The organism is Tenacibaculum aestuarii, assembly GCF_964510395.1.
Taxonomy (GTDB): Bacteria; Bacteroidota; Bacteroidia; order Flavobacteriales; family Flavobacteriaceae; genus Polaribacter; species Polaribacter aestuarii.
The window spans coordinates 461,374-519,044 of record NZ_CAZEFY010000003.1 but is presented as its reverse complement, the minus strand read 5'-3'; the positions used below and the strand labels follow the sequence as shown (position 1 = coordinate 519,044).

General features: G+C 31.7%; 58 protein-coding genes, 1 other RNA gene and 1 pseudogene (2 of these 60 only partly in view). 47 read left to right on the top strand and 13 right to left on the bottom strand.

Annotated elements, in window-relative coordinates:
* The 3 genes in view from ACKTSU_RS08535 to ACKTSU_RS08525 are tightly spaced (each overlapping or abutting the next) and all read right to left on the bottom strand, a layout consistent with a single transcriptional unit that may run on beyond the window.
* Window positions 1-361 carry the start of a hypothetical protein gene (locus tag ACKTSU_RS08535; protein ID WP_408035964.1) on the bottom strand. Its footprint begins 713 nt before the window's first position, so only the first 361 of its 1,074 coding nucleotides appear in the window; the start codon lies at window positions 359-361; the stop codon falls past the left edge of the window.
* Window positions 348-878 carry a hypothetical protein gene (locus ACKTSU_RS08530; RefSeq protein ID WP_028892522.1) on the bottom strand — a complete coding sequence of 177 codons (531 nt, stop codon included), beginning with the start codon at window positions 876-878 and terminating at the stop codon, window positions 348-350. Before ACKTSU_RS08530 ends, ACKTSU_RS08535 begins: the two co-directional genes overlap by 14 nt.
* Window positions 868-1,443 carry an RNA polymerase sigma factor gene (locus tag ACKTSU_RS08525; RefSeq protein WP_408035963.1) on the bottom strand — a complete coding sequence of 192 codons (576 nt, stop codon included), beginning with the start codon at window positions 1,441-1,443 and terminating at the stop codon, window positions 868-870. Before ACKTSU_RS08525 ends, ACKTSU_RS08530 begins: the two co-directional genes overlap by 11 nt.
* Before the next feature lie 201 nt (window positions 1,444-1,644).
* On the opposite strand from ACKTSU_RS08525, the gene ACKTSU_RS08520 reads away from it, so the two are divergent.
* The 9 genes from ACKTSU_RS08520 (at window position 1,645) to ACKTSU_RS08480 (ending at window position 10,511) form a co-directional block, all read left to right on the top strand.
* Window positions 1,645-2,502: a hydroxymethylglutaryl-CoA lyase gene (locus tag ACKTSU_RS08520; RefSeq protein WP_028892520.1), complete on the top strand. Its 858-nt coding sequence runs from the start codon at window positions 1,645-1,647 to the stop codon at window positions 2,500-2,502.
* A gap of 6 nt (window positions 2,503-2,508) precedes the next feature.
* Complete coding sequence (locus ACKTSU_RS08515; RefSeq protein WP_408035962.1) at window positions 2,509-3,315, top strand: hypothetical protein; 807 nt, start codon at window positions 2,509-2,511, stop codon at window positions 3,313-3,315.
* A 37-nt stretch (window positions 3,316-3,352) separates the two neighbouring features.
* Window positions 3,353-4,912 carry a bifunctional metallophosphatase/5'-nucleotidase gene (locus ACKTSU_RS08510; protein ID WP_408035961.1) on the top strand — a complete coding sequence of 520 codons (1,560 nt, stop codon included), beginning with the start codon at window positions 3,353-3,355 and terminating at the stop codon, window positions 4,910-4,912.
* Window positions 4,913-5,048: 136 nt separating this feature from the next.
* Window positions 5,049-6,251: a hypothetical protein gene (locus ACKTSU_RS08505; RefSeq protein WP_408035960.1), complete on the top strand. Its 1,203-nt coding sequence runs from the start codon at window positions 5,049-5,051 to the stop codon at window positions 6,249-6,251.
* A gap of 98 nt (window positions 6,252-6,349) precedes the next feature.
* Window positions 6,350-6,886: an FMN-binding protein gene (locus ACKTSU_RS08500; protein ID WP_408035959.1), complete on the top strand. Its 537-nt coding sequence runs from the start codon at window positions 6,350-6,352 to the stop codon at window positions 6,884-6,886.
* Window positions 6,887-7,381 (top strand): hypothetical protein, encoded by a 495-nt coding sequence (locus tag ACKTSU_RS08495; RefSeq protein WP_408035958.1) that lies wholly within the window; start codon window positions 6,887-6,889, stop codon window positions 7,379-7,381.
* Between the two features lie 140 nt (window positions 7,382-7,521).
* The gene (locus ACKTSU_RS08490) at window positions 7,522-8,049 is read left to right on the top strand and encodes a hypothetical protein (protein WP_408035957.1); all 528 of its coding nucleotides are present in this window, start codon (window positions 7,522-7,524) and stop codon (window positions 8,047-8,049) included.
* Between the two features lie 248 nt (window positions 8,050-8,297).
* A complete protein-coding gene (locus ACKTSU_RS08485; RefSeq protein WP_408035956.1) occupies window positions 8,298-9,764 on the top strand; it encodes a tetratricopeptide repeat-containing sensor histidine kinase in 1,467 nt (488 codons plus the stop codon).
* Between the two features lie 3 nt (window positions 9,765-9,767).
* Complete coding sequence (locus ACKTSU_RS08480; RefSeq protein ID WP_408035955.1) at window positions 9,768-10,511, top strand: LytR/AlgR family response regulator transcription factor; 744 nt, start codon at window positions 9,768-9,770, stop codon at window positions 10,509-10,511.
* Here the strand turns inward: ACKTSU_RS08480 and ACKTSU_RS08475 are convergent, their stop codons facing one another.
* Both ACKTSU_RS08475 and ACKTSU_RS08470 read right to left on the bottom strand, forming a co-directional pair.
* Window positions 10,512-10,781, bottom strand: a complete 270-nt coding sequence (locus ACKTSU_RS08475) for a hypothetical protein (RefSeq protein WP_408035953.1) — start codon at window positions 10,779-10,781, stop codon at window positions 10,512-10,514.
* Window positions 10,782-11,039: 258 nt separating this feature from the next.
* A pseudogene (locus ACKTSU_RS08470) lies at window positions 11,040-11,399 on the bottom strand (DUF1842 domain-containing protein); the annotation flags it as partial.
* Window positions 11,400-11,715: 316 nt separating this feature from the next.
* On the opposite strand from ACKTSU_RS08470, the gene guaB reads away from it, so the two are divergent.
* A complete protein-coding gene (gene guaB / locus ACKTSU_RS08465; RefSeq protein ID WP_408035952.1) occupies window positions 11,716-13,191 on the top strand; it encodes an IMP dehydrogenase in 1,476 nt (491 codons plus the stop codon).
* 82 nt (window positions 13,192-13,273) lie between these two features.
* On the opposite strand, the gene ACKTSU_RS08460 is transcribed toward guaB, so the two are convergent.
* Window positions 13,274-14,041, bottom strand: coding sequence for a hypothetical protein (locus tag ACKTSU_RS08460; RefSeq protein WP_408035951.1), 768 nt, complete (start codon window positions 14,039-14,041; stop codon window positions 13,274-13,276).
* A 372-nt stretch (window positions 14,042-14,413) separates the two neighbouring features.
* Between ACKTSU_RS08460 and ACKTSU_RS08455 the strand changes: the two genes are divergently transcribed.
* The 19 genes from ACKTSU_RS08455 (at window position 14,414) to ACKTSU_RS08365 (ending at window position 29,571) form a co-directional block, all read left to right on the top strand.
* Window positions 14,414-14,602 (top strand): hypothetical protein, encoded by a 189-nt coding sequence (locus ACKTSU_RS08455; protein ID WP_408035950.1) that lies wholly within the window; start codon window positions 14,414-14,416, stop codon window positions 14,600-14,602.
* A gap of 43 nt (window positions 14,603-14,645) precedes the next feature.
* Complete coding sequence (locus tag ACKTSU_RS08450) at window positions 14,646-16,388, top strand: tetratricopeptide repeat-containing sensor histidine kinase (RefSeq protein WP_408035949.1); 1,743 nt, start codon at window positions 14,646-14,648, stop codon at window positions 16,386-16,388.
* Window positions 16,389-16,390: 2 nt separating this feature from the next.
* Window positions 16,391-17,056, top strand: coding sequence for a response regulator transcription factor (locus ACKTSU_RS08445; RefSeq protein ID WP_408035948.1), 666 nt, complete (start codon window positions 16,391-16,393; stop codon window positions 17,054-17,056).
* A gap of 99 nt (window positions 17,057-17,155) precedes the next feature.
* Window positions 17,156-17,305, top strand: a complete 150-nt coding sequence (locus tag ACKTSU_RS08440) for a hypothetical protein (RefSeq protein WP_408035947.1) — start codon at window positions 17,156-17,158, stop codon at window positions 17,303-17,305.
* 11 nt (window positions 17,306-17,316) lie between these two features.
* A complete protein-coding gene (locus ACKTSU_RS08435; RefSeq protein ID WP_408035946.1) occupies window positions 17,317-18,096 on the top strand; it encodes a hypothetical protein in 780 nt (259 codons plus the stop codon).
* A gap of 151 nt (window positions 18,097-18,247) precedes the next feature.
* Window positions 18,248-18,796 carry an SH3 domain-containing protein gene (locus ACKTSU_RS08430; RefSeq protein ID WP_408035945.1) on the top strand — a complete coding sequence of 183 codons (549 nt, stop codon included), beginning with the start codon at window positions 18,248-18,250 and terminating at the stop codon, window positions 18,794-18,796.
* Between the two features lie 95 nt (window positions 18,797-18,891).
* Complete coding sequence (locus tag ACKTSU_RS08425; RefSeq protein WP_408035944.1) at window positions 18,892-19,113, top strand: hypothetical protein; 222 nt, start codon at window positions 18,892-18,894, stop codon at window positions 19,111-19,113.
* 7 nt (window positions 19,114-19,120) lie between these two features.
* On the top strand, window positions 19,121-19,879 hold the full coding sequence (locus ACKTSU_RS08420; RefSeq protein ID WP_408035943.1) for an ion transporter: 759 nt from the start codon (window positions 19,121-19,123) through the stop codon (window positions 19,877-19,879).
* The gene (locus ACKTSU_RS08415; protein WP_408035942.1) at window positions 19,879-20,127 is read left to right on the top strand and encodes a DUF4236 domain-containing protein; all 249 of its coding nucleotides are present in this window, start codon (window positions 19,879-19,881) and stop codon (window positions 20,125-20,127) included. The genes ACKTSU_RS08420 and ACKTSU_RS08415 overlap by 1 nt, the downstream gene beginning before the upstream one ends.
* 27 nt (window positions 20,128-20,154) lie before the next feature.
* Window positions 20,155-20,523, top strand: coding sequence for a DUF6804 family protein (locus ACKTSU_RS08410; RefSeq protein WP_408035941.1), 369 nt, complete (start codon window positions 20,155-20,157; stop codon window positions 20,521-20,523).
* Window positions 20,524-20,529: 6 nt separating this feature from the next.
* Window positions 20,530-20,925 carry a hypothetical protein gene (locus tag ACKTSU_RS08405; RefSeq protein WP_408035939.1) on the top strand — a complete coding sequence of 132 codons (396 nt, stop codon included), beginning with the start codon at window positions 20,530-20,532 and terminating at the stop codon, window positions 20,923-20,925.
* A gap of 13 nt (window positions 20,926-20,938) precedes the next feature.
* Window positions 20,939-22,201, top strand: coding sequence for an ABC transporter permease (locus tag ACKTSU_RS08400; protein WP_408035938.1), 1,263 nt, complete (start codon window positions 20,939-20,941; stop codon window positions 22,199-22,201).
* 6 nt (window positions 22,202-22,207) lie between these two features.
* Window positions 22,208-23,122 (top strand): hypothetical protein, encoded by a 915-nt coding sequence (locus ACKTSU_RS08395; RefSeq protein ID WP_408035937.1) that lies wholly within the window; start codon window positions 22,208-22,210, stop codon window positions 23,120-23,122.
* Between the two features lie 3 nt (window positions 23,123-23,125).
* On the top strand, window positions 23,126-23,329 hold the full coding sequence (locus ACKTSU_RS08390) for a hypothetical protein (protein ID WP_408035936.1): 204 nt from the start codon (window positions 23,126-23,128) through the stop codon (window positions 23,327-23,329).
* A gap of 31 nt (window positions 23,330-23,360) precedes the next feature.
* Window positions 23,361-23,594, top strand: coding sequence for a hypothetical protein (locus ACKTSU_RS08385; RefSeq protein ID WP_408035935.1), 234 nt, complete (start codon window positions 23,361-23,363; stop codon window positions 23,592-23,594).
* A 91-nt stretch (window positions 23,595-23,685) separates the two neighbouring features.
* Complete coding sequence (locus tag ACKTSU_RS08380; RefSeq protein WP_408035934.1) at window positions 23,686-25,542, top strand: DNA topoisomerase IV subunit B; 1,857 nt, start codon at window positions 23,686-23,688, stop codon at window positions 25,540-25,542.
* A gap of 1 nt (window position 25,543) precedes the next feature.
* Window positions 25,544-25,738, top strand: coding sequence for a hypothetical protein (locus ACKTSU_RS08375; RefSeq protein ID WP_408035932.1), 195 nt, complete (start codon window positions 25,544-25,546; stop codon window positions 25,736-25,738).
* A gap of 249 nt (window positions 25,739-25,987) precedes the next feature.
* A complete protein-coding gene (locus tag ACKTSU_RS08370; protein ID WP_408035931.1) occupies window positions 25,988-28,705 on the top strand; it encodes a DNA gyrase/topoisomerase IV subunit A in 2,718 nt (905 codons plus the stop codon).
* Window positions 28,705-29,571 (top strand): mechanosensitive ion channel family protein, encoded by an 867-nt coding sequence (locus ACKTSU_RS08365; protein WP_408035930.1) that lies wholly within the window; start codon window positions 28,705-28,707, stop codon window positions 29,569-29,571. The genes ACKTSU_RS08370 and ACKTSU_RS08365 overlap by 1 nt, the downstream gene beginning before the upstream one ends.
* A gap of 10 nt (window positions 29,572-29,581) precedes the next feature.
* On the opposite strand, the gene ACKTSU_RS08360 is transcribed toward ACKTSU_RS08365, so the two are convergent.
* The 3 genes from ACKTSU_RS08360 to ACKTSU_RS08350 form a co-directional block, all read right to left on the bottom strand.
* Window positions 29,582-30,547, bottom strand: coding sequence for a hypothetical protein (locus ACKTSU_RS08360; protein WP_408035929.1), 966 nt, complete (start codon window positions 30,545-30,547; stop codon window positions 29,582-29,584).
* A gap of 136 nt (window positions 30,548-30,683) precedes the next feature.
* Complete coding sequence (locus tag ACKTSU_RS08355) at window positions 30,684-30,995, bottom strand: DUF6787 family protein (RefSeq protein ID WP_408035927.1); 312 nt, start codon at window positions 30,993-30,995, stop codon at window positions 30,684-30,686.
* An 83-nt stretch (window positions 30,996-31,078) separates the two neighbouring features.
* On the bottom strand, window positions 31,079-31,729 hold the full coding sequence (locus tag ACKTSU_RS08350; protein ID WP_408035925.1) for a DUF937 domain-containing protein: 651 nt from the start codon (window positions 31,727-31,729) through the stop codon (window positions 31,079-31,081).
* A 120-nt stretch (window positions 31,730-31,849) separates the two neighbouring features.
* Here ACKTSU_RS08350 and ACKTSU_RS08345 point away from each other — a divergent pair, with 120 nt between their 5' ends.
* From ACKTSU_RS08345 to ACKTSU_RS08320, 6 genes are all read left to right on the top strand, one after another.
* On the top strand, window positions 31,850-33,175 hold the full coding sequence (locus ACKTSU_RS08345; RefSeq protein ID WP_408035923.1) for a dicarboxylate/amino acid:cation symporter: 1,326 nt from the start codon (window positions 31,850-31,852) through the stop codon (window positions 33,173-33,175).
* A 71-nt stretch (window positions 33,176-33,246) separates the two neighbouring features.
* Window positions 33,247-34,278 carry a glutathione synthase gene (gshB, locus tag ACKTSU_RS08340; RefSeq protein WP_408035921.1) on the top strand — a complete coding sequence of 344 codons (1,032 nt, stop codon included), beginning with the start codon at window positions 33,247-33,249 and terminating at the stop codon, window positions 34,276-34,278.
* Window positions 34,268-35,107 (top strand): sulfurtransferase, encoded by an 840-nt coding sequence (locus ACKTSU_RS08335; protein ID WP_408035919.1) that lies wholly within the window; start codon window positions 34,268-34,270, stop codon window positions 35,105-35,107. Before gshB ends, ACKTSU_RS08335 begins: the two co-directional genes overlap by 11 nt.
* Window positions 35,108-35,114: 7 nt before the next feature.
* Window positions 35,115-35,945 (top strand): N-formylglutamate amidohydrolase, encoded by an 831-nt coding sequence (locus ACKTSU_RS08330; RefSeq protein WP_408036899.1) that lies wholly within the window; start codon window positions 35,115-35,117, stop codon window positions 35,943-35,945.
* Window positions 35,946-35,970: 25 nt separating this feature from the next.
* Window positions 35,971-37,128, top strand: a complete 1,158-nt coding sequence (locus tag ACKTSU_RS08325; protein ID WP_408035918.1) for a flavohemoglobin expression-modulating QEGLA motif protein — start codon at window positions 35,971-35,973, stop codon at window positions 37,126-37,128.
* 35 nt (window positions 37,129-37,163) lie between these two features.
* Entirely contained in the window at window positions 37,164-37,574 is a 411-nt protein-coding gene (locus ACKTSU_RS08320) for a hypothetical protein (RefSeq protein ID WP_408035917.1), read from the top strand.
* Between the two features lie 31 nt (window positions 37,575-37,605).
* Here the strand turns inward: ACKTSU_RS08320 and ACKTSU_RS08315 are convergent, their stop codons facing one another.
* The 3 genes from ACKTSU_RS08315 to ACKTSU_RS08305 are packed head-to-tail and all read right to left on the bottom strand — an operon-like array spanning window position 37,606 to window position 39,435.
* On the bottom strand, window positions 37,606-38,118 hold the full coding sequence (locus ACKTSU_RS08315; protein WP_274634133.1) for a DUF7935 family protein: 513 nt from the start codon (window positions 38,116-38,118) through the stop codon (window positions 37,606-37,608).
* The gene (locus ACKTSU_RS08310; protein ID WP_408035915.1) at window positions 38,108-38,821 is read right to left on the bottom strand and encodes a DUF3307 domain-containing protein; all 714 of its coding nucleotides are present in this window, start codon (window positions 38,819-38,821) and stop codon (window positions 38,108-38,110) included. Before ACKTSU_RS08310 ends, ACKTSU_RS08315 begins: the two co-directional genes overlap by 11 nt.
* Window positions 38,818-39,435, bottom strand: a complete 618-nt coding sequence (locus tag ACKTSU_RS08305; protein ID WP_408035913.1) for a SatD family protein — start codon at window positions 39,433-39,435, stop codon at window positions 38,818-38,820. The genes ACKTSU_RS08310 and ACKTSU_RS08305 overlap by 4 nt, the downstream gene beginning before the upstream one ends.
* 229 nt (window positions 39,436-39,664) lie before the next feature.
* Between ACKTSU_RS08305 and ACKTSU_RS08300 the strand changes: the two genes are divergently transcribed.
* The 11 genes from ACKTSU_RS08300 (at window position 39,665) to ACKTSU_RS08250 (ending at window position 54,557) form a co-directional block, all read left to right on the top strand.
* Window positions 39,665-41,992, top strand: a complete 2,328-nt coding sequence (locus ACKTSU_RS08300) for an ATP-dependent helicase (RefSeq protein WP_408035912.1) — start codon at window positions 39,665-39,667, stop codon at window positions 41,990-41,992.
* A gap of 48 nt (window positions 41,993-42,040) precedes the next feature.
* A complete protein-coding gene (locus ACKTSU_RS08295; protein WP_408035910.1) occupies window positions 42,041-42,673 on the top strand; it encodes a DUF4290 domain-containing protein in 633 nt (210 codons plus the stop codon).
* Entirely contained in the window at window positions 42,674-43,984 is a 1,311-nt protein-coding gene (gene murA / locus ACKTSU_RS08290; protein WP_408035908.1) for a UDP-N-acetylglucosamine 1-carboxyvinyltransferase, read from the top strand.
* Between the two features lie 37 nt (window positions 43,985-44,021).
* Window positions 44,022-45,287, top strand: coding sequence for a hypothetical protein (locus ACKTSU_RS08285; RefSeq protein ID WP_408035906.1), 1,266 nt, complete (start codon window positions 44,022-44,024; stop codon window positions 45,285-45,287).
* A gap of 110 nt (window positions 45,288-45,397) precedes the next feature.
* Window positions 45,398-45,958 carry a nucleotide exchange factor GrpE gene (locus tag ACKTSU_RS08280; RefSeq protein ID WP_408035904.1) on the top strand — a complete coding sequence of 187 codons (561 nt, stop codon included), beginning with the start codon at window positions 45,398-45,400 and terminating at the stop codon, window positions 45,956-45,958.
* A gap of 73 nt (window positions 45,959-46,031) precedes the next feature.
* Window positions 46,032-47,156, top strand: coding sequence for a molecular chaperone DnaJ (gene dnaJ / locus ACKTSU_RS08275; protein ID WP_408035902.1), 1,125 nt, complete (start codon window positions 46,032-46,034; stop codon window positions 47,154-47,156).
* Between the two features lie 175 nt (window positions 47,157-47,331).
* Window positions 47,332-47,643: RNase P RNA component class A (gene rnpB / locus ACKTSU_RS08270), an RNA gene on the top strand.
* 371 nt (window positions 47,644-48,014) lie between these two features.
* Window positions 48,015-50,795 (top strand): bifunctional aconitate hydratase 2/2-methylisocitrate dehydratase, encoded by a 2,781-nt coding sequence (locus tag ACKTSU_RS08265; protein WP_408035901.1) that lies wholly within the window; start codon window positions 48,015-48,017, stop codon window positions 50,793-50,795.
* 187 nt (window positions 50,796-50,982) lie between these two features.
* The gene (locus ACKTSU_RS08260) at window positions 50,983-53,250 is read left to right on the top strand and encodes an aconitate hydratase (protein ID WP_408035899.1); all 2,268 of its coding nucleotides are present in this window, start codon (window positions 50,983-50,985) and stop codon (window positions 53,248-53,250) included.
* Between the two features lie 61 nt (window positions 53,251-53,311).
* The gene (locus ACKTSU_RS08255) at window positions 53,312-54,007 is read left to right on the top strand and encodes a peptidoglycan DD-metalloendopeptidase family protein (protein ID WP_408035897.1); all 696 of its coding nucleotides are present in this window, start codon (window positions 53,312-53,314) and stop codon (window positions 54,005-54,007) included.
* Between the two features lie 76 nt (window positions 54,008-54,083).
* Window positions 54,084-54,557 (top strand): DUF6495 family protein, encoded by a 474-nt coding sequence (locus tag ACKTSU_RS08250; RefSeq protein WP_408035895.1) that lies wholly within the window; start codon window positions 54,084-54,086, stop codon window positions 54,555-54,557.
* A gap of 15 nt (window positions 54,558-54,572) precedes the next feature.
* Here the strand turns inward: ACKTSU_RS08250 and ACKTSU_RS08245 are convergent, their stop codons facing one another.
* Complete coding sequence (locus ACKTSU_RS08245) at window positions 54,573-55,256, bottom strand: SIR2 family NAD-dependent protein deacylase (RefSeq protein ID WP_408035893.1); 684 nt, start codon at window positions 55,254-55,256, stop codon at window positions 54,573-54,575.
* 401 nt (window positions 55,257-55,657) lie between these two features.
* Between ACKTSU_RS08245 and ACKTSU_RS08240 the strand changes: the two genes are divergently transcribed.
* Window positions 55,658-57,671: the 5' portion of a VIT domain-containing protein gene (locus ACKTSU_RS08240; protein ID WP_408035892.1), read on the top strand. 1,400 nt of this gene lie beyond the right edge of the window; only the first 2,014 of its 3,414 coding nucleotides appear in the window; it begins with the start codon at window positions 55,658-55,660; the stop codon falls past the right edge of the window.

Here is a 57,671-nt window from a genome sequence, read left to right as displayed (position 1 = left end):
TAATTTTATAATTGGTGTTATTGCTTCCCCACCAAGACCAAGAAGATTTACTTTTTTCTATAATCGTTCTAGCTTCTACTAAATTGGAAGTAGCTTCAAACTGAATGTCAATGTCTTTTAGTTTACGTTCAACACTTGAAAGATCATCACCTTTTACAGTTATTTTAACATTGATTTCGATACGATTTTCATTCCATGTAGTTACGTTTACATTTCCATATTTGTTGTTAATGTATAGGGTAGCGTTTTTGTTAACGTTAAACGTTTTGCTAATGTTCTTACTTTTTTCGTGTTTTCTATCGTTAGCGATAAGAACGGTAGGAATAAGTAAGAATAAGAAAAGTAGTTTATATAATTTCATCGTCTAATAATTCTAATTTTGCTGGGTTTTGTAATTGCTCTAACTGTAAAAGAAGCCTTTCTAGCACATCTAATCGTTGTTGATAATTTTGTATCATTTCTCGGATGATTTGACGTTTGTTTTCTTTTTTAGAAAGCTCTTTTTCAAGAGAGTTATATTGGTCTTCTAGTTCTTCAATTTCATTTAAAGAGTCTTCAATAATTGTTTCAGTTTCTAAACTTCTAAATTGTTCAACTTCTTTTAGTTCTTGATTAAGAGTTGTAACAAAAAAGTTTTGAGCCTCAGCCATTTTAGGTGATACATCGGCTAGAGTATACGTTTTTTGTTGTTGGTAATTACCAAGATAAAAACCTAACATTAATACAATTGATGCTGCTATACTCATCCAGAAAATTGAAGGTTTTTTATTTCTCTTCGGATTTTCTAGTTTACGCTGAAAACGTTCTAAATGTCCTTGATGAGGTTCAAAAACATCGAAATCATTTTCTTTAAAAAATTGATGTAGTTTATCCTCCATATCCTTGTGTTTTATTAGTATCGTTAACCAATACTTGTTTTAATTTCTTTTTAGCTCTTGATATTGTTGTGCGCACATTTTCATTAGTATAATTCAATATCTGAGCTATTTCTTCATAATCATAGCCTTCAATTAAGTTTAAAGTCAATACAATTCTGTAATTATCTTTCAAACTTTGCAAACAACTTAATACTCTTTGTACTTCAAGAGAGCTATAATCTATTTCAACTTCTTCGATTTCATAATTAGGAATCACATCCATTTTAACTTCATCATATCGCGTTACCTTTTTTAGTTGGGTTAAACTTTTATTAATAACGATTCGCTTTAACCAAGCACCAAAAGTAACTTCTCCCTTAAAAGAATTTAATTTTGTAAAAGCAGTTAAAAATGCTTCTTGAATTAAATCTTCAGCCTCGAATTCGTCTTTTAAAATACGATACGATGTGTTATACATAGCTTTATAATAGTTCTGATACACCTGCATTTGTGCAGTGCTATCGTTTTTCTTACAGCGTTCGATTAGTTGGTTGATATGTGTTTTCTGCGACTCCAATGAAATCATTCTATACTAGAGACAATTTAGCTTTTAAATTGTGACAGTTTGTTTCAATAAAAATAACTTTTTTTATAAAAAAGGGTGTTTTTTTATAAAGTTGATGTGTAAGTTACTGGTATTTAAACGCTTGTGAGGTGAGTTTTTTAGCGTGGGTTTGCAGTAGTCTTAACTAGAGAAAATGAACCAAAATTATGTATATTTGACACAATGGTTAACAGTGTTAAAATTATTGAATGCCCAAGAGATGCAATGCAAGGAATTAAAAGTCATTTTATTCCTACAGAGGCCAAGGCAAAATACATCAACTCACTGTTAAAGGTGGGGTTTGATACGATAGATTTTGGAAGTTTTGTATCACCAAAAGCAATACCTCAAATGAGAGATACCGCAGAGGTTTTGTCAAAATTAGATTTATCATCTACTACAAGTAAACTTTTAGCGATTATAGCGAACGTACGTGGTGCAAATGATGCATCACAGTTTGAAGAAATTGATTATTTAGGATACCCTTTCTCAATTTCTGAAAACTTTCAAATGCGTAATACACATAAAACAATAGAACAATCTATTGATACGTTAAAAGAAGTTTTAACGATAGCTAATAGAACAAATAAAGAAGTAGTAGCGTATTTATCGATGGGGTTTGGGAATCCATATGGTGATCCTTGGAACGTGGAGATTGTAGGTGAGTGGACAGAGAAACTTTCTAACTTAGGTGTTAAGATATTATCTTTGTCAGATACCATTGGAAGTTCAACACCTGAAGATATAGATTATTTATTTTCAAACTTAATACCTAGTTATCCTCAAATAGAATTCGGAGCGCATCTTCATACAACTCCAACAAAATGGCACGAAAAAGTAGATAGTGCTTTTAAAGCAGGTTGTAGACGTTTTGATGGAGCTATAAAAGGTTATGGAGGTTGCCCAATGGCAAAAGATGAATTGACAGGTAATATGCCTACAGAAAAATTACTGTCGTATTTTACCGCAAATAAAGTTGAAACCAATATAAAACCAATGAGTTTTGAAAGTGCATACAATAAAGCACTTGAAGTTTTTTAAAAGATTATGAAATTAATACATATTATTTTTCTTTTTTTCTTTTTTTCAGCCTTTTCTCAAGCTACAGATAGTGAAAGAATAGGTACATGGAGTGTGAAAAATGGAGAGATAATACGAAATAGATCTAAAAACGATCAACTTGCAATTTATTATTGGAATGAATTTAATAGAATTTTTCCTCAAGAGTTAACCAAAAAATACATCAAGCGAATTGTTTTAATGACGGATGGGCTTGATGAAAAAACAGGAGCTTTGGTGGCCTTGAGTTCAAAAAATGACAAATGGCAACTAGAAATAGACGTTAATGATGTTAACTTTTATTCTAAAGATAAAAAAAGACTTCACGAGTCTGTTTACACTTTAGTGCACGAATTCGGACATTTACTTACCTTAAACAGAACACAAATACGTCCTACTGATAAAAACTTACAAGACGAAGGCGAGTTGTATTTAACTCTAGAAGGAGAAGCATATAAAAATAGTTACATAAATAGGTTTGTTAATCTGTTTTGGAAAGGTGCATTGTTAAATCGTTGGGATGTAATTCAGCGTAAATATTGCTATACCGAAGCAAATTGTGTTGAAAAGTTATATGACTTGTATTTAAACAATCGTACAGAATTTTTAACAGATTATGCTGCAGAAAGTCCAGAAGAAGATATTGTAGAAAGCTGGACGGCTTTTGTACTAAGACCTAAGATTAAAAAACCTAGAACGATCGCACATAAGAAAATCAACTTCTTTTACCAATTTCCAGAATTGGTGGAATACAGAAGAATGATTCGACAAAACACACGTCAATATCTTCATTAGAATTTGTAAATTTGGTTTCTTTTTAAAGTAAAATCAAATGAAACAGATTAGAATTTTTTTAGCACTTTTTATCACATTTTTTATAGTTAGTTGTAACACAAATAAAAAAACGGCTAACACTTCTACAAACAAATATCAGTTTACAAAAGATGCTGATAAAACCTACTTTACAATTCTTCAGTTAAACGATGTCTATGAAATAGCTCCAATACAAGGAGGTAAATATGGTGGAATGGCTAGGGTAGAAACTGTACATCAAGATTTACTTAAAGAAAATGAGCAAACAATGTTAGTGTTGGCAGGAGACTTTTTATCGCCTTCTTTAATAGGAACCATGAGTCATAATGGTGAACGTGTTAGAGGCAAGCAAATGGTAGAAGTAATGAATGCAATGAATTTTGATGTGGTTGCTTTTGGGAATCATGAATTCGATTTAAGTTATACACATTTACAAGCTAGATTGAACGAAAGTAATTTTGAATGGATTTCTGCAAACGTTTTACATAATATAAATGGTGAATACTCATATTTTCATAAAACTATTGATGGAGAAAAGCAAAGCTTAAAAGATTCTTACATAAAAGAATTTGTAAATCCAGATGGAACAAAATTAAAAGTAGGTTTTATCAGTGTTTGTATTCCTTCTAACCCTAAGAGTTATGTACACTATGGCGATATGTACGAAGAAATAAAGCGAGCATATAATGAAATTAAAGACAATGTAGATATAGTTATTGGCTTAACTCATGCTTCGTTAACGCAAGACAAAGAGATCGCAAAATTATTACCTAATGTACCTTTAATAATGGGAGGACATGAACACACAAACAGCTACGATAAAGAAGGAGAGGTAGTAATTGCGAAAGCTGATGCAAATGCTAAAACGGCTTATATCCACAGATTTGAATATGATCCTGCAACTAAGAAAACTCAATTTAAATCAGAGTTAAAAGAGATCAATGACTCAATAGCTTCAAATGAAAAGGTACAAGCTGTAGTTGATAAATGGCAGGTTGTTTTACAAAATAAAATTCAAGAAGTAGTTTCCAATCCTTATGAAGTATTATATACAGCTAAAGAACCTCTTGATGCAAGAGAAAGTACTATTAGAAGTGTACAAACAAATATGGGGAAGATTATTGCAGAATCTATGAGTTTAGCTTACAATAACGAAGTTGACTGTGCACTTGTAAATGGAGGTTCTGTTAGAATAGACGACATATTAGCAGGAGATATTAATGCTGTTGATATTTTTAGAGTTTTACCTTATGGAGGTGAGGTTTTAAAAGTAGAAATCAAAGGAAGTTTATTGAAAGAAGTATTAGACTTCGGAGAAGCAGCTTCAGGAACAGGAGCTTATTTACAACGATTTAATGCTAAGAAAGAAAATGAAGAATGGATACTTAAAAATGGTAAACTTGAAGAAGATAAAGTCTATACAGTTGCCTTTTCAGATTACTTATTAAGAGGACTTGATATACCTATGCTTTCAGATAAAAGTGAAGGGGTTATAAGTATTTATACACCTAAAAATGATGAAATAGCGTACGATATTCGTAAAGCCATTGTTAATTTTTTTAAATGGGAGCAAGCTTAACAGCTTGCTTGTTAAGTAAATACTAAAAACTGTTAAAAATTATTTAAAATAAATCTTAATAAAATTTGTTAGATTAATTATCTCTACTAATTTTGCGGTCGTAAAACAAAAATAGTTTAAAATTAATCTAAATAAAATGAAAAAAGTATTTTTCGGTTTATTAGCAGGAGTATCATTATTTGCATCAGCGCAAACGGCTCCAAAAGATAGTATTCCAACTAACCCGCAAACACAGCAAAATGCTGCACAACGCCTTTTATCTTCAAACTTAAGTCAACAAGGATTAACAGTTGGAGGTTATGGTGAAGTTCATTTAAACAGAGCAACAGGAAAAAATGCAAATTTAGATGTGCATAGAGTTGTAATGTTATTCGGTTATAAGTTTAACGAAAGAACTCAATTTATTACTGAAATTGAATATGAGCATGTAAAAGAAGTTTATATCGAGCAAGCTTTCATTCAGTATGGTTTAACTGATAACTTAAATGTAAGAGCTGGTTTAATGTTAGTACCAATGGGTATTGTAAACGAATATCATGAACCAACTACATTTAACGGAGTTGAAAGACCAAGTATGGATAAAGCGATTGTACCAACTACATGGAGAGAAATCGGTTTAGGAGTATCGGGTAAGTGGGATGAAGCTTCTTTACGTTACCAAGCGTATATGTTTAACGGATTCAATACAGGAACATATGACGCAGCTACAGGTACTTATACAGGTAAATTAGGAGGAGAAAACGGTTTACGCGGTGGTCGTCAAAAAGGAGCTGAATCTAAAATGAACAACATTAATTTCTCAGGGAAATTAGATTACTATGGAGTACCAGGTTTACGTTTAGGGTTATCAGGATATTTTGGTAGAACACAATCTGATAACGCAATTGAAGATATTGATGGAGCAGATGTAGGAGTTGCTATGTTAGGTTTAGATGCTCGTTATGCATACCAACGTTTTACAGCACGTGGTCAGTTTATACATGCTAGTTTATCAGATACAGAAGCATACAACACGTTATATGAAACAAATAATTCTGATGATGCTTTAGGAAGTGAGTTACAAGGTTGGTATTTAGAAGCTGCTTATAACTTATTACCAATGACTAAAAAGCAACAATTATATGCTTTTGCTCGTTACGAAGATTACAACACACATGCTGCAGTAGATGGTGGTATTAGCAAAAACTTAGCTTACGACCGTGATGAGTGGACGTTTGGTTTAACGTATAAAGTAGCTCCAGGAGCTGCGTTTAAAGCAGACTACCAATTAAAGAATAATGCAGTAGTAGGTAGCCAAACAATTAAGCAATTAAACTTAGGTTTCGGAGTTTGGTTCTAATGTAACCTAAAACATATTAAACTAAAAAACGAATCAAATTATATTAATTTGGTTCGTTTTTTGTTTTTTATTTAGACTAATTCTAATATTTTTGTAGCATGAGAAAACAACTATTATTTCCTTTTGTACTGTTTATAGCTTCTTTTAGCTTGTTATCATTTGTAATTCCTAAAAATATACAAAAGAAAGTAACTAAAGAAATTAGTAAAACTTTTGAGGTAGAGACTTTTAGTCTAGAGGAAATAAAGATTTCAAAAGAGGTAAATGATTTATTAGTTCGTAAAATTGAAGGGGATAAGCTCTTTAAAATTGTAGTAAAAGAAGAATTAATAGGTTATGCTTATGTAGATAAAGCTCCGAGTAAAACAGATGAGTTCGATTACTTAATTTTGTTAGATAAAAACTTAATTATAGTAAAAACTAAAATATTGATTTATCGAGAAGATTATGGAGGAGAAATAGGTAGTAAGCGTTGGTTAAAGCAATTTAATGGTAAAACCTCTAAAGATGCCTTACTGTATGAAAAAGATATAATGGCAATTTCAGGAGCAACAATATCAGCTTCTTCAATGACTATTGCTGTAAATACATTTCTTCAAAATTTAGCAGTTCTTCATAAAAATAAGGTATTATAAATGCAGATTCACGGAATTATTCATCAGTTTCCTAGAGAAATAAAACATTTAATTGTTGTTTTTGTAGCTGCGTTAAGTATAGGCTATTTTGGAGGACTTTCATTTGTAAATGACACAACCAGTGCGAGTTCTAAAGGAATACAAGAACGTTATTTAGGAAACGAAGACGATGAAGAAGCTACCAAAATGATGTTTAAAAAATCTTCTGGAGAAATAAAAACATTGGTACATAACCATATTTTATCACTTTCAGTAATTTTCTTTCTATTGGCATTAATCCTATCTACTACAAGTATTGGAATGAAACTTAAATTATTTTTAATGATTGAGCCTTTTGTTTCTGTAGTATGTACTTTTGGTGGTATTTATCTAATGTGGACAGGTGTTACTTGGATGAAATATGTAGTTATGGCTTCAGGTTTTTTAATGACAGCTGTGTATACTACTTCTATAATTGTTATTCTTCAGCAATTATATTTTAAAAGGAAATCATAAACTTTTTCAGACTAACTTTCTTTTTTGAGAAAAAAGTATCTTAATTCATAAAATATTACTTAAAAATTATTTTAAGTAGGTTTTCTATATAGTCTTTTTATTGTAATTTTAGCCAATAACCAAACTTAAATTATAAAAATATGGGAAACCCAGTAAACGTTAATGGAGTTACATTAACATTGAAAGATTTTAGAAAATTTGATACTAATATTAGTTCAGAAAATGTACCTAAAGGTCCTTTAGTTAATATATCTGGATTTGAAGGTAGTAATGAAACTCCTTTTACCGTAACAGTTTTAGCGTATTTACCAGACAACCCTTTACAACCAATTGAAAAGACAGATGGTTTACAGCTTCAAGGAAACGAAATCTATTTAAATTATTATGGGATTACACCAATCAAAATACTAAATAAAGATGGTGGTCATACTACAGTAAGCGGTAGAGATTTTAGAGTAGATTTTAATTGTAAAAAAGAAGCTAGCCACTTTGATTTATATTATTTACAGTTTACTTACCAGTTAGAAGCTGGGGCTGAATTAGCAGATATGATTTATGTTAGAGATAATAATACAAACCCAATTTTAGGAGATGTAAACGACGATCCTGTGACAGAAAGAGGTACAGTAACTACACCTGCTGAAACAGAACCACCAACAGAATTTTAATTTTGGGTAAATTAAGTTCCATCATAGGGGTAATTGCTTTGTTTTTCTTTCAAGTTAATGAACAGCCTACAAAGAAAAACAAAGTTTTTATTGAAAGAGGTTATTATATATGCCAAAAACATAAAAATGAAACTTTTTGTAAAGCTTTAAATTTTTATATAAAAAAAAAGTATGATTCTTGTTATGCTTACAGTAGTAAAGCTTTGTTATTGACAAATAAGGAGGAAGAGATTACTTATATTAATTTTATGCAAGCATATAGTGCTTATAAGAAAGGCTTTTATAAAAAGGCTTTGCAAAGTTTGCATTCTATTACTGATGATAAAGAGAATGTCTTAGAAAAACAAGTTTTATTAGGAAGTGTATACTTAAGTTTAAAAAAATATAATGAGTCAATAAATCATTATGAAAAAGCTTTAGAAGAAGGCCCTGAAGTTTTCAGAAAAAAAAATATTTATCATAATTTAGGGGTTAATTTCTTACAAAAAAAAGACTTCACTAAGGCTAATGAATATTTTGCAAGAGAACTTTCCTTAATAGAAAAAAGAGATACAGCAGCTATTATTAGAACAAAAATGGGTTTAGCTAATGTATATTATAATCAGTATATAGATGATAAAGCAATTCCGTTATTTAAGGAAGCTTATGAATTATCAAAATTATATTCAGATATAAGGTTAAAGCAAAACTCAGCAAGAAACATGGCAGTTGTAGAGAAAAATAGAAAAAACTACCAAAAAAGTGTAGAGTATTACATGGAGTATGGTCGTTGGAAAGATTCTATTTGGAACCGTGATAAAATTTGGGAACTTACTGAAAAAGACAAGCAATTAGCCGTAGCACAGAAGCAACAAGAAATAGCATTACAAGATGAACAACTAAAGCGTCAAGCAGTGGTACAAAAGAGTTTAGCAATAGGAGCTTCTGGTTTATTAGTTTTTCTCGGGTTTTTAGGGTATTTTTATAGAGAGTTAAAAAGTAAAAATAAGTTTATAACTCAACAAAAGGAGGAGTTAAATGTAGCTAATAAAACAAAAGACTATTTGTTCTCTGTAGTATCTCACGATTTACGTTCACCAATTAACACAATTAAGCGACAACACGAAAAGCTAAAACGACAGTTAAAAAACAAAGAATACGATGCAGTAAGTGAAACTACAAATAATGCAATTGCATTAACTGAAAGTACAAGTCACTTATTAAATAACGTATTACATTGGTCGTTAGAGCAAAACAATCAGTTATCGTTTAAAGTAGAAGAATATCCTTTAAAACCTTTAGTTGAGCAAGCTGTTTATAACTTTGAAGAAATCGCTGAAGCTAAGAATATTGTGTTAACGACAATGTTAGAGGCTGCTATTTTAGTAAAAGCAGATAAGGAATCCCTAAAAATAGTATTGAGAAACTTGTTAGATAATGCACTAAAATACACAGGAGAAAACGGTAAAATAGCAATAAAAACCTATAAAGACTCTGAAGAATTTAGTACAATTGAAATTAAAGACACAGGTTTTGGAATTTCAGAAGAAAAACTAGCAAAAATAAAAGGATTAGAAGATTTAAGTATTGATAAAATTAACAGATCTGAAGGGGTAGGTTTAGGTATGTTACTGTGTCAAACACTTATAAAAAAGAATAACGGAAAATTACTCATAGATAGTGAGTTGAATGTGGGGACTACTATACGAATTTTGTTACCCAATGCAAGTGCATAAATTATGAAAAAACTACAATTATTATTGTTAGAAGATTCAGAAGAAGAAGCCTTAGAGCTTTCTTCTTTTTTAGAAGATAATGACTATGAAATATCATTAGCAAAAAATGCTGTAGAAGCAGAAAAGCTAATTAGAAATCGCTTTTTTGATGTTATCATATTAGATATTATGATTAATGGAAAACCAGATGGTATTTCGTTAGCACACCGTTTGAATAAAGAAGGAATAAATGTGCCTTTTCTATTCTTAACAAGTATGCAAGGAAGAGAAGTTTTTGATGAAGCAAAACTAACCAATCCATTAGTATATCTTTTAAAACCATATAACAAATTAGAATTGCTATTCTCTTTAGAGTTAGCAATTGAATCATGCTATCAACAAAGCAATAGTATAAGTTTAGCATCAGATAATGCGGTATTAAGCCCTGCTTTTTTGTTTATTAAGAAAAAAAGAAGTGTGGTTAAAGTAGATGTTTCCTCTATTAATTATGTAGAGGTAAAAGAAAAGTACTGTAGTCTAATTTGCGATTCAGGAAACTATCTTATAAAGTTATCACTAACTAAGTTGAAAGATATGTTGTCTAATCCAGATTTTAAGCAAGTACATAGAAATTACTTAGTAAATGTTAAGAAAATAAAAGAGATTTATTTTGAAGATAATCTTATAGTTTTAGATAGTGGAGAAAAAATTCTTTTTAGTGAGCGTTATAAAAATGCTTTTATAAAAGACAACACAATTTTTAGATAGTTATACAATTCTAGCAGCTAAACTTATTAAAAAGCCAAAGCCATTTTCGATATTAGAAATAGCTTTGGCTTTTTCATTGGTACTCATAGTAGCGTCATCAATTAGTTTAAGAGTTTTAACAATATTTGTATTGGTAATTTTACATTCTTTAGTTATATCGTTAATTTTAGTAGGATTTAAATTAGTAAGAAAAGCTAATTGCTTATTAAATTCTTTATTAGTTTGCGATACTGCCTGTTTTGCTAGCTCATTCCAGTTTATAGTGTTCATATATGTTTTATATTAATTACTTTTTCAATTTATAGTAGTTTGCTAAAATTCTTCTCATAGCAGAGAGTAGTCAAAATTAATAAGGTTGTGTATTTGGATAATGGATTTTTCCCTAAACGTAAAAAAGTTGATTATCAACGCGTGATTTTTTTAGGTAAAAAACAGCAAGAAAAACTAGAGAAAATGAAACAAAGTCGCCCTTTTAAAGAGCGACTTTGTCAAAGTAGTGGTTAGTATACTAAGTTTGGTTAGAAGATCTTAATTGTCTGATTTTACAGGAACATCATTAACTTCATTATTTCCATAAGTAAATCCACCTGTACCATTCCAATCGTTATCAATATCCATATAGGCAGAAAATTTCTCTAAATAACTTCCTATTGCAGGAGGTGGAACTGAAACTACGTATTCACCAGTTAAGTTTACAATTTTTGTAACTTTACCATAACCAGTTGCACGAATATTACCTGTAACGTGTATGCTAATAGGTTTTGCATTAATTGCTTGAGTTATTTCTACCATTCCAGAAACTGAATTTGATACGGGAGAAACTACTAATGAAAAATGTGCAATAGGTGCTCCTGGCATACCAACGTTTCCTATAGTTCCTTTAGTTAAATATGCACCAACTAAAGTTGATTTAGCTGTGTCTTGTGTTGCTGTACTTTAAGGTTTCTTACTCTTTTTTATATGTTAATTAATTTTTTTAGTAGCTACTGTTAAGAAATTTCATTATCGAAATTACAAATCAATTATAATCAGCAAGAAAAAAAATCCTTAGGCGTAAAGAATAGAAGAATGAATGTTGGTTATTATATGGTGGGAACTATTTCAAATTAAAATTAACTACTTAACTTAAACTTAAAGATTATATTTATATAATTTGTAGTATATTTGCATGCAATTAATTAACAACACACTAAATTGATTGCATATGCAAGCTCATCAATCTAAAATACTAGGTGAAGGATTAACGTATGATGACGTTTTATTAGTTCCTGCCTACTCAGAAGTACTTCCAAGAGAAGTTTCAATCCAAACAAAATTTACAAGAAACATAACAATCAATGTTCCTATAGTGTCTGCAGCAATGGATACTGTAACTGAATCTGCCATGGCAATTGCTATTGCAAGAGAAGGAGGGATAGGAGTGTTGCATAAAAACATGACAATTGAGCAACAAGCTCTTGAAGTTCGTAAGGTTAAACGTGCAGAAAGTGGTATGATTATCGATCCGATTACCTTATCATTAACTTCAATTGTGTTAGATGCTAAGCAAGCAATGCGTGAGCATAAAATTGGTGGAATTCCAATTGTTGACGAAGCAGGAAAGCTAGTAGGAATCGTAACTAACCGTGACTTACGTTTCGAAAAAAACAACGAACGTCCTATCGTAGAGGTAATGACCTCGGAAAATTTAGTAACTGTTGCTGAAGGAACTTCGTTAAAAGATGCAGAAGTAATTTTACAAGAAAATAAAATTGAAAAATTACCAGTTGTTAATGATGATGATAAATTAGTAGGGTTAATTACCTTTAGAGATATTACCAAGTTAACACAAAAACCAATTGCTAATAAAGATTCTTACGGACGTTTACGTGTAGCTGCTGCATTAGGAGTAACTCACGATGCTGTTGATAGAGCAGAAGCATTGGTAAATGCAGGAGTAGATGCTGTAATTATTGATACAGCTCACGGACATACGAAAGGAGTGGTTTCTGTATTAAAAGAAGTAAAAGCTAAATTCCCAACATTAGATGTTGTTGTAGGTAATATAGCAACACCAGAAGCAGCTAAATATTTAGTTGAAGCCGGAGCAGATGCAGTAAAAGTAGGAATCGGACCAGGATCAATTTGTACTACTCGTGTAGTGGCAGGTGTAGGTTTTCCTCAGTTTTCAGCAGTGTTAGAAGTTGCAGAAGCTATTAAGGGAAGTGGAGTTCCTGTAATTGCAGACGGAGGTATTCGTTATACAGGTGATATTCCTAAAGCAATCGCAGCAGGAGCGGATAGTGTAATGTTAGGTTCATTATTAGCAGGAACTAAAGAATCTCCAGGGGAAACTATTATTTACGACGGAAGAAAATTTAAGTCGTATCGTGGAATGGGATCTGTTGAAGCGATGAAGCAAGGTTCAAAAGATCGTTATTTCCAAGATGTAGAAGATGATATCAAGAAGTTAGTTCCAGAAGGAATTGTAGGACGTGTACCATACAAAGGGGAGTTACAAGAAAGTATTCACCAATTTGTTGGAGGTTTACGTGCAGGAATGGGATACTGTGGAGCAAAAGATGTTGAAACTTTAAAAGAAACAGGAAAATTTGTTCGCATTACCGCAAGTGGAATTAACGAGAGTCATCCACACGATGTAGCAATTACTAAAGAAGCACCTAACTATAGTAGGCGATAGATTATAAAGTTATTGCGAATTCGATACTTTTGATGAAGTAATAAAAAAAACAAAAACGCCGTTAATATTTAATGGCGTTTTTTTATTCGTTTAATAAACCTTCGCTTTGTAAAATAGCCCTGGTTATTGGGGCTAATTCCTTCAAAGTTTCAGGGTGAATGCCTCTAGCTGTAAAAAACTCTCGTTTACCATCTTTATTACTTCCATACCAATAATTTGGCTTTCCGTTAGTGAAAAATTCCATATCCTTGGTAAGCGTTGCCTTTTTAAAAAGCCCAATATCTATGTTATATAATTCGTTTTTAATAGCTCCTTTAGTTGTACACGTTGTAGTTTCAAAATGATTTTTTTTCCAAATAATACAATCACTGTTTTCAAATAAAATATATTTATAAGTGAAAAGTAATACAAGCAAGAAAACACTTGATATAAAAAACTGTTTTTTAAATTTTAAAATAAAAGGAAAGATTTTTTCAGAAGTCTTTTTAGTGTTAGTTTTTAACTCTTTTTCGGCTGTTGGTTTTTCTCTAATGGTTGTTTTGTTATAACCTTTTGTGCTTGAGTTTTCTTCAAATGATTTTTTCTTGAAATCTTCAAAATCTTCAAAACCTAAGTATTCAGCTATGAAATTACGTTGATAATTATTAGGAGCTTTAACACTAACATCTTTTTTTTCTTCTATATATTTTTCATAGTAGCGTTTTGCTTTCCTTTCGCCTATATAATTCTCATCGTTATAATCTGCTTCTTGTAGTTCGTTTACCCAGAAGAGAGTTTTAGCATTTTTATTGGTTTTAAACTCTCTTTCTTCAATTGCATTAAAAAAATCGATAAACAGCTGTTTAATCATGATAGTTTGGTGTTTGGACAAATGTATCCAAAGTGGTTGCTTTTTGGTTACGGATATCCATAAAATAGACAATGCTATTTGGTTAAAAATTGACCAGGTTTTGACCAATAATACCCTAAAAAACCTTTCAATATTTGCATCAGAATTAATCGAGAAAGTAAAAAGAAAACAAATTGATTGGTTCTAATTAAAAGATAAAATATCGGTAGAATTTCTTAGAAGGGAAGCTACTAAATACTACTGATATTCATCTTCACTTCCCGCGAAAGAGGCGTGCGACTCTTTTAAAAATTCTACACCCAACATGGTGTAACTGTACCTAAGCAAAGTGCTTGGACAGGATAAATTTTATCAATTTTTAAAAGAAAAAAAATGAACAAGGTTTTATTTATTATAACATTTTTAGTAGGTAATGGACTATATACATTAAATACAAATTCAACAACTGTAGTACCGCAAACAAACTCTACAGAGACAACAACAAGTGATACAGGTGGAGGAACTCTTGGGGGAAATGATTATGATCCAGATCCGGAACCAGAACCAGATGAGGATAATTAGTAAAGAAATTAATTTTGTATTTAAAAATTAATATTTTAGGAGGATGAAAAGAAACAAAATCATCCTCCTTTTTTTTACTTTTTTTTGCCTAATTACTTACGCTCAAGTAAAAGTAGATACCTTAAAAAGTAACGAGTTAATAAAAAGAACAAAAGAAAAATTGTATTTAAGTACTGGAGACGAAAAGTTAGCCAAAAAGTATTATCTAATAGGGTACAATTATAATTTATTGAATAATTCAGACAGTGCTTATAAGTATTTCTCAAAGTCAAAATTTCTTTATGAGTCATTAAATGACAGTTTAAATATAGCTTTAAAACTATTTAGTTTAGGTAAAATAGAATCTAAGAAAGAGTTATTTTTTAAAAGTGACTCTACTCTGGTTTCAGCTTTGAAATATTTAGGAAAAAGAAAAGACAATCATAAAATTACAGCTTCAGTCTATAATATATTGGGCATAAACTCTAATATGCAAGGTAACTACAGTCAAGCAATAAAATGGTATGATGATGCCTTAAAGTTAACAGTAGACTCAACAAGAACAGCCAGATACTTAAGTAATATTGGTAATAATTATATTCTCTTAGGGGAGTATAATAAATCGATAGAAATATATAATGAAATAGTGCAAAATGGCTTTTTAAACAAAATAGACTTAACTTTAAAAGGAAAAGTATTAGATAACTTTAATTATGTGAAATTCTTAAACAATGATAAAGTTAAAGAGTCTGATTTTCTTGAAACTCAAAGATTAAAAAAGACGATTAATGATATAGATGGTTTAATTACTAATTATAGCTATTTAAGTGATTTTTTTAGAGAAAAGAATATAACTAAATCTAAAAGTTATGCTAAAAAGATGTATGATTTGGCTGTGAAGTACAATCGATATAATGATAGGGTTATAGCGATTGATAAAATGTTAGCATTGGCAAATAAATCCGAATTACAAAGATTAGCAATAGAACGAAATAAAATAAAAGATAGCATAGTATTAGCTCATAAAAAAACTGCTAACAAGTTTGCAAAAAATATATATAACTACGAAGAAGAAAAAAAACAAAAACTTGAAGCTAGAGCGCAGTTAGCAGAGTCAACCCTTAGTTTAGAAAAACAAAAATCACAAAAACAACTGTGGATTTTTGTAGTTATTCTGACCATTCTATCCTCAATAGTCTATTTCATTTATAAAAGAGAAAAAAATAAAAAAGAAAAAGCCATAGAAGTCTATAAAACAGAAACTCGCTTAGCTAAAAAAATACATGATGAACTAGCAAACGATGTTTATGCTGTGATGAGTACATTGCAAAACAACCAAACAACCGACTTTAATTTACTTGATAGAGTAGGAAAAATATATGCTCAAACAAGAGATATTTCCCATGAAAACAGTCCTGTACTTACAGGAGAGCAATTTGAGAACTTCTTAAAACAACTATTTTTAGACTTTACGAACGATCGAAGTAAAGTAATCCATAAAGGGTTGCAAGAAGTAAACATAAGCGAGTTAGCCAAAGAAAAACAAATAGTAGTGTATAGAGCCTTACAAGAGTTGTTGGTAAACATGAAAAAATATAGCGAAGCAACTTTGATACTCATAACTTTTTCAGTAGAAAAAAACAAACTATCAGTAGCATATCAAGATAACGGAGTAGGAACTGAAAGTATTAAAATAAAAAATGGGTTACAAAATATGGAAACCCGTATAAAATCAATAGGAGGTTTGGTTACTTTTGAATCAAAACAAGAAAAAGGATTTCAAGCAAAGTTTCAATTTAAAAAGTAGTTATGTTTCAAAAAGTATTAATAGCTGAAGATGCCGACTTTATGTCAAGTGGAATTAAAGCAGCTTTAAAAGATATGCAGATTCCAATAGTAGAATATGCTCAATATTGTGACGAAGCTTTTTTAAAACTCAAAAAAGCCTGGTTAGATAATGAACCGTTCGATTTATTAGTAAGCGATTTATCATTTAAAGATAATATCAATCCTCAGCGATTGCAATCAGGAGAAGCATTAATTACCGAAGCTAAAAAACTGCAACCTACCTTAAAAACGGTAGTGTTTTCTGTAGAAGACAAACCATACAGAGTACAACAATTATGTAATGAGTTAGAAGTAGATGCTTATGTATGGAAATCAAATCACGGACAAATGGAGTTGAAGAAAGCAGTACAAAATGTGTTTAACGGTGAGTTTTTTATTACACCGCAATTGGCACATGCATTACGAGATAAAGAATCTTTTGAAGTTACAGACTACGACGTGTTTTTATTGAAACATTTAGCAGAGGGTTTAGATCAAAAAGAAATTAGTGAAGCATTAAAAAACAAAGAGATAAAACCAAGTAGTGTAAGTTCTGTAGAAAAACGCTTAAAGCTGTTAAAAGAAAATTTTAATGCCAATAACCCTACACAATTGATTGCCATTACTAAAGATTTTGGATTGATTTAAAAGAACAGAAAATATTTTTTACAACCCTACGGATTCCCGTAGGGTTTTGTGTTTTTATCAAGGTAGGTTTGTAATGATACTAACCAAAAACATATAGATATGGCAGTAAAGCACACAGAAACGAAAGAAATTCACAAAGGAAGTAAAGGAGGAGTAACAGGTTGTGGTTTTGATACAACAGTAAACCCAGAAAATTGGGTAAATACTAGTGAAAGCATCACTTGTGATAAAGATGGATGTAAAAATTAATAGCTATTGAGATGAGTTTTTTAAAGAGTGCAGTAAATCAAGTAGGTAGAGATATGGGAAAGGTTATTAGTAATCAAATATTTGATTCTAGTCACTCAACACCTTATCGTAGAGTTTTGTCAAATAATACCGACACAAGAACGAGAGGAACCTTTCAAACAGATTTTGAAAAAGCGATTAATTTTCAAATAGGGCACAGACCAAGTACATTAATATCTAAAATATCAGGAGTGTATGTTGTCATTAAAAATGAAGCAAATAGATATATTTCTGATGGTTATTTAGACACATCCGAGTCAAATGAATTATTTTATATGATGAATCAATTTAATAACAAAGTTGATGACATTTGTGATATTCTTGATATAGATGAAGTAAGTTACAAAAATGAGATAAATCAATTAAAAGCATTAGTAGATAAAATGAATAATTTATTTAATGAAATTTTAAGTATATCTGCTATAGGCTGTAGAGAAAGAGAAAAAGAGCATAAAATAGAAGCAAAAAATGTGAAAAGTATTACTTTTTTAGAGTATTTGGGGTTTAACATGATATGGATGGGGAATTATGCGAGAGGTAAAGAAAAATCCATTCTTAATACTGTATTAGCTAACATAGCAGACTTAGTAACAGTTACATTCCCTTTTACAAGAACATATCTTTTTTTTAAAGGAGTATTTACATATTCAAAGGAAAATAAGAGAAGAAATACATTGAAAAATGCCCATATTAAATTAGCCGAATTAGAAGGTAAGAGAGCAGAGACTTATTTAAGTATCAGTAATAAGTAACTTTAATAGCTAGAGGATGCTTTAGAAAAGATTTAATGAGAAGGAATCGATTTTTGTGAAGAGAATGAAGATTAAATCCTACGGATTTCCGTAGGGTTTTATGTTTTACAATAATTAGATTTGAGACTATAGAAACATAAACAAAGTATGAATGAAAATAAAAAACCAATTATTAGGAGTAGGAGTGATATTAGTAGTTATTCTTACATTAGGATTTGCTAAATACCCCACAACCAAAGAATCTTTAAAGAATGTAAGTATTTTAGGGTGCTATGTAGATACAGAAGCCAGATGTACGGGGTCTGCATACTGTAGGGCATGTAAAAATTGCAGTAGGTGCAAGCATTGTAGTGGAGGTGGGTCATGTGGGGTTTGTGCTCGAGGGAAACAAACAAGAAATTATACCAATTCATATAAGAGTGATAGAAAAACTCAACAAACTAAGAAAACTGTTTTTAATGGAAGCACTAGTACTACATCATTAGAAAAGCCTAATAACTTAAAAACATTGCTAGTAAATAAAAAAAATCTTAATGTAAGGAGTGGTCCAGATATATCATATTATATAATTCAACAACTGGAATTTGGAGAAAAATTAAGTCTAATATCCACGCATGGTAAATGGATTAAAATTAAAGTAAAGAAAACTAAGGTAGTGGGATTTGTACATCAGAGTGAAGTTCTTTTGCTGGAAGATTAAAAGAATATTTAGATCTAATTTTTAACCTTACGGATTTCCGTAAGGTTTTGTTTTTTAGGGAGTTTAGATTTGGGGTATAACCAAACTAAAACATAATGATAAAAAAAATACAAATTGTAGGTCTCTTTTTTATTTCAGTATTATTAACAGAATGTTCTACCGATACGGATGGAATAGAAGAGCAAGAAACAAAAACAGAATGGAAATGTGGGTTTCATAACGAAAAGCAGTTATGGACAGGACCCAAAGGTGGATGTTATTACTATAACAGTAACGGAAATAAAACATACGTAGACAGATCAGAATGTAATTGTTAAATGAGCTATGAGTACAAGAGCATTAAAAGTATTCAATTACAACCTGTTTTTATCAAGGTTTATTTATGGTTTAATCATTATAAATATAATCTGTTTAATACTAGAGTCTTTTAAAACTTTAAGAGTTAACTATACACAGTTCTTTCAGTTTATAGAAGGATTCTCCATTCTAGTTTTCTCAATAGAATTTATAACAAGAATTGTAATTGCAGAAAAACAAGATAAAAGAGGGTGGAGATCCTACGTGTTTTCTGGTTACGGGATTTTAGACTTATTGTCAATATTGCCTTTTTATTTACCACTAATTTTTCCGTTTGATTTACGAGTATTAAGAGTGTTAAGGCTGTTAAGGTTAGTGCGAATATTTAAATTAGGTAGGTATTCGAAATCTTTTAAAACAATCAATTTAATACTAAAAGAAACCAAGCCAGAACTTTTAATAACAGCATTTATAGCATTGATATTAGTAATGCTCTCGTCTACCTTAATTTTTTACGCGGAAAACGAAGCACAACCAGATAAGTTTTCAAGTATCATAGAAGCCTTTTGGTGGTCGTTAGGAACGCTTACCACTGTAGGAGTAGCAGATATGTATCCTGTAACTCCCTTAGGGAAATTCTTTAGCGCTTTAATAGGAGTTATAGGAATTGGTTTTGTGGCATTACCCACAGGAATTATTAGTTCAGCTTTAATAGATAAAGTAAAAGAAGAAAAGAGTAACTGTAGTAACTGCCCTAATTGTGGGGTAAGAATAGATAAGAACTAATGGGATTTCAATTTTACAGACGAATAAAACTAGGGAAAGGTTTTGGACTGAATATTAGTAAATCGGGCATTTCTCCAAGTTTACGAACTAAAATAGGAGCAGTGAGTTCCAAAGGTTACTCTATAAGAACTGGGATAGAAGGGTTACAGTATAGAAAAAGGCACTCTAAAAAAGAAGGAATAGGCTGCCTAGGAATTGTCTTTTCCATAGTTAGTGTTTTTGTAGTACTGTTAATAAAAAGAAAGTAAATGTACTCGTAGTTAAACTATAATCGAATGAAAATAGGAATACAAAAAGCAGTAAATATTATTTGTGCTATCGCATTGTTTTTAGCAGTAACAGAATTACCAATTGAATATTACAATGTTTTAAGAGTAATTGTTTTTGCAGGATGCTTATTGGTAATTTTTAACCAAAAAATAAAGAAACATTGGAGGTTGTTATTTATACTGATAGCATTATTATTTAACCCCATATTCCCAATCTATTTATATGTAAAATCATATTGGGTTCTTTTTGATATTCTCTGCGGAATCTTATTTCTACTGCTCGTATTTTATGGGGATAGCTCAAGCATGAAAAAACAACGAACAATAAAAAAACAAGTGTCTAAAAATAAAGACATGTATAACGTTAAATATTAAAAAAAAATGAATGAAATAACTACCGAACTTAAAAGTCACTTTTTAAGATTGTACGAAATGGCTTTTGCTGACAATGATTTTGATGTGTTAGAAACACAAATGCTATACAAATTTGCAGAAGAGAGAAACATATCTAAACAAGAACTAGATAATATTTTACTATCAAACCAACAAGAAAGCTTAGTACCCGAAAGCTTGGAGCTTAAAGTTGAGTACTTATATGACTTAGCAGTAATGATTTGGGTAGATGGAAAAGTAACAGAAGATGAAATGATAACTCTAAAAAAGTATTGTTTAAAGTTCGGGTTTTTAGAAGAGAACCTAGAAGAATTGACTAGTTTTTTGATAGAGAATGCAAAAAAGCATACACCTAAAACAACATTGTTAAAACAACTAACCTAATCAACTAACAAATATGGAAGCCTTAAAAAAAATATTTACTACAAGGGAGAAAGACCCAGTAGAAGAAGTAGTAGTAAAGGAAGAAAAAAAAGATGTCAAACTAACTTTTTTTGAAAGTGGTTATGGATCATCAAAGCAAGCCTCAGGGAATCATAAAGTCTTTAGAGCTTGTTTGAATAACGTATACATGGATTATAAAAGAAAATGTGCAGAAGATGAAGATCTACAAAAAAAACTAAAAGACCCTCATGTACAAGAAAAAGGAAGAGAGGGAGTAGAGCTTAAAAAAAGACAAACAGCAAAGGCAATTTTAGAAGAAAGTATAAAAACTGATGAAGAAAGAATTGAAGAGTGCGAACATCAAATAGTTGAAGTTAGAGAAAATCCAGAGAAGTATGTAGAAGAAGTAGATAAAAAGCCAAAAGCCCAGTTTTATTTAGGGTTAATAGTACTTATTCCAATAACATTCTACTTGTTAGTTTTTTACATATCAGCCTCATATTCAGCTTTTTTTAAAGACTTTGAAAATAGCGAGTTATCAGCGGCAATTTTTGATGGAAAATCATTTTCTAAAGCTTTAGGACATGGAGTGTTAGAAGCGGTTTTTATAGCTACCATACCATTTGCTTTTATGGGGTTAGGGTATTTAATACATATGTTTCAAAAACATAAAAACTGGCTGTCTTATGTGAAAATAGGAGCATTATTTATTATCACTTTTATTTTTGATGCCATACTAGCGTACTTAATAGAAATGAAGATTTATGATTATAATAAAACACCAGATTCACCAGAGTTCGATTTGTCAATAGCCTTTAGTAAAGTGGAGTTTTGGGGAATCATCTTTGCAGGCTTTGTCGTATATATAATTTGGGGACTGGTGTTTGATTTTATTATGAAGGAATATGAGAACATTGATAAAATAAAAGCTTTTATAAGAAGTAAAAGAGAAACGATTGTTAACCTACAAAAATCAATAGCTGAAGCCATAGAAAAATTAAACGGTGTTAAAGAAGAAATCTCAGGAATAGAAGCAAGAATTGCAAATTTACAGAGAACAATTGATGGCTTTGTATTCCCTAACAAGCGCTACTTAACCTACCATGCAGAATATGTAAAAGGATGGTATTTAGCTATAACAGATAATTTTTTAGACTTAAAACGAAGAGATGAATTGCTTTCTAAATGTGATGAGGTAGAAAAAGAACATCTGACAAAATATGATTTAACAGATGAAAACACGGAAGGAATAATTTATAAATCTCAACTAAAGTAATGAAAAATGAAAACATATAAACTTATAATAATAGCTCTAGGCATTATACTTACCTACTCTTGTTCAAATAAAAAAGAGAAAGACCCAGTAGCAGAAGTATCAAAAGAAATAAGTAGTACAAGTAAAAAAAAGAGCAAAGAAAATTTAAATATTAGTATCGTATTAGATTTATCTGATAGAATAAATCCAAAGAAGTATCCAGAACCTTCAATGGAGTTTTATCAAAGAGATTTAGGTTATATCAAGTCCGTCGCGAAGACTTTTGAAAACCATATTAGAGGAAAGAGAATAAATAAAATTAACGATAAAATTCAATTGTTCGTTGAGCCTGCACCGTCAGATAGTGAATTAAATGATAAGATAGCAACACTCAAAACACAGTTTGATAAAACTAGTGTAACCAAAGAAGAAATTCTAAAAACCGCAAAGAAGTATACAGAGATATGTAATAATATTTATGAAACCGCTATTACAGATGATAAATATGTTGGGTCAGACATAAGAGGTTTCTTTAAAAATAAGATCCAAGATTATTGTGTGGAAGAAGGATATAAGAATGTGGTAGTGGTTTTAACAGATGGGTATGTGTACCATAAAGACAACCTTATAAGAGAACAAAACAGAACATCTTACTTAGTTCCTAAAACAATAAGAAACTTCAAACTAAATAAAGGTAATTGGAAAGAGGAGTTTCAATCAAAAGATTATGGTTTTTTACCTTTACATAAAAATTTAGAAAATGTTGAAGTATTAGTTTTGGGAGTAAATCCGAGCAAAATGAACCCTTATGAAGAAGATGTAATAAAAGAGTATTGGAAAAAATGGTTAACAGAAATGAATGTAAAGAAGTTTCAAATAAAAAGAGCTGATTTACCAATTTATATAAATGATGTTATTAATGATTTTATCCTTACCAACTAAACTATGTACCTAAAAACAATACTATTATTTTTATTAATAACTTTAACAGGAGCAAAAGTACCAAAAGAATTTAGTGCAAGAGTAATTGGGGCAGTAGATGGAGATACTGTAAAGGTATTATATCAAAACAAACCAATTCAAATTAGGAATTTGGTCACGACTAAAAGTAACAGCTCCTTGGGAATACAGAATGGCAAAAAAGAATAAAACTTTTGTTGAAAAATAAAAAATAAGATCAATGAAATACTTACTACTTATATTTGGAGTGTGTGCTTTAACCGCTTTTCAAGAAAAGAAAGAAGAAAACGTATTTATTTGTAAAAGTGTAGCAAGTGAACGTTATCATTTAAAGAAAACATGTAGGGGACTTTCTACTTGTAAAACAGAAATAAAAACGATTGTAAGGAAGAAAGCAGAAAGTTATGGTCGGACTCTGTGTAAAATAGAAGCGAAACAATTGCAAGGAAAATAACTTGAACTCTGTTAATAATTAAATTAACAGAGTTTTTTGTTTTTACGTTGTAAACACTATTTTAGCAAAGACTTCAATTTCCTTTATTTTTATGACTCAAGAAACAAAATATACCGAAGATAATATTCGCTCGCTCGATTGGAAAGAACATATCCGTATGCGTCCTGGGATGTATATTGGTAAATTAGGAGACGGTTCTTCACCCGATGATGGTATTTATATTTTGGTTAAAGAAGTGCTCGATAACTCTATTGATGAGTTTGTTATGGGTACAGGAAAAACGATTGAAGTTTCGGTACAAGGCGATAAAGTAATCGTGCGCGATTACGGTCGTGGTATTCCGTTAGGAAAAGTTGTCGATGTAGTATCGAAAATGAATACCGGAGGTAAGTACGATTCACGTGCCTTTAAAAAATCGGTAGGATTAAACGGAGTAGGTACCAAAGCTGTAAATGCCTTATCTACTTACTTCAGAGTTGAGTCTACTCGTGATGGTAAATCAGCCGCAGCAGAATTTGAAAAAGGAAATTTAACGAATGAAGAATTTCTTGATGAAACATCGCGTCGTAGAGGTACCAAAGTAACCTTTATTGCAGACGAAACCATTTTTAAGAACTACAAGTATCGTCCAGAGTATATTATAAAACTACTGAAAAACTATGTATATCTAAATCCAGGATTAACCATCGTTTTTAACGGTGAAAAGTTCTATTCAGAAAACGGATTAAAAGATTTATTGGAAGACAACAACAATCAAGATGATATGTTGTATCCGATAATTCATTTACGCGGTGATGATATTGAAATTGCGATGACACATAGTAAAACGCAATATTCAGAAGAGTATCACTCGTTTGTAAATGGTCAAAACACCACACAAGGTGGTACACACTTAAATGCTTTTAGAGAAGCAGTAGTAAAAACAGTACGTGAGTTCTTCGGAAAGAATTTTGATGCATCTGATGTTCGTAAATCTATCATCGCAGCGATTTCTGTTAAAGTGATGGAACCTGTTTTTGAAAGTCAGACGAAAACTAAATTAGGTTCAACTGAAATGGGAGGTGATTTACCAACCGTTCGTACCTATATCAACGATTTTGTAAAAACACAGTTAGATAACTTTTTACATAAGAATACCGAGATAGCCGATAAACTTCAAAGAAAGATACTACAAGCTGAGAAAGAGCGTAAAGAGTTATCAGGAATTCGAAAGTTAGCTCGTGAACGTGCAAAAAAAGCGAGTTTACATAACAAAAAGCTACGTGATTGTCGTATTCACTTTGGAGATACTAAAAAAGATGGATATTTAGATACAACCCTGTTTATTACCGAGGGAGATTCGGCAAGTGGATCGATAACCAAATCACGTAACGTAAATACGCAAGCAGTATTCAGTTTAAAAGGAAAACCCTTAAACTCGTACGGATTGTCTAAAAAAATTGTGTACGAAAATGAAGAGTTTAACTTGTTACAGGCTGCTTTAAATATTGAAGATGGACTAGAAGATTTACGTTACAACAACATTGTAATTGCTACCGATGCCGATGTAGATGGTATGCACATTCGCTTGTTATTAATTACCTTCTTTTTACAATTCTTCCCAGAAGTTATTAAAGAAGGGCATTTATATATTTTAGATACTCCGTTGTTTAGAGTTCGAAATAAGAAAGAAACGATTTATTGTTATTCAGAAGAAGAAAAACAAGCAGCGATTAATAAGCTAAGAGGAAAACCAGAAATAACTCGATTTAAAGGATTAGGGGAGATTTCTCCTAACGAATTTGTTCATTTTATAGGTGACGATATTCGTTTAGATCCTGTAATGTTAGATAAAGAAATGTCGATAGAACAAATGTTAGAGTTTTATATGGGGAAAAACACTCCAGACAGACAAAAGTTTATCATCAATAACCTAAAAGTAGAGTTAGACTTAGTAGAAGAAAATTAATATGAAAAAGTTAAGAATAGTAATTTTAATTGCAGCATTAATACTATTGGTTGTGAATGCTTTAGAAATCGATTTAGGTAAGTTAACTAATTTAGAGGTTAATTTAAATCCATATTTAGGTGCGTTATCAATGGCGTTAGTTTCACTATCAATGATACTATCAATCAAATCGTCTAAAAAAGTATCAGATAAATAAATTAGCTTGTAACTAAGAACAAGAAAAAATAATGGATAGAAATAGAAGAGCTAGAATATATTTATTAATAGCATTTTCAATTTTTTTTGTCAACGTATTTAATGTTGATTTTGATAATTTAAGTTGGGAGGCAAATAGGGCGTCTTATATCAATATGATAGTTGCAGCCTTAGTTTTTATAGCTATTTTTTTACTAATTAAGAAGAAACAAAAGAACTCTTAAACGAATAAACGTTTAAACATTCATATATGAGTGAAGAAAATAACAATTACGAACACGACGAAGAATTAAATCAACCACTAGAAAGTACTGAAACCATTACCAAGGTAACCGGTATGTACAAAGAATGGTTTTTAGATTATGCTTCGTATGTAATTTTAGAACGTGCTGTACCATCGATTGAAGACGGATTTAAACCCGTACAACGTCGTATTATGCATTCGATGAAAGATTTAGACGATGGTCGTTACAACAAAGTAGCGAACATTGTTGGGCATACCATGCAGTATCACCCGCATGGAGATGCTTCTATTGCCGATGCGATGGTGCAAATGGGGCAAAAAGAATTGCTGATTGATATGCAAGGTAACTGGGGTAATATCCTAACAGGAGACCGAGCTGCAGCTTCTCGTTATATCGAAGCACGTTTGTCTAAATTCGCTTTAGATGTTGTTTTTAATGCTAAAACTACCGAATGGCAAGCATCGTACGATGGTCGTAAAAAAGAACCAGTAAACTTACCAGTAAAGTTTCCATTGTTATTAGCACAAGGAGCAGAAGGTATTGCCGTTGGTTTATCAACGAAAATTCTTCCACATAATTTTAATGAGTTGATTGATGCTTCTATCAAATATTTAAAAGGAAGAAGTTTTACTATCGTTCCCGATTTCTTAACAGGAGGTATCGTAGATGTTACCGATTATAGAGATGGAAAAAGAGGAGGAAAAATCAGAGTACGTGCTAAAATATCAGCGCTCGATAAAAAAACACTGGTAATTACCGAAATTCCATTCGGAACTACTACATCATCTTTAATTGATAGTATCTTAAAAGCGAATGATAAAGGGAAGATTAAGATTAAAAAGATAGAAGATAATACTGCAGCTGAGGTAGAAATCTTAGTACATCTTCCACCTAATGTATCTCCAGATAAAACGATTGATGCTTTATATGCTTTTACCAGTTGTGAAAACTCAATATCACCACTGTGTTGTATTATTGAAGACAACAAACCTATTTTTATAGGAGTAAGTGAGATTTTAAGAAAATCAACAGACTTTACCGTTGAGTTATTGAAGCGTGAGTTAGAAATTCAATTACATGAGTTAGAAGAACAATGGCACTTTGCTTCGTTAGAGCGTATATTTATTGAGAATAGAATTTATCGTGATATTGAAGAAGTTGAAACTTGGGAAGGTGTAATTGAAGCTATTGATAAAGGGTTACAGCCGCATATCCAACATTTAAAACGTGAAGTAACTGAAGAAGATATCGTGCGTTTAACAGAAATCCGAATTAAAAAGATTTCTAAGTTTGACATTGACAAGGCGAAACAATTTATTGAAAGCTTAGAAGAAAAAATAGCGGAGGTAAAGAATTACTTGGCAAACCTTATCGATTTTGCGATTGACTATTTTAAAGAGTTAAAAAATAAATACGGTAAAGTAAAAGAACGTAAAACCGAAATCCGAATTTTTGATGATATCGTAGCTACTAAGGTAGTAATGCGTAACTCAAAGTTATATGTAAACAGAGAGGAAGGGTTTATAGGAACATCGTTGAAAAAAGACGAGTACGTTACTGATTGTGCGGATATTGATGATGTGATTGTGTTTAGAGAAGACGGTTCAATGATTGTAACTAAGGTTGATTCGAAGACTTTCGTAGGAAAAGGAATTATACACGTTGCAATTTTCAAAAAGAAAGATAAGCGTACTGTATATAACATGATTTATAGAGACGGAGCTAAAGGAGCTTCGTTTATGAAGCGTTTCAATGTAACTTCGGTAACACGTGATAAAGAGTACAATTTAGCAAATGACAATTCTAAATCGAAAGTTTTGTATTTCTCAGCAAACCCTAATGGTGAAGCAGAAGTAGTAACTATTCTACTAAGAGCTGTTGGGAGTATTAAAAAACTGAAGTGGGATATTGATTTTGCTGATTTAGCGATAAAAGGTCGTAGTGTTCGTGGTAACCAAGTAACTAAATATGCGATTAAAAAGGTAGAATTTAAAGAAGCAGGGGTATCTACTTTAAAACCACGTAAAATTTGGTTTGATGATACAGTTCAACGCTTAAATGTAGATGGAAGAGGTGAGTTGTTAGGAGAATTTAAAGCAGAAGATAAAATTTTAATAGCAACACAATCAGGAAAAATAAAAGCGGTAACTCCAGATTTGGCAATGCATTTCGAAGATGATATGATTGTTTTAGAAAAGTGGAAACCAAACAAACCGATTTCAGCAATTTATTTTGATGGTAATAAAGAGCGTTACTTTGTTAAGCGTTTTTTAATTGAAGCACCAGATAAAGAAGAAATTTTCATTTCAGAACATGAAAAATCGAAGTTACAAATCATAGTAACTGATTATCGTCCAGTAGCCGAGGTGATTTTCTCAAAGCGTAGTTTAGAGAATCTCGAGGTGAATTTTGAAGAGTTTATAGCTGTTAAAGGGATTAAAGCTTTAGGAAATCAGTTAACAGTTGAAAAAATAAGAACAGTTAATTTGTTAGAGTCACTTCCATATGAAGAACCTGAAGAAGAGAAAGTAGAAGATATTGAGGTAAACGAGGAGGAAGAAATAGTTGAGGTTGAAGAATCTTTGGCACTTGATGTAGATGTTCCTGAGGTTAAAAAAGAATTTGAAGAGTCGAAAGAAGATAAGGCCAAAAAAGCTTTAGAACGAGCACTTCAAAAAAAGAAAAAAAGCAAAGACGACGAAAGTCAAACTGCATTGTTTTAATGAGTGAATTAATACCATATCGTTTCAATTTAGATACTTTTTTTGGTGTTTTAGGCTATATTATAGTTGTTTTTCTAACCTCATGGCTTATATCCAGATTAGTTAGGGCAATTATTTGGCAATTAATTAAAAGCAAAAAAGAAGATCGTTTTGGTAGAACCAGTATTCAGTTTTTACGTAATTCGGTAACTTTTGTAATAGGTTTTTTAACTGTTATATATATTATTATGACAGTGCCTGCTTTTAGAAGCAAGGCAACGTTAATTTTTTCTGGAGCAGGTATTATTGCTGCGATTATAGGTTTTGCCGCACAAGCAGCGCTCTCTAATTTAATTGCAGGAGCTTTTATAGTTATTTTTCGTCCGTTTCGAGTAGGCGATTATATTAAGTTAGATGAAACACGTGTTGGAATTGTTGAAGATATTACGTTACGTCATACAGTAATTAATAATTTTGAGAATAAACGTTTAATTATACCTAACTCTGTAATAAGTACAGATTCTATTTTAAATCATACGATAGAAGATTCCCATATTCTAAGTTTTAATAATTTTAAATTAGGTTTAAAAGCGGATATAGATTTAGCGCGAAAGATTATACAAGAAGAAGCAGTAAAACTTCCAACGGTAATAGATTATCGCACGCCCGAGCAAGTAATGGCAGATGTAAATCAAGTAGATGTTCGTGTTATTGATATACATTCAGACCATATACACATGCGTGCTTACGTATGGTTAAATGAACCTTTTCAGGAGTTTAAAACAAAATGTAACTTAAAAGAAGCGGTACATAAACGTTTCCTAAAAGAAGGAGTAGATCTTCCTATTCCAATTAACATAAATGAAATAATTAACAAAGTAAACTAAGTTTACTTTGTTAATAGACTTCAAAAGTTATAAAAAGCTTTTTATCAGAAGGTTTAGGAACTTCAGAAATTAACCCATAAATACCTTTGTCTAGTATTGCTGTAAAGTAAGCTTTGCTTCCTGCAGGCATATCATTTACACCACCTAAGAAAACTACATCAGAAGGAGCAGGTTCTATTAATCCTTTTGGATCAGCCCAATTCATCCAGCTTTCTAAATTTTTAAGATCTGTTTTATTCTGAAGTTTTACCAAGTTAATGTCATGTCCAACAAAGTTCTCATACACAATTTGATCTTTAAAAAGAACAGAAAACGTACGTTTACCTGCAAAAATTGAATCTTTGAGTACAATTCCTTCTGTACTTGAAATGGTAACATCAACATCTGCTTCAGGTTCAGAATTTCCTGAGCTTTTATTAGAAACTACAAGATCTTTAACCATTCCCATAGAAGAGTGAAATACACCATTGCTCATTTTTACATAACATTCTAGCATGTAATTTCCAGGTTTTAAATGCAAGGTTGTTTGTGCAGTTTTTTCAGGAGAAATCAGTCCAGTGCCTCCTAAAAATAAAACTTGGTTAAACCATTCAGGTAAATTGGCAAATTCAGCATACCCTTCTTTAGTTTTGCCTTCATTGATTAGTTTCATTGCCTTATCAAAAACAGGAGCCACATATTCTTCGGCATCTTTAGAAGTTTTTCCTTCAGGATATTTGTCTACAAGAATAAAATGTGTTTGGGTAGATTTATTTATGTATTTGAAAGTATTCCAGCCAGAAGGAATAGTATCAGGCATTAAAAACTCCATGTTCTCTGTAATGATTGTAATAACATTTTTCTTTTTAACTTTCTGTTCCGTTGGAATAACAGTAGTGTCTGGGTTTTGTTTTTTATCTGATTTACAGGCATTGAATACTAATGTAAAACAACCGATTACTATAGGTAACAGTATTCCTTTTTTTAAAGTCTTCATACGAAATTAGGTTTTGTTAGTGATTCTATTAAAGAAAAGGGAACTAATAGAGGAGGTATTACAAATCTTATCGACGTACGAAGGTAAGAAATTATAAAAACAAAAATAAAGGTAAAAACCTGATTGTTAGGTTTTTTTAGTTGTGTTTCTTGAAAAGAAACCCTAATCCAAGTCGACTTAAAAACTTCTTTTCAAAGTCCCAGAAAAAATTAAATTGACCAAATAGCCAACCTAATAAGGGCAAAGTAGTTTGATAAATAGGAAAAATAAGTAAAATTCTTAAAGGATAATACAACCAAGGAGACATGGTTTCTGGCGATAACCCAAGTAAGCCAGTAATAGGCTTAGCTACCCAAGCAGCAAAAGAACCATTCATAGCAAATACAATAAAAATTGCAGCTAAAGACCAGTTATTGTCTACTCCCCAACGTTGTTTTAATTTTTCCATACTGTAATAATCGTGGCAAAAGTAATTAAAAGAAAAAGGGCAAACAAATGTTTGCCCTTTGATTCATCATTAAAAGAGAAAGTTTATTTTTTTCCAAAAACACCACCTAATAACCCGCCTAATAAACCACCTGATTTTTGTTGACTACCGCTAGCATTTCCTAATACCATTCCTGCTACATCATCAACAATACTACCGTCACCATCAGCATCTAAAATTTGTTCTAAGAAGCTTTGCTCTCTTTCGTTAGAGTTTCCTCCAAGCAAACCACCTAATAAACCACCTAAGTCACCAGCGTTATTAACATTGGTTTCACGTTTTTGTTTACCTAATAGGCCTAATAAGATTGGAGCAGCAGTTTTTAAGATGTTTGCTACAGCATTAGCATCAATACCTGCTTTTTGACCAATTACTTGTTCAACGCCTTGTTGTTTGTTTCCTAAAACATGTCCTAAAATTTTACTTCCATCTTGTAAAACGTCTGAATTTACACCGCCGTTAAATAAATCACCAAGATTATCTAAAATTCCTCCATCATGCTTGTTTAATGCGCTCATTAATCCTTCTGCACCTTCAGAAGAAGAAGCATTACGTTGCATAGCTTTCATTAAAACAGGCAAAGCCATTGTTAATACACTGTTTGTTTTATCAGTATCTTGACCAGTAGATCCTGCCACACCAGAAACAATTGTTTTACCTAAGTCGCTGTTTAATAAGTCTAAAATTCCTGCCATTTTTAATTTTATAAGGTTAGTACTAAGTTCTTAATTATTGAGACACAAGTTACAAATTAGAGGTCACTTTTTTTTAAATATTTCTTTTTACCTTACAGCCTCAAAAAACTAATAGATTACATGAAGAAACTTGCACTACACTGGCAAATTTTAATAGGAATGATTTTAGGAATTTTATTTGGTTTAGCGATGACTTTCGTTGAAGGAGGAGCGTCATTTGTAGCTGACTGGATAAAGCCTTTAGGGACCATTTTTGTAAAATTATTAAAATTAATAGCAGTTCCATTAATTATAGCGTCTTTAGTAAAAGGGATATCAGATTTAAAAGATATTTCTAAATTCAAAAATATAGGTTTACGCACTATATTAATATATATAGGTACTACGGTAATTGCAATTACTGTAGGACTAGTTTTAGTTAATGCTGTACAACCTGGAAATGGAATTTCTGAAGAGACTATAGCAAAACTAACAGAAACTTATGCGAATAGCGGAGGTGTACAATCAAAAATAGCGGAAGCAAGCAAGCAAAAAGCTAGTGGGCCTTTACAGTTTATTGTAGATATGGTTCCTGATAATGCAATGCAGGCAATGAGTAGCAACAAAGCAATGTTACAAGTAATTTTCTTTACTATTTTCTTAGGGATATCGATGTTATTGGTAGGAGAGAAGAAATCTAAACCACTAAAGAAGTTTTTCGATTCTTTAAATGAAGTTGTGCTAAAAATGGTCGATTTAATTATGTTAACTGCTCCATATGCAGTGTTTGCATTATTGGCTAATGTAGTAGTATCTTCAAATGATCCAGATTTATTATTAGCATTATTAAAATACGCATTAACTGTTGTAGGAGGATTATTGTTACTTGTTGTTTTCTATATGATTTTAATAAGTGTATTTGTAAAAAAGAATCCATTTTGGTTTTTACAACAAATTAGTCCAGCACAATTGTTAGCTTTTTCTACAAGTTCTAGTGCTGCAACGTTACCAGTAACAATGGAGCGTGTTGAAGAGCATGTAGGTGTAGATAAAGAAGTGTCGAGTTTTGTATTACCAGTAGGAGCTACTATTAACATGGATGGAACGAGTTTATATCAAGCAGTAGCTGCAGTATTTATTGCACAAGCACTGAGCTTTGATTTAACTTTTGGAGATCAATTAACCATTATATTAACGGCTTTATTGGCTTCTATAGGTTCTGCAGCAGTACCAGGAGCCGGTATGGTAATGCTAGTAATTGTATTAGAATCTGTAGGTTTTCCAGCAGATAAATTAGCAATTGGTTTAGCGTTAATTTTTGCTGTAGATAGACCTTTAGATATGTGTAGAACAGTAATTAATGTTACAGGAGATGCTACAGTATCTACTTTAGTAGCAAAATCTGTAGGGAAATTAGGGGAACCACATCCTAAAAATTGGGATGATCATTATGATGAAGTAAAGTAAATGCGAAGCATTGCTTATAGATATATTGAATAATAGTAATTAAAGAAGAAAGAATAAACAAATCAGGTTAAATGAATATTTGTTTTTTAATGTATCCTTGGGAAGAAATCAATCCTGAGAAAGATTCAACTTTAACGTTGATACATGAGTGTGCAAAACGAGGGCATGGAGTAGCAATTTGTACACCATCTAATTTAACAATACGAAATAGTGTAACCAATGCGTTTTGTACCATTGTTGGAAGAATGGATAAAGTACCAGCTAGTATAAAGTCATACTATAAAAAAGCAACGACTAGAGAGGAAATGCTTCCTTTAGCTGGATTTGATGCTATTTTTATGAGAGCAAATCCACCGTTAGATCCGCTAATGTTGAATTTTTTAGATTCAGTAAAGGATGATGTTTTTATCATCAACTCGGTTCAAGGAATGCGTGAAGCAAATAACAAGTTGTATACTGCTGTTTTTGAAGACCCAAACAATGAGATAATTCCTGTAACGCACGTTTCTAAAAACAAAGATTATTTAATTAATATCATTGAAGAATCTGAGTCAGACAAGATGATTTTAAAACCGTTGAACGGGTATGGAGGTTCAGGTGTAATTTTGATAGAAAAGTCGGCAATGGGGAATATTAATTCTCTGTTAGATTTTTACATTAATAAAAGTGATGGATCTTCCGATTATGTTATCCTTCAAGATTATATTGAAGGAGCCGATCAAGGTGATGTGCGTATTTTATTGTTAAACGGATTGCCTATTGGAGCAATGAGACGTATTCCTGGAGATAAAGACCATCGTTCAAATATTACCGCTGGTGGTAGAGTTGAAAAGCATAAATTAACCAAAGCAGAAAAACTACTGTGTGATAAGATAGGTCCAAAGTTGGTTCAAGACGGACTATATTTTGTAGGAATTGATGTGATTGGAGGTAAACTAGTAGAGGTTAATGTGATGAGTCCAGGGGGTATTGTTTATATCAATAAAGTATCAAAAGTCAAGATTCAAGAAAAGGTAATTGACTTTTTAGAAAGTAAGATATTAGAAAAAAATGCAGCATTCAGAAGAATGACTGATTTAAAACGTAAAGTAGATGATGCTTAAAGTAATTACACCTCTTGTTTCAGTTGAATGGCTGCAAGAGAATTTAGAGGCAGAAAATCTAATTATTTTAGATGCTACAATTCCTAAAGTAGGAGCAATAAAAGACGTTATAAAAGAAAAACAGCAAATCAAAAATGCTGTTTTCTTTGATTTAAAGAATGTTTTTTTAGATGCTGAAGGAGAGTATCCGAATACAATTCCTTCGGAAGAACACTTTGAAAAAGAAGCTCAAAAACTAGGGGTAAACAACGATAGCTATATTGTAGTTTATGATGATTTAGGTGTGTATTCATCGCCTAGAGTTTGGTGGTTGTTTAAAGCTTTCGGATTTACAAATATTGCTGTTTTAAATGGAGGATTGCCTGCATGGGAAGCAGCAGGTTATTCTGTAGAACTTCCAATAAAAAAAGAAGTAGCAGAAGGAGATTTTATAGCAATGTTTCAAAAAGAATTGTTACGAGTAACTGAACAAGTTTTAGAAGCTTCAAACAATAAAGAATTGATTGTTGATGCGCGTTCAGAAGGGCGTTTTTATGCTACCGAACCAGAACCAAGAGCTGATATGCGAGGAGGACATATTCCAAATTCGAAAAGTTTGCCTCACGGGAAATTACAGTCTGATGGAAAAATGAAGTCGACAGAAGAACTTCAAAAGTTGTTTTCTGAAATAAACCCTAAAAATGAACATATGACCTTTTCTTGTGGTTCAGGAATTACAGCTTGTGTTTTAGCTTTAGGAGCTGAGGCATCAGGATATACAAATTACAGTGTATATGATGGTTCTTGGACAGAGTGGGCAAGTAGGTTAGAGTTACCTGTTGAAAAATAGTAGTATGATGGAAAAGCTTTCAATAGCAGCAATTATAGAAAAGATTCAAAATGAAGAAATTTTTGAAGCCGTTTCTAGCGATTATTCATTTACCATAAAAATTGATGAGTATGTTCCGTATGTATGCGGAGCGGTTCACGATGGGCATCAATTCAGACAAGAACTGTGGAATAATTGTATACATACCGAATACGAACGTTGGTATGAAGAAGATCCTGAAACCAAAACGATGGTGCAATCGCATCCAATTGTTATTGCTGGGATGGACTCTCGTTTTGAGTATGATTTAAACCGTAATCCAGAAACAGCAATTTATACTGATGCTTGGGGTAAGCAGTTGTGGTACGAGCCACTTTCCGAAGAAATGAAAGCTAAAAGTTTAGCTAAACATGCTGATTTTTATAAGGTTGTTCATGCATTGATTTTAAAAATTGAGGAGAAGTTTAGTACTTGCATCGTATATGATATGCATTCATATAATTGGCAACGTTGGGATAGAGAAGTACCAACTTGGAATTTAGGTACAGCAAATGTTGATAACAATCGTTTTGATAATGAAATAGAAGATTGGAGAAGTGTTTTAGAAAAAATGCCACTACCAAATAATATCAAATCAACATCTAAAATCAATGATACTTTTCAAGGGAATGGTTATTTCTTAAAGTATATCACGCAAAACTTCAATAATACTTTAGTATTGGCAACAGAAATAGCGAAAGTATATTGTGATGAGTTAGCACAAATTACGTATCCAGAAGTGGTTAGTGCAGTAGAAAATTACTTAAAAAAGGAGTTGAAATTGCATGCACAATCATTTTATGAAACGCATAAAAAGTAAATTTGCAACCGCTTAATAAATTACAATGAAAGAAATTAATGCTACTGCAGAAGCGATTGCTGATATCGATAAAAGAATAGATAAACTCGTTAAAAAAATAGAGTTATTACGTTACGTAAACCCTGTTAATATAGAGGAAGAAAAGCAACGTTTTTTTGATTCAAAATACTTAACCGATCCTGTTTTTGAATATCCAAAAAGAGATTTTGACAAATTTAAATTACATCGAGAGTTTTTTACACTTCCGTTGGAGTTGATAGAGGATGAAAAAATACGTAATCTATATGAAGAGATTATTTATTACTACTCGGGAATTGTACAGTGTATTGAAACAGTAGGCGAAGGAAAAAAATTCTATTATAATAGTTTACGTTCCTTTGGAAAACCTACGGAACAAGATGTAGAGAATGCTAAGTTCATTCTTCATTTTGATGCTGAAGATACTTCCGAAGAAATATTTCAACCAAAATACTCTATAGAAGAAGCGGAAAAATTATTTAGAGAATACGGAAGTAGGTATGATTTTTCGTTCAATATAAAAGAGTCTGATACTATGGGAGCGATTGCTATGGTATTAAATAGTACACAAACCTTAGTGTTAAACAGTAATCATACGTTTTCAAAAAATGAAATGGGTATTTTAACTAATCATGAAATCGGAGTACATATGGTGACGACGATGAATGGTGTATTACATCCGTTAAAAATATTTTCTCATGGTTTTCCTAATAATGTTGAGACACAAGAAGGATTAGCTGTTTTTAGTGAATATATGTCGGGTAATTTAACGATTAAACGTTTAAAAGAATTGGCATATCGTGTAATTGCTGTGAATAGTTTGGTAAAAGGATCTTCATTCTCTAAAACCTTCAGGTTATTACATAATAATTATGACTTAGAAAGAGAACAAGCGTTTTATATCACGACACGTATTCATAGAGGAGGCGGGTTTACAAAAGATTATTTATACTTAACAGGATTAAAAAAAATCTATGATTATTTCCATTCGGGTAAAGATTTAAGTGTGCTGTTAACAGGGAAAGTTTCGTTAGAATATGTTAATGATATTGAATACTTGATTAATAGAGGGTATGCAGAGCATGCAAAATATATTACTGATTCTTATGTGGCGAATTCAAATACCAATCCCAAAATTGATTTTATTCTAAATAATTTAAAATAAATAGTTTACATTAGTAAACTAAAACTTTAATGATTATGAAAAAGGCTACTTTTTTACTTTTATTTTTATTTATCAGTACGGTTAGTTTTGCACAAAGAAGTTATTGGTTGGGAGAGTTTAGCAGTGGTTCAAAAGTATACATAGCGTTGGTGAAAAATGATAATAGGCATGGTTTACATATTAGAATGTATAACACAGGGAATAATAGTTCTGTACTAATTTATGCAAAAAAGAAAAATAACTCTGAAACTTATAAACTTGAAAAAAAATATGGAGGATGGTCTGATAAAAATTATTTAGCGTTTTCTGAAATTTTAGGAAAGAATAATGGTTATCTAGTTATAAATGAGAAGCCTTTAAGTATAAAGAGAATAAATAGAAGCGATATACCAGAGTATATAAAAGGGTCTAGAACAGAATACAAAAGATCATATGTTACAAATTAAAAAAAGCCTCTAAACGGAGGCTTTTTTATTGTTATATCAGTTTTTTTACTTCTTGTTTAAGAAAAGAAACGGCTGTGTTTGCAGGACTTTCTTCTTGTGAGTAATCTATGAGTACATTTTCACGCAAATCTTTTGCAGTACTTACGTTATCTGCTGTAGATCGAAGTTTTGCAATAATCGCCAGTTTAGCAGCTAAAACTGCTTTCCAACTATCTTCAGAAATATATAATTGTTGCACTAAGTTATGCTCAAATTCTTGCTCAATATTTCCTATTAAAAGTTGTAAATAGTTGTCAGGATCATCTCCGATAGGGTTTACCCTCAATAATAATTTTGATGGATTAATACGCTCACAAAACAATAACATACGTTCGTATGCTTGTAGTTTTACAGGTAAACTTTCACGCTTTTTTTCAACCAAAGCATTGAAGGTTTTTTCTTTATTGTCTTGTTCTATAAAACGACCTAAAATAAGATAAGCTACACCTCCAGTTACTAAAGCGGGTAAGGCATAGGCTAATCCTTCTATAATTTTATCTTCCATAATGCGAATATACGAGTCCTGTTAAAATTGCCAATCCAAAACTTAATAAAGTTCCAACAAGTACATACTCTGTTAATTTTCTATCTTTTGATGCGGTTAAATCTCCAAACCTGAATATTGATTTTGCTGCGAGTAAAAATCCAACTCCTGCCCATTGATTAATTGCTATAAAAACAAAAACCAATAAACGTTCTAAAAAGCCAATATATTTTCCTGCATTAGCTAACGATTGTTCTTCTGATTTATTATTTTTCTCAGGATTCCAACGTGAAATTAATATGTTTATAATGATTGATGAGGTAAACGTAACAAAAAGCAAGCAGCAAGCTAAAAGTAAATTGTTTTCATTTACTATTGTTGAAAATGTAATATCAAAAGGTTGAAAAATATAGGTGGCGATTCCTAAAAAAAGCAGATGAAAAGCTTGGTCTAAAAAGAAAAATAAGCGTTTGTTTTTCTTTTTCTGAAGATAAAGTTTGCCTAAGTCAACTATAAAATGAGAAATGATAATCAACAAGAAAATACTCCAATATTGTAAATTAAACTGTAATAAGATTAATAGAAAAATTGCATGAACTCCTATGTGAGCGTACAGTTTGGGTGATTTAATTTTCTTCTTTTCTTTGTCTTTTACCCAGTTTTTAGGTTGAAAAACAAAATCGCCCAATAAATGAGCAACTAAAAGTTTTAAAAACAGTATCATAGGTTGGTTAGTTTCTTGTTCATACGAGTTCTGTAACGTTTTTCTAACTTCATAATTTCATCAAAACCAGCACGTTTTCTTCGTTCGCTAGCACTACTTTCTGAGATGGCTAATTTTTTAGCAATAACTTTTTGAGTGCTATTAGGATTCTCTAAATACATGTTTACAAATTCAGCTGAATTTACAGTCCAATTGTCCATAATCAACAAGCTTAATCCTAAAGAAACTTCAAACTCTTCATTGATGTCTTCCCAAGGTGTTTTTAGAGCTAAATTTTGCTTTTTTAATAAATGATCAAAAGCGTATCCTGAATTAACAAAAGCTTCACCATTAGCTTCTGTAATTTTTGAAGTCTCAAAATTTTTAGAGCCAATTCCAATAGCTAAACGAATATCTAAATCTTTTATTTTTTTAATAGTAGTTTTTAATTCAATTACAAAAAGTAAAGTGTCAGCAATATTTTCAATTTCGATTTGAAAACTATCACCACGAAAAATTTCCCATGTTTTAGGAGTTTTTCCAATTTTGTTAAAGCTCTGCTTTAAAATTGGAAGCCATGTTTCAGCTAACACACCTCTAGAGTTTATGATGTCTCCTGTTATTACACTTGTCATACCGCTAAATTTTAGTAAAAATAGATTTTTATAATCATAAAAACAAAATAATTCGGGTTTAAAAACGAACTTATGTTTATTCGGTTTTTAAGACGAATTTTATAATATTCGGTAAATGTATCGAATTTTTTGATAATAAAATTCGTGAATAAAAAATGGTTCAGAATCTTTAATAAACCTAAAAGAATGGTTAATTTTCCATTTTTAAAATCTTTCAATTTATTTTTCATTGAGTACTTATTTAGAGCAACTTAACGAGCCACAGAGAGCTGCCGTTTTACAAAAAGACGGTCCAATGATTATTATTGCCGGAGCAGGATCGGGTAAAACACGTGTATTAACCTACAGAATTGCTTATTTAATGGAGCAAGGAGTTGATGCATTTAACATTTTGTCACTAACCTTTACTAATAAAGCTGCCCGTGAAATGAAAGACCGTATTGGTAAAGTGGTAGGGTATAGCGAAGCTAAAAATTTATGGATGGGAACATTTCACTCGGTTTTTGCACGTATTTTACGTTCGGAAGCTGATAGATTAGGATATCCATCCAACTTTACAATTTACGATACACAAGATTCAGTTCGATTGATAACAGCGATTATCAAGGAAATGAATTTGGATAAAGATAGATACAAGCCAAAGCAAATTCTAAGTAGAATATCTTCTTTTAAAAACAGTTTAATTACGGTAAGAGCATATTTTAATAATTCTGATTTACAACAAGCCGATTTAGAAGCAAGTAGACCTAGAACTGGTGATATCTATAAAGAATATGTAGATAGATGTTTTAAGTCAGGAGCAATGGATTTTGATGATTTATTATTGCGTACAAATGAGTTGTTAGCACGTTTTCCTGATGTGTTGGCAAAATATCAGGATCGTTTCCGCTATATTTTGGTGGATGAGTACCAAGATACCAACCATTCGCAATATTTAATTGTACGTGCGTTGGCAGATCGTTTCCAGAATATTTGTGTGGTGGGAGATGATTCGCAAAGTATTTACGGATTCCGTGGGGCGAATATTCAAAATATCTTGAACTTCCAGAAGGATTATCCAGATGTGAAAACATTCAAGTTAGAACAAAATTACCGTTCAACAAGTAACATCGTACGCGCTGCGAATAGTGTAATTGATAAGAATAAAACGAAGTTAGATAAAGAAATTTGGACAGCTAACGATGCAGGAGATAGTGTAAAGGTAATGCGTACGATTTCCGATGGAGAAGAAGGACGTTTTGTAGCACAATCTATTTGGGAAAACCAAATGAATCATCAGTTAACAAGCGATCAATTTGCTATTCTATATCGTACCAATGCACAATCGAGAGCGATAGAAGATGCATTGCGTAAAAAAGATATCAAGTATAAAATTTACGGAGGAATCTCTTTCTATCAACGTAAAGAGATTAAAGATTTACTATCGTATTTACGAATTTTAATCAACCCGAATGATGAGGAAGCGTTAAAGCGTATTATCAATTATCCAGCAAGAGGTATTGGTGCTACAACGATAGATAAGTTGACAATTGCCGCAAATCATTATAAAAAATCGATGTTTGATATTTTAAAGAATATCAGCACGATTGATATAAGTATTAATTCGGGAACTAAAACAAAGTTGCAAAACTTTGTCAATATGATTCAGCGTTTTCAAATAGAAGCGAAAACTAAAAATGCATTTGAAATTGCAGATTTAGTGGTAAAACAAACACAATTAGTCAAAGATTTACAGAAAGACGGAACTCCAGAAGGGGTTAATAAGGTTGAAAACGTTCAAGAATTATTAAACGGAATTAAAGATTTCATTACAGATAAAATTGAGACTGGAGAAGATGCTTCGCTAACATCATTTTTAGAAGACGTAGCATTAGCAACTGATTTCGATTCTGATAAACAAGATGAAGAACCTCGTGTTTCGTTAATGACAATTCACTTGTCAAAAGGTCTGGAATTCCCGTATGTATATATTGTAGGATTGGAAGAAAGTTTATTCCCTTCTGCAATGAGTATGAATACTCGTAGTGAACTTGAAGAAGAACGTCGTTTGTTTTACGTGGCTTTAACAAGAGCTGAAAAAGGAGCGTATTTAACCTATGCTCAAACACGTTATCGTTGGGGTAAATTAACGGACGGTGAACCAAGTAGATTCTTAGAAGAAATAGATGAACAATATTTAGAGTATTTAACTCCTAAAGTTCCTGAACCATCAGCAAATAGATTTATTGACGCAAGTTTGTTTGATGATACTCCGAAGCAAATTCGCTTTCAAAAACCTATTCAGAAGAAAAGAAAAGAGTTTTTAGAAAAGAAAGAAAAGCCGATGACGATTCCTCCAAAAAGTAAGATGAAAAAGGTTTCAGATGTAAACCCTACAATGAATTTATTTGATGGAGAAATTACTGTTGGGAATTTGGTAGAGCATAACCGCTTTGGAACAGGAAGAGTAGTAGCTTTAGAAGGAAAAGGACCCAATAAAAAAGCAGAAATAGAGTTTAGTACTGTAGGTAAAAAGAAATTATTGTTACAATTTGCAAAATTGAAGGTAGTCGGATAGCTAATTCGTAAATAATTTCCTATTTTGCATGGATAAAAATATAGAGAAATGACGTTTGATTTAGAATACAATTCAGAAAGATCGAAATTAATTATTCCTGAATATGGAAGACATATACAAAAACTCGTAAATCATTGTGTTGCCCTAGAAGATAGAGAAGAGCGTAATACAATGGCTAAGGCGATTATAGACGTGATGGGTAATTTACAACCACATTTACGTGATGTTCCTGATTTTAAGCATAAGCTTTGGGATCAGTTACATATCATGTCTAATTTTAAATTAGATGTAGACTCTCCTTATGAAACTCCTTCTAAAGAAGAGTTACAAGAGGCTCCAGAAAGAATGGCATATCCTAAATCAGCTTCAAAATATCGTTTTTATGGAACGAATATTCAAACGATGATTGATGTTGCTTTAACATGGGAAGATGGAGATATGAAAGAAGCGTTGGTTTTTACGATTGCGAATCATATGAAGAAATGTTATCTAAACTGGAATAAAGATACGGTTGATGATAATGTGATTTTTGACCATTTGTATGAATTATCAGACGGAAAAATAGACATTCGAAGTATTGAAGAAGATTTAACAGATAGTAAAAGCTTGTTAAGAAAACGAAGTACTCAAGGTCAGCACAAATCAAAAGGAAAAGCAAACACTAAATACAGAAAAAAATAAATGGCATCATTTAAAATTGAAGGAGGTCACAAATTAAAAGGAACAATAACACCACAAGGAGCAAAAAACGAAGCATTACAAGTAATTTGTGCGGTGTTATTAACTTCAGAAAAAGTAATAATAAACAACATTCCTGATATTATTGATGTCAATAAGTTGATTTTTATCTTAGGAAAGCTGGGAGTTAAGATTGAAAAACTCTCTAAGAATTCGTATAGTTTTCAAGCAGATAATATCAATTTAAAATATCTAGAATCAGCAGACTTTAAAAGAGATGGGAGCTCATTAAGAGGTTCAATTATGATTGTTGGTCCGTTATTAGCTCGTTTTGGAAAAGGATATATTCCACGCCCAGGAGGGGATAAAATTGGTCGTCGTCGTTTAGATACACACTTTGAAGGCTTCATCAATTTAGGAGCAAAATTCCGTTATAACCGTGAAGAATATTTCTACGGAGTAGAAACAGAAACAGGATTAGTAGGAGCAGAGATGTTGTTAGATGAAGCTTCTGTAACAGGAACTGCAAATATTATTATGGCTGCGGTTTTGGCTAAGGGAACCACAACGATTTATAACGCTGCATGTGAACCTTACATTCAACAATTATCAAAAATGTTGAACTCTATGGGAGCAAAAATCTCAGGAGTAGGTTCTAACTTGTTAACGATTGAAGGAGTTGAATCTTTAGGAGGTTGTGAGCATACCATTTTACCAGACATGATTGAAATTGGTAGTTGGATAGGTATGGCAGCTATGACACGTTCTGAATTAACTATTAAAGATGTTAGTTGGGACGATTTAGGACAAATTCCTAATGTGTTTAGAAAGTTGGGAATTCAACTAGAGAAAAGAGGAGATGATATTTTTATTCCTGAGCAAGAAAGCTATGAAATCCAAAGTTATATTGACGGATCTGTATTAACTGTTGCTGATGCGCCTTGGCCTGGGTTTACACCAGATTTATTAAGTATAGTTTTAGTAGTAGCAACGCAAGCAAAAGGAACAGTGTTAATCCATCAAAAAATGTTTGAAAGCCGTTTGTTCTTTGTCGATAAATTAATTGATATGGGGGCAAAAGTAATTTTATGTGATCCACATAGAGCTACGGTAATTGGTCACGATTTCAAATCGCAATTAAAGGCTACAAAAATGACTTCACCAGATATTCGAGCAGGTATCTCTTTATTAATAGCAGCACTTTCTGCTAAAGGAACGAGTGTCATCGATAATATTGAACAAATTGATAGAGGTTATGAAGATATTGAAGCTCGTTTAAAGTCTATCGGGGCAAAAATTGAAAGAATTAATTAACTAAATATAAATCAAAAACAACTTTAAAAAAATGAAAATGATTAAGAATTTATTTCTTTTTACAGTTTTATTGGCATGCACCAATGTCTTTTCTCAAAATACTCAATTTAAAGCTCATAAATTTGAGTTAGAGTTTGATCAACCAGAGTCTTTTAAGAATCTAAAAACTATTAGCTATGAAATTCAAGATGATGGTGAATATTGGAATAATGAATATGATGAAGATGACAACAAACCAGAAAATTATAGAGATTTTCCAACTTTAGAATCTTTTACTGAAGGTTTAAAAGTAGAAGGGTATGAGTATGTTAAAAAAGATGGAGACATTCAAATAGTAGTAGGTTTTACTGGGAGTCAATTGCAATATGTAGAAAATGGTTTACAGTTACAAGGTACTATGAATTTAATGGTATTGGTAGATGGAAATAAAATGATTCATAATGAGGTGAGAAGAATAAAATCTGTTGTACCTAAATCAAAAGAATACCCAACCGGAACTAGGTTTTATAGAAATAAAACAAAGGCTATACTATTAACTAAGAAAGTACAAGATTATATAGATAGTAATGTAGGTGTTTTGTTTACAGGTAAGTCAGAGATTGAATTATACTTCGGTTTGTTTAGGAATGCTAAAAAAGGAAAGGCTAAAGAATTTAATGATATTTCTACACCTTTAATTGAAGAAATAAAGACTACACGTTCTAGCGAAGCTTTAAATAAAGCTGTTGAGTATTGGAAAGAACAAGTAGATGTTGATTATGGTAAAAAATTAAAGTTAAAAAGAAAGCTTAAGGTGATTTATGCGAATTTAACTACTGCAAGTATTTTACTAGGAGATATAGAAAAAGCTAAAGAGTATGAAAAAATAGCAAGAAAAAATGCAGGTTTCTTAGATTACTTTAGTAATGGTTATAATGATTATGAAAAGAAGTTGAAGTATGTGTCTGAAAATCAAGATCCTATGATGTATGATGTAACTAAAGAAGGTAAATATGCATATGAAATTGATATTAAAGTAGAAGGTGAATTTGATTTTGGTAAAAAAGCAACAGGTTTTTCAAGAATAATTATACAAAGATACCTTCCAGTGGCAAGTTCAAACTCAGGAATGATGTCTTTAGATGCAGGAGAAAGTCCAACAGCAAAATTATTTGTTGATGGAGAACCAAAGTATATTTATAACTGTAGCAGTAAGCACTCTATAAAACTTAAAAATGGTAAGACTATTATTTTTAAATTACAAAAAGGAGAATATGTTCCTTATGTAACAGTTGATGGAGCAGAAGTAGGAAGACTTTATTAAGATTAACTACATCTTATTAATAATAAAAAAATCGTGTCAACTTGACACGATTTTTTTATTGGCAACATTCTTGTTAATCAAAAGAGAGAAAATAAAAGAAACTATTTACAATGAGTAAAGATCAATATACAAAAGAAGACGAAATTAATGACGCTGTAAAAAGTGGAGAATTAGGAGGAGAGCAAGAAGAAACTCAAGAAAATAAGGAGGTTGAATCAAAAGAAGCGCCTACTACTGAAGAGTTAATTCAAGCAGAAAAAGATAAATACTTACGTTTGTTTGCAGAGTTTGAAAATTATAAGAAACGTACTTCTAAAGAACGTATAGAGCTTTTTAAAACTGCAAGTCAAGAATTAATGACAGCTTTACTGCCAATTATGGATGATTTTGATAGAGGTTTGGCAGAAATTAAAAAGTCTGAAGATTCTGAGTTATTAAAAGGAATGGAGCTTATCAATAACAAGTTTAAAAGCACTTTAACACAAAAAGGATTAGTAGAGATAGAGGTAAAGCCAGGAGATGATTTCGATGCTGAAATTCATGATGCAATTACACAAATACCTGCTCCAACAGAAGATTTAAAAGGAAAAATTATCGATTGTGTAGAGAAAGGATACAAACTAGGAGATAAAATTATTCGTCACCCTAAAGTAGTAATGGGGCAATCGTAAAACAATTATCATTAATACAATTATTGGTTATTGTTTAAAATAACTGTTTACTGATAATTGAACATTGAAAGTTATGGCAAAACAAGATTATTACGAAATATTAGGAATATCAAAATCGGCATCGCAAGCTGAAATAAAAAAAGCCTATCGAAAGATGGCTATTAAGTATCATCCAGATAAAAATCCGGATGATAAAGATGCTGAAGAAAAATTCAAATTAGCTGCTGAAGCGTATGAAATATTAAGTGATGAGAACAAGAAAGCTCGTTACGATCAATATGGGCATGCTGCTTTTGAAGGAGGTCATGGAGGCTTCGGTGGTGGTGGAATGAATATGGATGACATTTTCAGCCAATTTGGAGATATTTTTGGAGGAGCTTTCGGTGGTGGTTTCGGAGGTTTTGGTGGCGGTGGTCACCGTCAAGCACGAGTAAAAGGTAGTAACTTACGTATTCGTGTAAAACTTACCTTAGAAGAAATTGCCAAAGGAGTAGAGAAAAAAGTAAAAGTTCGTAGAAAGGTTCAAGCAGATGGAGTAACATATAAAACTTGTTCAACTTGTAATGGAACAGGACAACAAATGCGAGTTACCAATACCATTTTAGGTAGAATGCAAACAGCGACTACTTGTGGTACTTGTCATGGAGCAGGAGAAATGTTAGACAAGAAACCTAGTGGAGCAGATGCTCAAGGTATGATCGTAAAAGAAGAAACCGTTTCTATCAACATTCCTGAAGGAGTTACTGAAGGAGTTCAATTAAAAGTTGGAGGAAAAGGGAACGAAGCTCCTGGTAAGAACTCAATTCCTGGTGATTTATTAGTGTTGATTGAAGAAGTACCACACGATACTTTAAAAAGAGAAGGAAGTAATATACATTATGATTTATACATAAACTTCTCAGAAGCTGTTTTAGGAACTTCTAAAGAAATAGATACAGTTACAGGAAAAGTTAAGATTAAAGTTGATGCAGGAACACAATCAGGTAAGATTTTACGATTAAAAGGAAAAGGATTACCAAGTATTGAACGTTACGGACATGGAGATTTCTTAATTCACATAAATGTGTGGACACCACAAGAATTAACAAAGGATCAACGTAAGTTTTTTGAGGAAGTGCAAGAAGATGAGAACTTTAGCCCAAACCCTCAAAAGTCAGACAAGTCGTTCTTTGAAAAGGTTAAGGACATGTTTTCTTAAAAAAAATATAAAATTTGATTTTTTTTTGATTTAAAATTTTTTTAAAACAAAAAACGTTTATATATTTGCAGTGTCTAGGAGACGTTCTAGACACTTTTTCTTTTTCATAGCAATTTTCCCACTCAATTTTTTGAGTGGGTTTTTTTATGAATAAAGGTGTGAACTAAAAACATATTAAGCAGACCTATCTTATCGACTTGCAGAAAATGTAAGTAGGAAAGTCTGGACACCATAGAGTAGCATAGCGGATAACATCCGTCCGGTGTAAACCGAGGACAAGTGCAACAGAAAGTATGTACAGGTAATGCTGTAGTGAAACCAGGTAAACTCTATGCGGTGCAATGCCATGTACATTAGAGCTTGAGCGCTACTCGCGCGATTCTAAGGGGTAGGCAGATTGATTCCGAGAGTAATTTCGGAACTAGATAAATGATAAGAGCCTCATTTTTTTGAGGAACAGAATCCAGCTTATGGGTCTGCTTTTTTTCCTATTTAGAATCATTATAGTCTTTTCAATACTATCTTTAAAATACCTCAATTGTTAAATTGATAATTAATCGGCTTGTTTTTAAGTGTTTTTTTGATATATTTTTAAAAACAGCTATTTCAAATTAAATAAATTCATTATTTCTGCTGTTTTGTTGTTTATTTTTAAAATTGAAGTTAAAATAGTACTTTTGCTAGGCAAAAAATAACAAGATATACTCGTATGTAAACTTGATATATATGCTTACATATAACAGTTTAGATACAAATAAATCAAGAAATAATAAGAGTAGTTTTTATAGTTGTATTACTATCAACTTCAATAAAGTCTAGTTTTAGAGTTTCTTCCAAATATTAAATAATAAACCTTTTATGAACACATACTCAGATTACCTAAAGGAGATTGAAGTAAGAAAAGGGCAAGGTCTACACCCTAAGCCAATTGACGGAAGTGAATTGTTAACTGAAATCATCTCACAAATTAAAGATGAAAATAACGAGCACCGTAAAGAGTCTCTTAATTTCTTTATTTATAATGTTTTACCAGGTACAACAAGTGCTGCTAGTGTAAAAGCTGATTTCTTAAAAGAGATTATCTTAGGAGAATCTGTAGTAGAAGAAATTACTCCAGCTTTTGCTTTTGAACAGTTATCTCATATGAAAGGTGGACCTTCAATCAAGGTTTTATTAGACTTAGCTTTAGGGAATGATGAAGCAATAGCAAAAGAAGCTGCTAAGGTGTTAAAAACTCAAGTATTCTTATATGAGGCGGATACTGAGCGTTTAGAAGAGGCTATGAAAGCTGGAAGTGAAATAGCTAAAGAAATTATTGAGAGTTATGCACAAGCAGAATTTTTCACAAAATTACCAGAGATAGATGAAGAAATTCAAATAGTAACATTTGTTGCAGGTGTAGGTGATATTTCTACAGATTTATTATCTCCAGGAGCAGATGCACACTCTAGATCTGATCGTGAATTACACGGACAATCTATTTTTGAGCACAATAAAGAAATGCAACAAGAATTGTTAGCATTAAAAGAGCAACATCCAGATAAACGAGTGATGTTAATCGCTGAAAAAGGAACAATGGGAGTAGGATCTTCAAGAATGTCAGGAGTAAATAACGTTGCTCTTTGGACAGGAATTTCTTCTAGCCCTTATGTACCTTTTATCAATATTGCACCAGTAATTGCTGGTACTAACGGAATTTCTCCAATTTTCTTAACTACTGTTGGGGTAACTGGAGGTATTGGTATTGACCTTAAAAACTGGGTGAAACAAAAAGATGCTGAAGGAAATACAGTATTAGATGCTGATGGAGAGCCAGTTTTAGAGCAAACTTATTCTGTTGATACTGGAACTGTGTTAACTATTAACACAAAAACTAAGAAATTATATAACGGAGATAAAGAGTTAAAAGATATTTCTGATGCTTTAACTCCACAAAAAATGGAGTTCATCAAAGCAGGTGGTTCTTATGCTGTGGTTTTTGGTAAAAAATTACAAACATTCGCTGCCAAAGTTTTAGGAATTGAAGCTCCACAAGTATATGCAGCTTCTAAAGAAATTTCTGTTGAAGGACAAGGATTAACAGCGGTTGAAAAAATCTTCAACAAAAATGCTGTAGGAACTACTCCAGGAAAAACATTACATGCAGGTTCTGATGTTCGTGTAGAAGTTAACATTGTAGGGTCTCAAGATACTACAGGATTAATGACTTCTCAAGAATTAGAAATGATGGCTGCTACGGTAATTTCTCCAATTGTTGATGGAGGATATCAATCAGGATGTCATACTGCTTCAGTTTGGGATGATAAGTCAAAAGCGAACATTCCTAGGTTAATGAAGTTTATGAACGACTTCGGTTTAATTACAGGTCGTGATCCTAAAGGACAATATCATGCAATGACGGATGTAATCCATAAAGTATTGAATGATATTACGGTAAGTGATTGGGATATTATTATTGGAGGAGATTCACATACACGTATGTCTAAAGGAGTTGCTTTTGGTGCAGATTCAGGAACTGTTGCTTTAGCCTTAGCGACTGGAGAAGCTACAATGCCAATTCCTCAATCGGTAAAAGTTACGTTTAAAGGAGACATGAGAAGTTTCATGGATTTCCGTGATGTAGTGCACGCTACACAACAACAAATGTTAAAGCAATTTGGAGGAGAAAATGTATTCCAAGGAAGAGTTATTGAAGTACATATCGGTACCTTAACAGCTGATCAAGCTTTTACGTTTACTGACTGGACTGCGGAAATGAAAGCAAAAGCTTCTATCTGTATTTCAGAAGATGAAACATTAATTGAATCATTAGAAATTGCTAGAGATCGTATCCAAATCATGATTGATAAAGGAATGGATAATGAAAAGCAAGTATTACAAGGTTTAGTTGATAAAGCGAATACTAGAATCCAAGAGGTTAAAACAGGTATCAAACCAGCGTTGAAACCAGATGCGGATGCTAACTATTATGCGGAAGTAGTGATTGATTTAGATGAAATCGCTGAACCAATGATTGCTGATCCAGATGTAAATAATGAAGATGTATCTAAACGATATACACACGATACCATTCGTCCTTTATCATTCTATGGAGGAACTAAAAAAGTAGATTTAGGTTTCGTAGGGTCTTGTATGGTTCACAAAGGAGATATGAAAATCTTAGCTCAAATGTTAAAGAACATTGAAGCGCAACAAGGTAAAGTAGAGTTTAACGCTCCGTTAGTAGTTGCGCCACCAACATACAATATTGTAGATGAGTTAAAGGCTGAAGGAGATTGGGAAGTATTACAAAAATATTCAGGATTTGAGTTTGACGATAACGCTCCTAAAGGTTTAGCACGTACTAAGTATGAAAACATGTTATACTTAGAGCGTCCAGGTTGTAACTTATGTATGGGTAACCAAGAAAAAGCAGAACCAGGTGATACGGTAATGGCTACTTCAACACGATTATTCCAAGGAAGAGTAGTAAAAGATTCTGGTGAGAAAAAAGGAGAATCTTTATTATCATCTACTCCAGTTGTAGTATTATCTACTATTTTAGGAAGAACTCCTACGATGGAAGAATACGAAAAAGCGGTTGATGGAATCATATTAACAAAGTTCAAACCGTCTCAAAAGCAATTAGTAATTTCATAAATTGAATAAAACTATTTGTTACAATATAGAAGCCCGAGTGTAAAAGCTCGGGCTTTATTATTTTTAGTTTATTTAATAAACTCTACTATAGAAAAAACTTATTTAAACTTATTATAATTATATAGTTACTCCATCTTTTATACTGTTTTTTTTGGTAAATTCGTACAGCAACAAAAAAATTACATATATGGCTTTTGATATTAATATGATAAAAGAGGTATACAATAAAGTAGTTGAGCGAGTAGATGCTGCCCGTAAAATTACAGGTAAACCTTTAACATTAGCAGAGAAAATTTTATACACACATCTTTGGGATGGAACACCAACGAAAGCTTTCGAAAGAGGAAAGGATTATGTTGATTTTGCTCCAGACCGTATCGCTTGTCAAGATGCAACAGCGCAAATGGCATTGTTACAATTTATGCAAGCAGGAAAAGATAAAGTGGCAGTACCAACAACAGTACATTGCGACCACTTAATTCAGGCAAAAGATGGGGCAGCTACAGATTTAAAACACGCAAACGATGTAAGTAGTGAAGTTTTTAACTTTTTAGAATCTGTATCTAATAAATATGGTATTGGCTTTTGGAAACCTGGAGCAGGAATTATTCACCAAGTGGTATTAGAAAATTATGCATTTCCAGGAGGAATGATGATTGGTACTGATTCTCACACAGTAAACGCTGGAGGATTAGGAATGGTAGCTATTGGTGTAGGTGGTGCCGATGCAGTAGATGTAATGGCAGGAATGCCTTGGGAATTGAAATTTCCTAAGTTAATAGGGGTAAAATTAACAGGTAAATTATCTGGTTGGACAGCGCCTAAAGACGTGATTTTAAAAGTAGCAGAAATTCTAACAGTAAAAGGAGGAACAGGAGCTATTGTTGAATATTTTGGATCTGGAGCAACAGCTATGTCATGTACTGGTAAAGGAACTATTTGTAACATGGGAGCAGAGATTGGTGCTACAACTTCTACTTTTGGTTACGATGAGTCTATGGAACGTTATTTACGTGCTACCGATAGAAATGATGTGGCAGATGCAGCAAATGAAATTAAAGAATATTTAACGGCAGATGCTGAAGTATACGCAAACCCTGAGCAATATTTTGATCAGGTTATTGAAATTAATTTATCAGAATTAGGACCGTTATTAAACGGACCTTTCACTCCAGATTTATCTACTTCGGTAGGTAAAGAAATGACAGAGAAGGCTCAAGCAAATGATTGGCCATTACAGGTAGAATGGGGACTAATAGGATCTTGTACCAACTCTTCTTACGAGGATTTATCACGTGCAGCTTCTATTGCGCAACAAGCTATAGATAAAGGACTAAAAACAAAAGCAGAGTTTGGTATTAATCCAGGATCTGAGCAAGTACGTTTTACTGCTGAAAGAGATGGAATACTACAAGTCTTTGAAAATTTAGATGCTACAATATTTACCAACGCATGCGGACCATGTATTGGGCAATGGGCTAGATATAGTGATCCTAAAAATGCACCAAAGAACAGCATTGTTCACTCTTTCAACCGTAATTTTGCTAAAAGAGCTGATGGTAATCCTAATACACATGCTTTTGTTGCTTCACCAGAATTAACTGCAGCAATTGCAATTTCTGGACGTCTAGATTTTAATCCGATGACAGATTCATTAATTAATGAAAATGGAGAAGAGGTAATGTTTGATGAGCCAACAGGATGGGAGTTACCACCAAAAGGCTTTGAGGTTAAAGATAATGGATATCTAGCACCAGAGAAAGATGGAAGCCATGTAGAAATAGTTGTAGATCCAAATTCAGAGCGTTTAGAATTGTTAACACCATTTGAGCCAATTGGAAATGAGATTAAAGATGCTAAATTATTAATCAAAGCATTCGGAAAATGTACAACTGACCATATATCTATGGCAGGTCCTTGGTTACGTTACCGTGGACATTTAGATAATATTTCTAACAACATGTTAATTGGAGCAGTAAATGCTTTCAATATGAAAACAAACTTCGTGAAAAATCAATTAACAGGCGAGTACGATGCTGTTCCTAAAGTACAGAGAGAATACAAAGCGAAAGGAATCAAAACAATTGTTGTGGGAGATCATAATTATGGAGAAGGTTCTTCACGCGAGCACGCAGCTATGGAACCTCGTCATTTAGGTGTTGCAGCGGTGTTGGTAAAATCATTTGCGCGTATTCACGAAACAAACTTGAAAAAACAAGGGATGTTAGGCTTAACATTTGCGAATGAAGCAGATTATGATTTAATTCAAGAAGATGATACCTTCAACTTCTTAGATTTGAATGAATTTGCGCCAAACAAACCATTAACTATTGAAGTTGTTCATGCTGATGGTTCAAAAGACACAATTATAGCAAACCATACGTACAACGAAGGGCAAATAGAATGGTATAAAGAAGGTTCTGCTCTAAATTTAATTAAGAAACAGAACGCTTAATATATAAACTAGTTTATTTATAAAAAGTGCAGTAATTACTGCACTTTTTTAATATTTAATTATGACAGACTTTTTAAGTAAAATTTCTGAAATTCCATTGAACGTAATAGATGCCAATATATCTTTTGATGAATATATTCCAATTTCTATAGCAGCATCTAACAAAGACTTAGTTTTTGATGTTTCTTCATCAAAAGCTTGGGAAGCATATTTAGAAAACTACTTTTTTAAACATAAAAAAACAGTTGCTTTTGGAGGATATTTAGAGCAAAGAGATATTTATAGTAGAAGTGAACATTTCAATAAATTATCAGAAGAAAATCAACGAAATATTCACTTAGGAATTGATTTGTGGTGTGATGCAAATACTGATGTATTAGCTGTATTAGATGGAGAAATCCATAGTTTTAAAAACAATACAAACTATGGAGACTATGGCCCAACGATTATTCTTAAACATTCAATTGAAGGAAATGAGTTTTACTCATTGTATGGTCATTTATCCTTAGAATCTTTGGAAGACATATCAGTTGATAAAAAAGTTAAACAAGGAGAAAAGATAGGAACTTTAGGTGATAGTTCTGTCAATGGAGATTATGCGCCACATTTACATTTTCAATTGATTATAGATATTGAAGATTATTATGGCGATTACCCAGGAGTATCTTCAAAAAAGACCTTGGATTTTTACAAGCAAAATTGCCCTAATCCTAATTTATTATTAAAATTGCCGAATGAAACCCTCATTGAGGATTAAAAAAAAACAAGATAATCACCCTAATTAAAGAGAATGAATAAAAGTTAGGGTTAGTTAATTATTAAAATTTGAATTTTTGAAATATAGACAACTTACAAAAGAGCAGTTTGAAGGATTACATGAAGAGTTTGCACGTTTTTTAGCTTCACAAAACATCGATAAAAAGGAATGGGATGAGTTAAAAGAAGAGAAACCCCATATAGCTGAAGATGAAATGAATGTGTTTAGCGATGTCGTTTGGGACGATGTATTGACCAAAACGAACTATTTAGAGCATTTTTCTCCAAAAGTGGTCAACTTATTTAAATGTGATAAAAAAGAAATTCATCGTATTGTGATAACGATTGATAAAGAAGTAAACGTACTTGAACAAGAAGGATTTGAGTGGTTATTAAAAAATCCAAATGATGAAGCGATTGAGTTTTTAAGAGGATCAAAGCCGTATCAAGAAGAACGTAATGTAGAGTTGTTTGATTTGATTGAAAAAGGAAGTGCTATTTCTAAAGGAGAATTGTATGAATATTTCGATCGATTAACCACGAATTCATAATCAGTAATACTGAATTTATTCAAGCATACTGATTAATATATCAGTACCAATACTAGCGACGTCTTTAATGATAGTTAAATTATTAAAGGCGTTTTTGTTTACAGCAGGGTTAGGGTCAATAAAGTAAATAGGAGTGTTAAAAGTTATATAATCCACTAAACTTGCTGCAGGATATACTTGCATTGAGGTTCCTATAATAACTAAAATATCTGCTTGCAAAGTAATTTCAACCGCTTTCTCTAATAACGGAACATCTTCTCCAAACCAAACAATGTGTGGACGTAATTGCGCATTTTCTTCACACAAATCACCTAAAAGGATGTCTTTTTTCCAAGGATATATCAAATTTTCATTTTTTGTACTGCGCACTTTTAATAATTCACCATGTAAGTGTAAAACGTTGGTACTACCAGCACGTTCGTGTAAATCATCTACATTTTGAGTAATGATATCAATATCAAAAGTGCTTTCTAAATCAGCTAAATTCAAATGTGCTTTGTTGGGAGCTACTTCTAAAAGTTGCTTTCTACGTTGGTTGTAAAAATCTAAAACTAATTCTGGGTTAGCTCTAAATCCTTGAGGAGAAGCCACCTCATAAATATCATGTCCTTCCCACAAACCATCAGCATCTCTAAAGGTTTTTAAACCACTCTCAGCACTAATACCCGCTCCTGTTAATACTACCAAACGTTTTTTCATAAAACTAAAATATAAAATTTTACTTATTGTATAATTGATTGAAGGACTATTAACTTATTTTGAAGGTTTTATTTACGAAGAAATATGAAAGATACATTTGAGAGAATGTTAGATAGTGTTATTCATCATTTTTATGGTTTTATTAGAAATATATACTAATCAAATAACTGGAGTTCAATAGTGAGAAGTTATGGTATCTTAGAAGTGTTAGATTTATTTTTGATATAGAATAGTTTTTATGTTTCTATAGAGAATAAAAAATTAGGTAAATTTGTATTGCTATGAAACATTTTCCTTTTCTACCTGAACCACTTTACTCATTAAAAAGAGAGCTACACTCATTCCTAATTTTATTTTTCAAGATAAATGCTCAGTTTTATCTAAAATTTAAAGTATTAACTATGAAAAAAATATTACTCATTAATGTCTTATTGGTAAGTCTTGGTCTTTTTTCTCAAGCTACCCCAAAAATTACTTTAAAAGATTCTAGTGAACTAAAACTATCAAGTCTAAAAGTAGAAGTAAATATTACAGGTGGTTTTGCTACTACTACATATGATATGGAGTTTTATAACGATTTAGACAGAACACTAGAAGGGGATTTGATATTTCCTTTAGGAGAAGGACAATCTGTATATCAATTTGCGATGGACTTAAATGGAAAGTTAAGAGAAGCTGTAGTTGTAGAAAAAGAATTAGCTCGAGTTGCTTATGAAACTACTGTTAGGCAAAATATTGACCCTGCACTCTTAGAAAAAACATCAGGAAACAATTACAAAGCAAGGGTATACCCTATTTTTCCTAAAAAAAATAAAAGAGTAGTTTTAACGTATGAAGAAAAGCTTTCTGTTGTAAACGATAAACTTGTATATAAACTTCCTTTAGGAATTAAGAAAGTTGTTGATAATTTTTCTTTAGATATTTTTACTTATGGAATATCTAAACCTCCTATTGTAAAAAGCGAGTTCTTTAAAGATTTACATTTTATTAAGAAAGGAAGTGTAATGAGTGCTTCTTTAGTTAAAAAGAATGTAGCTCCTCAAAAACCAATTAAAGTAGAGTTAAAAAAGTCTTCTAACTCTGAAAATGTTTTAAGTTATGGAGATTATTTTTATAGCTCGATTCCATTGAAAAACAAACCGAGAAATAAAGAAAAGCCTAAAAAGATAAGTATTCTTTGGGATGTTTCTTTTTCAATGAGAAATAAAAATTTAAATAAAGAAATAGAGCTTTTAAATAAATACTTTAACTACATACAAAATGTAGAAGTTGAATTTATCTCTTTTAATAATACAACAAATAAAGATGAGAAATTCGTTATAACTAATGGTACATGGGATAGCCTTAGAAAAGAGATACAATCTCAAACTTATGATGGGGGAACTAATTTAGAAATATTAAGTACCTTAAAATTAAACTCAGACGAAATACTTTTATTTTCTGATGGGTTGACTAACCTTGGAACTATAGAAGGGTTTAAGAAAAAAACAGTTTATACAATCAACTCGTTAACATCTGCTAATCATTTTTTATTAAATAAGATAGCCACTGATCAAGGAGCAGTATATATAAACTTAGAGAAACTTAATAGTGAAGAAGGATATAGACTATTAAAACAAGAAGTGTTACAGTTTTTAGGTTTTAAAAGTGATGCTAATCTAGTTGAAGTATATCCAAAAAGCAGAACAAATGTTACAAGTGATTTTGTAATTACAGGACGGTTTAAAGGAAGTCCCTCAGTTGAATTAGAGTTCGGATATCAAGATAAGGTTACAAAAGTATTAACTCTTAATTTGGAAAATTCTCTAGCTTCAAATCAAGTTAGAAGACTTTGGGCAAAAGAGAAATTAAAGTATCTAAATAAAGAAAAAGTAAAGAACAAGAAAGAAATTATTTCTTTAGCGAAACAATATCATTTGGTTACAGATTACACTTCAATGTTAATTTTAGATAGAATTGAAGATTATGTACAATATGGTATAGAACCACCAAAAGAATTAAGGTCTCGTTACAAAGAATTGTTAAAAGAAAAAGAAGAAGATCAAATTTCAACTATAGAAACTATTGAAGATAGAAGAGAAGACCTTTTTGATCAATATAAAGATATTACAAATTGGTATAATCTTACTTACCCGAGGAAGGATCAGAAGAAAAAAAGAACAAGTCAAACATCTAGGGTTAGAAATTCCAATATAAATCAAGAAAGTACTATTACCAACATAACAAACGGTAACAGTATAAATGACAATCATATTGATAACCCAAGAGCAGATGTTGATTATTCTAAAAAGGTGGTAACAGGTATTTTAAGTGATTCTTCAGGTGTTTTACCTGGAGTGAGTGTAATAGTTAAGGGAACTAATCGAGGAACTGAAACTGATTTTGATGGTAATTATGCTATTAATGTGGAGGAGA

What these genes read in the sequence shown, in the direction of transcription:
- ACKTSU_RS08335 (WP_408035919.1), top strand. Translation starts at nt 34,268, where the DNA reads ATGATGCTTAAAGTAATTACACCTCTTGTTTCAGTTGAATGGCTGCAA.
- ACKTSU_RS08265 (WP_408035901.1), top strand. Translation starts at nt 48,015, where the DNA reads ATGAACACATACTCAGATTACCTAAAGGAGATTGAAGTAAGAAAAGGG.
- ACKTSU_RS08445 (WP_408035948.1), top strand. Translation starts at nt 16,391, where the DNA reads ATGTTTCAAAAAGTATTAATAGCTGAAGATGCCGACTTTATGTCAAGT.
- ACKTSU_RS08405 (WP_408035939.1), top strand. Translation starts at nt 20,530, where the DNA reads ATGAATGAAATAACTACCGAACTTAAAAGTCACTTTTTAAGATTGTAC.
- ACKTSU_RS08425 (WP_408035944.1), top strand. Translation starts at nt 18,892, where the DNA reads ATGATAAAAAAAATACAAATTGTAGGTCTCTTTTTTATTTCAGTATTA.
- ACKTSU_RS08390 (WP_408035936.1), top strand. Translation starts at nt 23,126, where the DNA reads ATGTACCTAAAAACAATACTATTATTTTTATTAATAACTTTAACAGGA.
- ACKTSU_RS08330 (WP_408036899.1), top strand. Translation starts at nt 35,115, where the DNA reads ATGGAAAAGCTTTCAATAGCAGCAATTATAGAAAAGATTCAAAATGAA.
- ACKTSU_RS08530 (WP_028892522.1), bottom strand. Translation starts at nt 878, where the DNA reads ATGGAGGATAAACTACATCAATTTTTTAAAGAAAATGATTTCGATGTT.
- ACKTSU_RS08395 (WP_408035937.1), top strand. Translation starts at nt 22,208, where the DNA reads ATGAAAACATATAAACTTATAATAATAGCTCTAGGCATTATACTTACC.
- ACKTSU_RS08485 (WP_408035956.1), top strand. Translation starts at nt 8,298, where the DNA reads ATGCAAGCATATAGTGCTTATAAGAAAGGCTTTTATAAAAAGGCTTTG.
- ACKTSU_RS08415 (WP_408035942.1), top strand. Translation starts at nt 19,879, where the DNA reads ATGGGATTTCAATTTTACAGACGAATAAAACTAGGGAAAGGTTTTGGA.
- ACKTSU_RS08305 (WP_408035913.1), bottom strand. Translation starts at nt 39,435, where the DNA reads ATGACAAGTGTAATAACAGGAGACATCATAAACTCTAGAGGTGTGTTA.
- ACKTSU_RS08480 (WP_408035955.1), top strand. Translation starts at nt 9,768, where the DNA reads ATGAAAAAACTACAATTATTATTGTTAGAAGATTCAGAAGAAGAAGCC.
- ACKTSU_RS08365 (WP_408035930.1), top strand. Translation starts at nt 28,705, where the DNA reads ATGAGTGAATTAATACCATATCGTTTCAATTTAGATACTTTTTTTGGT.
- ACKTSU_RS08455 (WP_408035950.1), top strand. Translation starts at nt 14,414, where the DNA reads ATGAACAAGGTTTTATTTATTATAACATTTTTAGTAGGTAATGGACTA.
- ACKTSU_RS08435 (WP_408035946.1), top strand. Translation starts at nt 17,317, where the DNA reads ATGAGTTTTTTAAAGAGTGCAGTAAATCAAGTAGGTAGAGATATGGGA.
- ACKTSU_RS08400 (WP_408035938.1), top strand. Translation starts at nt 20,939, where the DNA reads ATGGAAGCCTTAAAAAAAATATTTACTACAAGGGAGAAAGACCCAGTA.
- ACKTSU_RS08280 (WP_408035904.1), top strand. Translation starts at nt 45,398, where the DNA reads ATGAGTAAAGATCAATATACAAAAGAAGACGAAATTAATGACGCTGTA.
- ACKTSU_RS08500 (WP_408035959.1), top strand. Translation starts at nt 6,350, where the DNA reads ATGAGAAAACAACTATTATTTCCTTTTGTACTGTTTATAGCTTCTTTT.
- ACKTSU_RS08310 (WP_408035915.1), bottom strand. Translation starts at nt 38,821, where the DNA reads ATGATACTGTTTTTAAAACTTTTAGTTGCTCATTTATTGGGCGATTTT.
- ACKTSU_RS08285 (WP_408035906.1), top strand. Translation starts at nt 44,022, where the DNA reads ATGATTAAGAATTTATTTCTTTTTACAGTTTTATTGGCATGCACCAAT.
- ACKTSU_RS08255 (WP_408035897.1), top strand. Translation starts at nt 53,312, where the DNA reads ATGACAGACTTTTTAAGTAAAATTTCTGAAATTCCATTGAACGTAATA.
- ACKTSU_RS08295 (WP_408035910.1), top strand. Translation starts at nt 42,041, where the DNA reads ATGACGTTTGATTTAGAATACAATTCAGAAAGATCGAAATTAATTATT.
- gshB (WP_408035921.1), top strand. Translation starts at nt 33,247, where the DNA reads ATGAATATTTGTTTTTTAATGTATCCTTGGGAAGAAATCAATCCTGAG.
- murA (WP_408035908.1), top strand. Translation starts at nt 42,674, where the DNA reads ATGGCATCATTTAAAATTGAAGGAGGTCACAAATTAAAAGGAACAATA.
- ACKTSU_RS08350 (WP_408035925.1), bottom strand. Translation starts at nt 31,729, where the DNA reads ATGGCAGGAATTTTAGACTTATTAAACAGCGACTTAGGTAAAACAATT.
- ACKTSU_RS08360 (WP_408035929.1), bottom strand. Translation starts at nt 30,547, where the DNA reads ATGAAGACTTTAAAAAAAGGAATACTGTTACCTATAGTAATCGGTTGT.
- ACKTSU_RS08440 (WP_408035947.1), top strand. Translation starts at nt 17,156, where the DNA reads ATGGCAGTAAAGCACACAGAAACGAAAGAAATTCACAAAGGAAGTAAA.
- ACKTSU_RS08510 (WP_408035961.1), top strand. Translation starts at nt 3,353, where the DNA reads ATGAAACAGATTAGAATTTTTTTAGCACTTTTTATCACATTTTTTATA.
- ACKTSU_RS08490 (WP_408035957.1), top strand. Translation starts at nt 7,522, where the DNA reads ATGGGAAACCCAGTAAACGTTAATGGAGTTACATTAACATTGAAAGAT.
- ACKTSU_RS08420 (WP_408035943.1), top strand. Translation starts at nt 19,121, where the DNA reads ATGAGTACAAGAGCATTAAAAGTATTCAATTACAACCTGTTTTTATCA.
- ACKTSU_RS08380 (WP_408035934.1), top strand. Translation starts at nt 23,686, where the DNA reads ATGACTCAAGAAACAAAATATACCGAAGATAATATTCGCTCGCTCGAT.
- guaB (WP_408035952.1), top strand. Translation starts at nt 11,716, where the DNA reads ATGCAAGCTCATCAATCTAAAATACTAGGTGAAGGATTAACGTATGAT.
- ACKTSU_RS08460 (WP_408035951.1), bottom strand. Translation starts at nt 14,041, where the DNA reads ATGATTAAACAGCTGTTTATCGATTTTTTTAATGCAATTGAAGAAAGA.
- ACKTSU_RS08450 (WP_408035949.1), top strand. Translation starts at nt 14,646, where the DNA reads ATGAAAAGAAACAAAATCATCCTCCTTTTTTTTACTTTTTTTTGCCTA.
- ACKTSU_RS08520 (WP_028892520.1), top strand. Translation starts at nt 1,645, where the DNA reads ATGGTTAACAGTGTTAAAATTATTGAATGCCCAAGAGATGCAATGCAA.
- ACKTSU_RS08260 (WP_408035899.1), top strand. Translation starts at nt 50,983, where the DNA reads ATGGCTTTTGATATTAATATGATAAAAGAGGTATACAATAAAGTAGTT.
- ACKTSU_RS08345 (WP_408035923.1), top strand. Translation starts at nt 31,850, where the DNA reads ATGAAGAAACTTGCACTACACTGGCAAATTTTAATAGGAATGATTTTA.
- ACKTSU_RS08505 (WP_408035960.1), top strand. Translation starts at nt 5,049, where the DNA reads ATGAAAAAAGTATTTTTCGGTTTATTAGCAGGAGTATCATTATTTGCA.
- ACKTSU_RS08515 (WP_408035962.1), top strand. Translation starts at nt 2,509, where the DNA reads ATGAAATTAATACATATTATTTTTCTTTTTTTCTTTTTTTCAGCCTTT.
- dnaJ (WP_408035902.1), top strand. Translation starts at nt 46,032, where the DNA reads ATGGCAAAACAAGATTATTACGAAATATTAGGAATATCAAAATCGGCA.
- ACKTSU_RS08375 (WP_408035932.1), top strand. Translation starts at nt 25,544, where the DNA reads ATGAAAAAGTTAAGAATAGTAATTTTAATTGCAGCATTAATACTATTG.
- ACKTSU_RS08430 (WP_408035945.1), top strand. Translation starts at nt 18,248, where the DNA reads ATGAAAATAAAAAACCAATTATTAGGAGTAGGAGTGATATTAGTAGTT.
- ACKTSU_RS08495 (WP_408035958.1), top strand. Translation starts at nt 6,887, where the DNA reads ATGCAGATTCACGGAATTATTCATCAGTTTCCTAGAGAAATAAAACAT.
- ACKTSU_RS08525 (WP_408035963.1), bottom strand. Translation starts at nt 1,443, where the DNA reads ATGATTTCATTGGAGTCGCAGAAAACACATATCAACCAACTAATCGAA.
- ACKTSU_RS08410 (WP_408035941.1), top strand. Translation starts at nt 20,155, where the DNA reads ATGAAAATAGGAATACAAAAAGCAGTAAATATTATTTGTGCTATCGCA.
- ACKTSU_RS08355 (WP_408035927.1), bottom strand. Translation starts at nt 30,995, where the DNA reads ATGGAAAAATTAAAACAACGTTGGGGAGTAGACAATAACTGGTCTTTA.
- ACKTSU_RS08325 (WP_408035918.1), top strand. Translation starts at nt 35,971, where the DNA reads ATGAAAGAAATTAATGCTACTGCAGAAGCGATTGCTGATATCGATAAA.
- ACKTSU_RS08475 (WP_408035953.1), bottom strand. Translation starts at nt 10,781, where the DNA reads ATGAACACTATAAACTGGAATGAGCTAGCAAAACAGGCAGTATCGCAA.
- ACKTSU_RS08320 (WP_408035917.1), top strand. Translation starts at nt 37,164, where the DNA reads ATGAAAAAGGCTACTTTTTTACTTTTATTTTTATTTATCAGTACGGTT.
- ACKTSU_RS08385 (WP_408035935.1), top strand. Translation starts at nt 23,361, where the DNA reads ATGAAATACTTACTACTTATATTTGGAGTGTGTGCTTTAACCGCTTTT.
- ACKTSU_RS08245 (WP_408035893.1), bottom strand. Translation starts at nt 55,256, where the DNA reads ATGAAAAAACGTTTGGTAGTATTAACAGGAGCGGGTATTAGTGCTGAG.
- ACKTSU_RS08315 (WP_274634133.1), bottom strand. Translation starts at nt 38,118, where the DNA reads ATGGAAGATAAAATTATAGAAGGATTAGCCTATGCCTTACCCGCTTTA.
- ACKTSU_RS08370 (WP_408035931.1), top strand. Translation starts at nt 25,988, where the DNA reads ATGAGTGAAGAAAATAACAATTACGAACACGACGAAGAATTAAATCAA.